Annotated in this window: 56 protein-coding genes and 3 tRNA genes (2 of these 59 only partly in view); 18 read left to right on the forward strand and 41 right to left on the reverse strand. The window is 56.0% G+C overall.

Annotated elements, in window-relative coordinates:
- The 4 genes from OZ410_RS01895 to OZ410_RS01910 all read left to right on the forward strand — a co-directional run.
- On the forward strand, positions 1–1,970 hold the 3' portion of the coding sequence (locus OZ410_RS01895) for an efflux RND transporter permease subunit (RefSeq protein ID WP_277706214.1). The gene continues 424 nt to the left of window position 1, outside the view; only the last 1,970 of its 2,394 coding nucleotides appear in the window; the start codon falls outside the window, past its left edge; it ends in the stop codon at positions 1,968–1,970.
- 76 nt (positions 1,971–2,046) lie between these two features.
- On the forward strand, positions 2,047–3,477 hold the full coding sequence (asnS, locus tag OZ410_RS01900) for an asparagine--tRNA ligase (RefSeq protein ID WP_277706215.1): 1,431 nt from the start codon (positions 2,047–2,049) through the stop codon (positions 3,475–3,477).
- 53 nt (positions 3,478–3,530) lie between these two features.
- Positions 3,531–4,988: an RNA polymerase factor sigma-54 gene (gene rpoN / locus OZ410_RS01905; protein WP_277706216.1), complete on the forward strand. Its 1,458-nt coding sequence runs from the start codon at positions 3,531–3,533 to the stop codon at positions 4,986–4,988.
- The gene (locus OZ410_RS01910) at positions 4,985–5,593 is read left to right on the forward strand and encodes a hypothetical protein (RefSeq protein ID WP_277706217.1); all 609 of its coding nucleotides are present in this window, start codon (positions 4,985–4,987) and stop codon (positions 5,591–5,593) included. Before rpoN ends, OZ410_RS01910 begins: the two co-directional genes overlap by 4 nt.
- A 5-nt stretch (positions 5,594–5,598) precedes the next feature.
- Here the strand turns inward: OZ410_RS01910 and OZ410_RS01915 are convergent, their stop codons facing one another.
- From OZ410_RS01915 to OZ410_RS01960, 10 genes are all read right to left on the reverse strand, one after another.
- A complete protein-coding gene (locus tag OZ410_RS01915) occupies positions 5,599–6,081 on the reverse strand; it encodes an ExbD/TolR family protein (protein ID WP_277706218.1) in 483 nt (160 codons plus the stop codon).
- A 12-nt stretch (positions 6,082–6,093) separates the two neighbouring features.
- Entirely contained in the window at positions 6,094–6,696 is a 603-nt protein-coding gene (locus OZ410_RS01920) for an ExbD/TolR family protein (RefSeq protein WP_277706219.1), read from the reverse strand.
- Positions 6,697–6,825: 129 nt separating this feature from the next.
- The gene (locus OZ410_RS01925; RefSeq protein ID WP_277706220.1) at positions 6,826–7,509 is read right to left on the reverse strand and encodes a porin family protein; all 684 of its coding nucleotides are present in this window, start codon (positions 7,507–7,509) and stop codon (positions 6,826–6,828) included.
- Positions 7,510–7,569: 60 nt separating this feature from the next.
- On the reverse strand, positions 7,570–8,052 hold the full coding sequence (locus tag OZ410_RS01930; RefSeq protein ID WP_277706221.1) for an ExbD/TolR family protein: 483 nt from the start codon (positions 8,050–8,052) through the stop codon (positions 7,570–7,572).
- Between the two features lie 14 nt (positions 8,053–8,066).
- Complete coding sequence (locus tag OZ410_RS01935) at positions 8,067–8,672, reverse strand: ExbD/TolR family protein (protein ID WP_277706222.1); 606 nt, start codon at positions 8,670–8,672, stop codon at positions 8,067–8,069.
- An 11-nt stretch (positions 8,673–8,683) separates the two neighbouring features.
- Positions 8,684–9,127: a hypothetical protein gene (locus OZ410_RS01940; protein WP_277706223.1), complete on the reverse strand. Its 444-nt coding sequence runs from the start codon at positions 9,125–9,127 to the stop codon at positions 8,684–8,686.
- Between the two features lie 25 nt (positions 9,128–9,152).
- On the reverse strand, positions 9,153–9,941 hold the full coding sequence (locus tag OZ410_RS01945; RefSeq protein WP_277706224.1) for a MotA/TolQ/ExbB proton channel family protein: 789 nt from the start codon (positions 9,939–9,941) through the stop codon (positions 9,153–9,155).
- Positions 9,942–10,563: 622 nt separating this feature from the next.
- Positions 10,564–10,650, reverse strand: a tRNA-Ser gene (locus OZ410_RS01950).
- A 64-nt stretch (positions 10,651–10,714) separates the two neighbouring features.
- Positions 10,715–11,749: an asparaginase gene (locus OZ410_RS01955; protein ID WP_277706225.1), complete on the reverse strand. Its 1,035-nt coding sequence runs from the start codon at positions 11,747–11,749 to the stop codon at positions 10,715–10,717.
- A 13-nt stretch (positions 11,750–11,762) separates the two neighbouring features.
- A complete protein-coding gene (locus tag OZ410_RS01960; protein ID WP_277706226.1) occupies positions 11,763–12,530 on the reverse strand; it encodes a TatD family hydrolase in 768 nt (255 codons plus the stop codon).
- A 36-nt stretch (positions 12,531–12,566) separates the two neighbouring features.
- On the opposite strand from OZ410_RS01960, the gene OZ410_RS01965 reads away from it, so the two are divergent.
- A complete protein-coding gene (locus tag OZ410_RS01965) occupies positions 12,567–13,019 on the forward strand; it encodes a retropepsin-like aspartic protease (RefSeq protein WP_277706227.1) in 453 nt (150 codons plus the stop codon).
- Between the two features lie 84 nt (positions 13,020–13,103).
- Positions 13,104–14,462 carry a cytochrome-c peroxidase gene (locus OZ410_RS01970; protein ID WP_277706228.1) on the forward strand — a complete coding sequence of 453 codons (1,359 nt, stop codon included), beginning with the start codon at positions 13,104–13,106 and terminating at the stop codon, positions 14,460–14,462.
- 15 nt (positions 14,463–14,477) lie between these two features.
- Here OZ410_RS01970 and odhB read toward each other — a convergent pair whose 3' ends face one another.
- The 7 genes from odhB to OZ410_RS02005 all read right to left on the reverse strand — a co-directional run bounded on the left by odhB (position 14,478) and on the right by OZ410_RS02005 (position 23,501).
- A complete protein-coding gene (odhB, locus tag OZ410_RS01975; protein ID WP_277706229.1) occupies positions 14,478–15,707 on the reverse strand; it encodes a 2-oxoglutarate dehydrogenase complex dihydrolipoyllysine-residue succinyltransferase in 1,230 nt (409 codons plus the stop codon).
- Positions 15,708–15,719: 12 nt separating this feature from the next.
- A complete protein-coding gene (locus OZ410_RS01980) occupies positions 15,720–16,700 on the reverse strand; it encodes a peptidoglycan DD-metalloendopeptidase family protein (protein WP_277706230.1) in 981 nt (326 codons plus the stop codon).
- Positions 16,697–19,513 (reverse strand): 2-oxoglutarate dehydrogenase E1 component, encoded by a 2,817-nt coding sequence (locus OZ410_RS01985; RefSeq protein WP_277706231.1) that lies wholly within the window; start codon positions 19,511–19,513, stop codon positions 16,697–16,699. Before OZ410_RS01985 ends, OZ410_RS01980 begins: the two co-directional genes overlap by 4 nt.
- 114 nt (positions 19,514–19,627) lie before the next feature.
- Complete coding sequence (locus OZ410_RS01990; protein ID WP_277706232.1) at positions 19,628–19,981, reverse strand: hypothetical protein; 354 nt, start codon at positions 19,979–19,981, stop codon at positions 19,628–19,630.
- A 5-nt stretch (positions 19,982–19,986) separates the two neighbouring features.
- Positions 19,987–21,264, reverse strand: a complete 1,278-nt coding sequence (locus OZ410_RS01995; RefSeq protein WP_277706233.1) for a metal-dependent hydrolase family protein — start codon at positions 21,262–21,264, stop codon at positions 19,987–19,989.
- 18 nt (positions 21,265–21,282) lie between these two features.
- Entirely contained in the window at positions 21,283–22,305 is a 1,023-nt protein-coding gene (gene galE / locus OZ410_RS02000) for a UDP-glucose 4-epimerase GalE (protein ID WP_277707161.1), read from the reverse strand.
- A 41-nt stretch (positions 22,306–22,346) separates the two neighbouring features.
- A complete protein-coding gene (locus OZ410_RS02005) occupies positions 22,347–23,501 on the reverse strand; it encodes a DegT/DnrJ/EryC1/StrS family aminotransferase (protein ID WP_277706234.1) in 1,155 nt (384 codons plus the stop codon).
- Between the two features lie 93 nt (positions 23,502–23,594).
- On the opposite strand from OZ410_RS02005, the gene OZ410_RS02010 reads away from it, so the two are divergent.
- From OZ410_RS02010 to OZ410_RS02025, 4 genes are all read left to right on the forward strand, one after another.
- Positions 23,595–24,833 (forward strand): 3-deoxy-D-manno-octulosonic acid transferase, encoded by a 1,239-nt coding sequence (locus OZ410_RS02010; protein WP_277706235.1) that lies wholly within the window; start codon positions 23,595–23,597, stop codon positions 24,831–24,833.
- A gap of 12 nt (positions 24,834–24,845) precedes the next feature.
- Positions 24,846–25,055 carry a hypothetical protein gene (locus tag OZ410_RS02015; protein ID WP_277706236.1) on the forward strand — a complete coding sequence of 70 codons (210 nt, stop codon included), beginning with the start codon at positions 24,846–24,848 and terminating at the stop codon, positions 25,053–25,055.
- A 68-nt stretch (positions 25,056–25,123) separates the two neighbouring features.
- Positions 25,124–26,455 carry a sugar porter family MFS transporter gene (locus tag OZ410_RS02020; RefSeq protein ID WP_277706237.1) on the forward strand — a complete coding sequence of 444 codons (1,332 nt, stop codon included), beginning with the start codon at positions 25,124–25,126 and terminating at the stop codon, positions 26,453–26,455.
- A 107-nt stretch (positions 26,456–26,562) separates the two neighbouring features.
- Positions 26,563–26,691, forward strand: coding sequence for a hypothetical protein (locus OZ410_RS02025; protein ID WP_277706238.1), 129 nt, complete (start codon positions 26,563–26,565; stop codon positions 26,689–26,691).
- A gap of 67 nt (positions 26,692–26,758) precedes the next feature.
- On the opposite strand, the gene OZ410_RS02030 is transcribed toward OZ410_RS02025, so the two are convergent.
- From OZ410_RS02030 to OZ410_RS02040, 3 genes are all read right to left on the reverse strand, one after another.
- Positions 26,759–27,625, reverse strand: coding sequence for a hypothetical protein (locus OZ410_RS02030; protein WP_277706239.1), 867 nt, complete (start codon positions 27,623–27,625; stop codon positions 26,759–26,761).
- A 115-nt stretch (positions 27,626–27,740) separates the two neighbouring features.
- Positions 27,741–28,688, reverse strand: a complete 948-nt coding sequence (locus OZ410_RS02035; protein ID WP_277706240.1) for an L-threonylcarbamoyladenylate synthase — start codon at positions 28,686–28,688, stop codon at positions 27,741–27,743.
- 65 nt (positions 28,689–28,753) lie between these two features.
- Positions 28,754–28,835, reverse strand: a tRNA-Leu gene (locus tag OZ410_RS02040).
- A 192-nt stretch (positions 28,836–29,027) separates the two neighbouring features.
- On the opposite strand from OZ410_RS02040, the gene OZ410_RS02045 reads away from it, so the two are divergent.
- Both OZ410_RS02045 and OZ410_RS02050 read left to right on the forward strand, forming a co-directional pair.
- Positions 29,028–30,356 carry a GntP family permease gene (locus tag OZ410_RS02045; protein WP_277706241.1) on the forward strand — a complete coding sequence of 443 codons (1,329 nt, stop codon included), beginning with the start codon at positions 29,028–29,030 and terminating at the stop codon, positions 30,354–30,356.
- Positions 30,357–30,369: 13 nt separating this feature from the next.
- The gene (locus OZ410_RS02050; RefSeq protein ID WP_277706242.1) at positions 30,370–31,203 is read left to right on the forward strand and encodes a fumarylacetoacetate hydrolase family protein; all 834 of its coding nucleotides are present in this window, start codon (positions 30,370–30,372) and stop codon (positions 31,201–31,203) included.
- A gap of 9 nt (positions 31,204–31,212) precedes the next feature.
- On the opposite strand, the gene OZ410_RS02055 is transcribed toward OZ410_RS02050, so the two are convergent.
- The 10 genes from OZ410_RS02055 to OZ410_RS02100 form a co-directional block, all read right to left on the reverse strand.
- Positions 31,213–32,541, reverse strand: a complete 1,329-nt coding sequence (locus OZ410_RS02055; protein ID WP_277706243.1) for a Gfo/Idh/MocA family protein — start codon at positions 32,539–32,541, stop codon at positions 31,213–31,215.
- Between the two features lie 3 nt (positions 32,542–32,544).
- Entirely contained in the window at positions 32,545–33,921 is a 1,377-nt protein-coding gene (locus OZ410_RS02060; RefSeq protein ID WP_277706244.1) for a 3-keto-disaccharide hydrolase, read from the reverse strand.
- A gap of 14 nt (positions 33,922–33,935) precedes the next feature.
- Positions 33,936–35,231 (reverse strand): TRAP transporter large permease, encoded by a 1,296-nt coding sequence (locus OZ410_RS02065; RefSeq protein ID WP_277706245.1) that lies wholly within the window; start codon positions 35,229–35,231, stop codon positions 33,936–33,938.
- Between the two features lie 3 nt (positions 35,232–35,234).
- Positions 35,235–35,693, reverse strand: a complete 459-nt coding sequence (locus tag OZ410_RS02070; protein ID WP_277706246.1) for a TRAP transporter small permease — start codon at positions 35,691–35,693, stop codon at positions 35,235–35,237.
- Complete coding sequence (locus OZ410_RS02075; protein ID WP_277706247.1) at positions 35,690–36,664, reverse strand: TRAP transporter substrate-binding protein; 975 nt, start codon at positions 36,662–36,664, stop codon at positions 35,690–35,692. Before OZ410_RS02075 ends, OZ410_RS02070 begins: the two co-directional genes overlap by 4 nt.
- Positions 36,665–36,667: 3 nt before the next feature.
- Positions 36,668–37,336: a bifunctional 4-hydroxy-2-oxoglutarate aldolase/2-dehydro-3-deoxy-phosphogluconate aldolase gene (locus OZ410_RS02080; protein ID WP_277706248.1), complete on the reverse strand. Its 669-nt coding sequence runs from the start codon at positions 37,334–37,336 to the stop codon at positions 36,668–36,670.
- 16 nt (positions 37,337–37,352) lie between these two features.
- The gene (locus OZ410_RS02085) at positions 37,353–38,393 is read right to left on the reverse strand and encodes a sugar kinase (RefSeq protein WP_277706249.1); all 1,041 of its coding nucleotides are present in this window, start codon (positions 38,391–38,393) and stop codon (positions 37,353–37,355) included.
- The gene (gene uxaC, locus OZ410_RS02090; protein WP_277706250.1) at positions 38,390–39,805 is read right to left on the reverse strand and encodes a glucuronate isomerase; all 1,416 of its coding nucleotides are present in this window, start codon (positions 39,803–39,805) and stop codon (positions 38,390–38,392) included. Before uxaC ends, OZ410_RS02085 begins: the two co-directional genes overlap by 4 nt.
- Before the next feature lie 254 nt (positions 39,806–40,059).
- Positions 40,060–40,281 carry a hypothetical protein gene (locus tag OZ410_RS02095; RefSeq protein WP_277706251.1) on the reverse strand — a complete coding sequence of 74 codons (222 nt, stop codon included), beginning with the start codon at positions 40,279–40,281 and terminating at the stop codon, positions 40,060–40,062.
- Positions 40,282–40,529: 248 nt separating this feature from the next.
- A tRNA-Leu gene (locus OZ410_RS02100) sits at positions 40,530–40,611 on the reverse strand.
- Positions 40,612–40,712: 101 nt separating this feature from the next.
- Between OZ410_RS02100 and OZ410_RS02105 the strand changes: the two genes are divergently transcribed.
- Both OZ410_RS02105 and OZ410_RS02110 read left to right on the forward strand, forming a co-directional pair.
- Positions 40,713–42,110, forward strand: a complete 1,398-nt coding sequence (locus OZ410_RS02105) for a dipeptidase (RefSeq protein WP_277706252.1) — start codon at positions 40,713–40,715, stop codon at positions 42,108–42,110.
- A 79-nt stretch (positions 42,111–42,189) separates the two neighbouring features.
- Positions 42,190–43,290, forward strand: a complete 1,101-nt coding sequence (locus OZ410_RS02110; protein WP_277706253.1) for a DUF4407 domain-containing protein — start codon at positions 42,190–42,192, stop codon at positions 43,288–43,290.
- 170 nt (positions 43,291–43,460) lie between these two features.
- Here the strand turns inward: OZ410_RS02110 and OZ410_RS02115 are convergent, their stop codons facing one another.
- The 10 genes from OZ410_RS02115 to OZ410_RS02160 form a co-directional block, all read right to left on the reverse strand.
- Complete coding sequence (locus OZ410_RS02115) at positions 43,461–43,823, reverse strand: MmcQ/YjbR family DNA-binding protein (protein ID WP_277706254.1); 363 nt, start codon at positions 43,821–43,823, stop codon at positions 43,461–43,463.
- Positions 43,824–43,834: 11 nt separating this feature from the next.
- Positions 43,835–44,248, reverse strand: coding sequence for a Dabb family protein (locus OZ410_RS02120; RefSeq protein ID WP_277706255.1), 414 nt, complete (start codon positions 44,246–44,248; stop codon positions 43,835–43,837).
- Positions 44,248–44,895: a DUF4230 domain-containing protein gene (locus tag OZ410_RS02125; RefSeq protein WP_277706256.1), complete on the reverse strand. Its 648-nt coding sequence runs from the start codon at positions 44,893–44,895 to the stop codon at positions 44,248–44,250. Before OZ410_RS02125 ends, OZ410_RS02120 begins: the two co-directional genes overlap by 1 nt.
- A 78-nt stretch (positions 44,896–44,973) precedes the next feature.
- Entirely contained in the window at positions 44,974–45,723 is a 750-nt protein-coding gene (locus tag OZ410_RS02130; protein WP_277706257.1) for a cyclase family protein, read from the reverse strand.
- Positions 45,724–45,740: 17 nt separating this feature from the next.
- Positions 45,741–46,874, reverse strand: coding sequence for a radical SAM family heme chaperone HemW (hemW, locus tag OZ410_RS02135; RefSeq protein ID WP_277706258.1), 1,134 nt, complete (start codon positions 46,872–46,874; stop codon positions 45,741–45,743).
- Between the two features lie 163 nt (positions 46,875–47,037).
- Positions 47,038–47,592 carry a crossover junction endodeoxyribonuclease RuvC gene (gene ruvC, locus OZ410_RS02140; RefSeq protein ID WP_277707162.1) on the reverse strand — a complete coding sequence of 185 codons (555 nt, stop codon included), beginning with the start codon at positions 47,590–47,592 and terminating at the stop codon, positions 47,038–47,040.
- Between the two features lie 4 nt (positions 47,593–47,596).
- Entirely contained in the window at positions 47,597–48,085 is a 489-nt protein-coding gene (locus tag OZ410_RS02145) for a hypothetical protein (protein WP_277706259.1), read from the reverse strand.
- Positions 48,086–48,195: 110 nt separating this feature from the next.
- Positions 48,196–49,338, reverse strand: coding sequence for a tetratricopeptide repeat protein (locus tag OZ410_RS02150; protein ID WP_277706260.1), 1,143 nt, complete (start codon positions 49,336–49,338; stop codon positions 48,196–48,198).
- A gap of 3 nt (positions 49,339–49,341) precedes the next feature.
- On the reverse strand, positions 49,342–50,607 hold the full coding sequence (locus tag OZ410_RS02155) for a M56 family metallopeptidase (protein ID WP_277706261.1): 1,266 nt from the start codon (positions 50,605–50,607) through the stop codon (positions 49,342–49,344).
- Complete coding sequence (locus OZ410_RS02160; protein WP_277706262.1) at positions 50,604–50,966, reverse strand: BlaI/MecI/CopY family transcriptional regulator; 363 nt, start codon at positions 50,964–50,966, stop codon at positions 50,604–50,606. The genes OZ410_RS02155 and OZ410_RS02160 overlap by 4 nt, the downstream gene beginning before the upstream one ends.
- 112 nt (positions 50,967–51,078) lie before the next feature.
- On the opposite strand from OZ410_RS02160, the gene OZ410_RS02165 reads away from it, so the two are divergent.
- Positions 51,079–51,600, forward strand: a complete 522-nt coding sequence (locus OZ410_RS02165) for a DUF456 domain-containing protein (protein ID WP_277706263.1) — start codon at positions 51,079–51,081, stop codon at positions 51,598–51,600.
- Here the strand turns inward: OZ410_RS02165 and OZ410_RS02170 are convergent.
- On the reverse strand, positions 51,597–52,490 hold the full coding sequence (locus OZ410_RS02170; protein ID WP_277706264.1) for a LysR family transcriptional regulator: 894 nt from the start codon (positions 52,488–52,490) through the stop codon (positions 51,597–51,599). The two genes, OZ410_RS02165 and OZ410_RS02170, sit on opposite strands and share 4 nt — an antisense overlap.
- Before the next feature lie 79 nt (positions 52,491–52,569).
- Here OZ410_RS02170 and hutH point away from each other — a divergent pair, with 79 nt between their 5' ends.
- The 3 genes in view from hutH to OZ410_RS02185 are tightly spaced (at most 4 nt apart) and all read left to right on the forward strand, a layout consistent with a single transcriptional unit that may run on beyond the window.
- Positions 52,570–54,150, forward strand: coding sequence for a histidine ammonia-lyase (gene hutH, locus OZ410_RS02175; protein ID WP_277706265.1), 1,581 nt, complete (start codon positions 52,570–52,572; stop codon positions 54,148–54,150).
- A 4-nt stretch (positions 54,151–54,154) separates the two neighbouring features.
- Positions 54,155–55,423: an imidazolonepropionase gene (gene hutI / locus OZ410_RS02180; protein WP_277706266.1), complete on the forward strand. Its 1,269-nt coding sequence runs from the start codon at positions 54,155–54,157 to the stop codon at positions 55,421–55,423.
- A protein-coding gene (locus OZ410_RS02185) for a urocanate hydratase (protein WP_277706267.1) crosses the window boundary here: on the forward strand, positions 55,416–56,502 show its 5' portion. Its footprint extends 956 nt past the window's final position; 1,087 of the gene's 2,043 nt are visible here — the first part of the coding sequence; the start codon lies at positions 55,416–55,418; its stop codon lies beyond the right edge, outside the window. The genes hutI and OZ410_RS02185 overlap by 8 nt, the downstream gene beginning before the upstream one ends.

Consider the following 56,502-nt stretch of genomic DNA (forward strand, 5'->3'; position numbering starts at 1 on the left):
CCCAACTGGACAGTATGATGCACGAGCTGTTCCACGAGCTGCCGTTTTACGACAAGCTGCTCTACAACCGGGATAGCGGGACCCTGCAAACGGTGGCCTACCTGGATAAGGATATTGTAAACACCCCGGTACGCAAGGATTTTATCCTGAAGGACCTCCAGACCCTGGTGCAGGATTTCCAGGAGGAGACCGGGCTTAAGGTGCACGTTTCCGGGATGCCGTATATCCGGACCATGAATGCCCAGAACATCATTGACGAGATCGGAATATTTATCGGGGCTGCCCTGCTGGTGACCTCCCTGATATTCTTCTTTTTCTTCCGCTCCTTCCGGGCCACCTTTATCTCCATCTGCGTGGTGGTGATCGGGGTAATGTGGGCCTTCGGCACCCTGGGCCTGCTGCGGTACGAAATCACGGTCCTTACGGCCCTGATCCCCCCGGTGATTATTGTGATCGGGATTCCCAACTGCATCTTCCTGATCAACAAATACCAACAGGAAGTAAACAAGCACGGCAACCAGGCCATGGCCCTGCAGCGGGTGATCTCGAAAATCGGGAACGCCACCCTGATGACGAACGTCACCACGGCCTCCGGTTTTGCCACGTTTATCATCACGGACAGCAAGCTGCTTACCGAATTCGGGATTGTGGCCTCCCTGAACATCCTGGGGATCTTTATCCTTTCCCTGCTGATTATCCCCATCCTTTACAGCTTTATGCCCCTGCCCAAGACCAAACACCTGAGGCACCTGAACAAGCGCTGGATCGACACCTTTGTAAACTGGATGGAGCATATTGTACGCAACCACCGGGTAGCGGTCTACCTGGTTACGGTGGCCCTGCTGATGGCCAGCATCATCGGGATGTACCAGATCCGCATCTCCGGCAGCCCCATAGAGGATATGCCCAAAAATGCGGAGTTCTTCAAGGACATCCGCTTTTTCGAAGCCGAATTTGACGGCATCATGCCCGTGGAAATTGTGATTGACTCCAAAAGGCGCAACGGGATCCTTCGGCCCCCTACCCTGCGCCGCATGGACCAGCTAAGCGCCTTTATAGAGGAAACCCCCGAACTCTCGCGCCCCATTTCCGTGGTAAACCTGGTGAAATACTCCAAACAGGCCTTCTATAACGGGATGCCCAAATACTATCAGCTGCCCACCTCCCAGGAGAGCAACTTTATCCTGGACGTGGCCCGCAAATCCAAGGAAAATGGCAACCTGCTGAAGAGTTTTGTAGACACCTCCGGGCAGGTGGCCCGCATTACCACCTATATGAAGGACATGCCCACGGACCGGATGGAGGAAATTGAATCGGATCTGCTGGAGGAAATCGGGAAGGTTTTTGAGGCGGATCGCTATGATGTCTTTATGACCGGGAAGGCTTTGCTCTTCCTGAAGGGCACCAAATACCTGGTGCGTAACCTGATCCTCTCCCTGGCCCTGGCCATCGGGCTTATTTCCCTGTTTATGGCCTACCTCTTCCGTTCGTTCCGGATGATCCTGATATCCCTCATCCCCAACCTGCTGCCCCTGATCATTACGGCCGGGGTCATGGGCTTTGCCGGGGTACCCATTAAACCCTCCACCATCCTGGTCTTTAGCATTGCCTTCGGGATATCCGTGGACGACACCATCCACTTCCTGGCCAAATACCGGCAGGAGCTGGCTACCCACCGGTGGAAGATCCGCCAGTCCGTTTATGCAGCCCTCAGGGAAACCGGGGTAAGTATGTTCTACACCTCCATTGTACTTTTCTTCGGGTTTTCCGTCTTTATCATCTCCAGCTTTGGGGGAACGGTAGCCCTTGGAGCCCTGGTTTCGGCTACCCTCCTCTTTGCCATGCTGGCCAACCTGATCCTGTTGCCCTCCCTTTTGCTTTCCCTGGAGCGCAGCATTGCGAACAAGGAGGTGCTCAAGGAGCCCCAAATCGACATTCTTACCGACACCAACGGGGAGGACACGGAATAAAAGCGGCCTGAAACCCCCATCCCAATCCGCGCAAACCGCTATCTTTGCCACTTGAAACCGAATGCCGATTATTGAGATGATCACGCCAATCCAAACGCTGCTCAACGGGTCCTACCTCCTGCAGGAGGTAACGGTTTCCGGATGGGTGCGCACCTTCCGGTCCAACCGCTTTATTGCTCTGAACGACGGTTCTACCCTGCAAAACCTGCAATGTGTGGTAGACTTCGAGGCCATGGAAGAATCCGAACTCAAACGCATCACTACCGGTGCTGCCATCCGGGTGCAGGGCACTCTGGTGGAAAGCCAGGGGCGCGGGCAAACCGTGGAAGTACAGGTAAAAACCATGGAAATCCTGGGCGATGCAGATCCGGAGACCTATCCCATACAACCCAAGAAACACTCCATGGAATTCCTTAGGGAGCAGGCGCACCTGCGGGTGCGGACCAACACCTTCGGAGCCGTGATGCGCGTACGGTCGGCTCTGGCCTTTGCCGTGCATCAGTATTTCACCTCCCGCGGATTTTATTACTTCCACGCCCCTATCATTACCGGGTCGGATGCGGAAGGAGCCGGGGAGATGTTCCGGGTCACCACCCTGGACCCCAAAGCCCCGCCCCTGGACGATGCAGGGGAGGTAAACTTTAAAGAGGATTTCTTCGGAAAGGAGACCAACCTTACCGTTTCCGGGCAACTGGAAGCCGAGGCTTATGCCATGGCCCTGGGCAAGGTGTACACCTTCGGGCCCACCTTTCGGGCAGAAAACTCCAACACCTCCCGCCACCTGGCCGAGTTCTGGATGATTGAACCGGAGATGGCCTTTTACGACCTGGATGCCAACATGGATCTGGCCGAGGATTTTATACAGGAAGTGATCCGATATATCCTGGAGCATTGCCAGGAAGACCTCGCATTTCTGGATAAACGCTATGCGGACGAGGAGAAAAGCAAGCCCCAGGCCGAACGCTCCGAAATGGGCCTGCTCGATAAGCTGCGCTTTGTAACGGACCAGCCCTTTAAACGGGTTACCTATACCGAAGCCATAGACATTTTGCGCAACAGCAAGCCCAATAAAAAGAAGAAGTTCCAGTACCCCATTGAGGCCTGGGGGGCGGACCTGCAAAGCGAGCACGAGCGCTACCTGGTGGAAAAGCACTTTGGCTGCCCGGTGATCCTGTTCAACTATCCGGCGGAGATCAAGGCCTTCTATATGCGCCTGAACGAAGATGGCAAAACCGTACGGGCCATGGACATCCTCTTCCCGGGAATCGGGGAGATTGTGGGCGGCTCCCAGCGGGAAGAACGCCTGGAAGTGCTGCGCGAAAAAATGGAGCGCCTGGGCGTGGAAGAAAAGGAACTCTGGTGGTACCTGGACCTGCGCCGTTTTGGAACGGCCGTACACAGTGGCTTTGGGCTGGGCTTTGAACGCCTGGTGCAGTTTGCTACCGGGATGGGCAACATCCGGGATGTGATCCCCTTCCCGCGTACCCCACAGAATGCCGAGTTTTAAGGCGAATTCCGTATTTTTAGGAAAGGACCCCAAACGCTACGGACTCCGGGCATATGCTGAAACAACACCTCCAATTAAAACTCTCGCAGAAGCTGTCGCCGCAGCAGATCCAGCTTATGAAGCTGATCCAGCTGCCTACCCAGGCTTTTGAGCAGCGCCTGAAACAGGAACTGGAAGAGAACCCCGCCCTGGAAACGGGCCGGGAGGAGAGTGGTGCGCTTGAGGACGAATTCGCCGACCTGTACCCGGAGGAGCGGGACTCGGACCGCATTGAAGCGGAGGACATCAACATAGACGAATACCTGAGCGACGACGAAATACCCGATTACCGGGTTCGCACCAGCAATTACAGCGACGACGACGAAGACCGGCAGGTTCCCTATGCCTCTGGGGTATCTTTTAACCAGTACCTGATGAACCAGCTCAACACGGAGTACCTGGACGATGCCCAGTGGGCCATTGCCGAGTTCCTGGTGGGCAGCGTGGACGAGAGCGGGTACATCCGCCGTTCCCTCCCGGACATCATGGACGACCTGGCCTTTACCCAGAACATTTTTACAGACCAGCAGACCATCCTGGAGGTGCTCCACAAGGTACAGCAGCTGGATCCGCCAGGGGTAGGTGCCCGCTCCCTGGACGAATGCCTGCTGTTGCAATTGGACCGGAAAGAGCCAACCCCAGCCATTGAGCGTGCCAGGGAAATTCTAAAACGTTCCTTTGAGCACTTCACCAAGAAGCACTATGCCAAGCTGCAACAGAAACACGGGCTCAGTGAAGAAGAATTACGGGAGGCCGTGGGGGAAATCGAAAAGCTGAACCCCAAACCCGGGGGTTCCTACGCCGGGGGCAGCAAGGCGGTAGAACACGTGGTGCCTGACTTCTCCATCCGCATTGTGGACGGGGAGCTGGAACTGAGCCTGAACAACCGGAATGCCCCGGAGCTGCATGTATCCCGGGAATATTCCAACATGCTGGCCGGCTACAAGGATGCCAAAGAGCGCTCTAAAGAGCAAAAGGACGCAGTGTTGTTCATCAAACAAAAGCTGGATGCGGCCAAGTGGTTTATCGACGCCATAAAGCAGCGGCAGCAGACGCTTTACGTAACCATGAACGCCATCATGAACTACCAGGAGGAATATTTCCTGACCGGGGATGAACGCAACCTGCGCCCCATGATCCTGAAGGACATTGCAGACCAGATCGGGATGGATGTTTCTACCGTATCGCGCGTGGCCAACAGCAAATATGTAGACACCCCTTACGGCACCCGCCTGATCAAGGATTATTTTTCCGAAGCCGTGAAAAACGAACAGGGCGAAGACGTCTCTACCAAGGAAATCAAGAAGATCCTGGAAACCCTGATCGGGGAAGAAAACAAACGGAAGCCCCTTACGGACGATAAACTGGCGGCCCTGCTCAAGGAAAAAGGCTACCCTATTGCCCGCAGGACGGTTGCGAAATACCGGGAGCAACTGGGCATCCCGGTAGCCCGGTTGCGGAAGGAGATATGATGCGACTGCTGAGCAAAATCCTGACCTATGTCCTGCATCCTTTGCTGATCCCCGTATACGGGGTGCTCTTTTATTTCCAGATGACCCCCAAATACCACGCCGAAGCCTTCCGGGCGGGAAACCTGCTGCCCCTGTTTATCCTGACAGTAATTATCCCCCTGGTAAGCCTTTTGATTCTGAAAAACCTGGGGATGGTTCGCAACATGTTACTGCTGCGGGCCACAGAGCGGATTTATCCCATCCTGATTTTCCTGGGGCTGATGCTCATGGTCCTGTTCCGGGTTATTCCCAACCACTATTCCCCGGAAATTTATTTCTTTTCCCTGGGGATCATTTTGGCCGGTACCGCATGCCTGGTGCTGGCCTTGCTTGGGAAGGTCGTGAGCCTTCATATGGCGGGAATAGGCAGCTTGCTCATGTTTATGGTGGCCCTGAGCATCCATTTCGAAAAGAACATTGTGCTGGCCATTAGCCTTTGCACTTTGGGCAGCGGGCTGTTGGCCAGCGCCCGCCTCTACCTGCGCGCCCACGGCCGCGCCGCTGTCCTGACGGGCTGGCTCATTGGCCTGCTTTCCCAATTGATGCTGATCCGCTTTTGGCTGTAAGGCCCTCAGGGCGTGCTTTGGGGTCGCTCCGCCGAATAGGTGGTATAATTGACCTTCAGGGCGTGTACCTCCCGCAGCACTTCCTTAATATCCTGTACCAGCCCCATCCGGGCCTTTTGGTCTACCTTCAGGGATATGGTTATCAGGGCTCGCAGGTGTTCCGGGACGGATGCCCGCTTTTCCAGGATATAGGGCCCCACATCGGAAACCCTGGCAAACTTACCATTGAGCTGGATCTGGGGTTCGTTACCAAAGGTTTCCGCGTATGGGGACAGGGGCGCCCCCACATGGATATCGATCACCAGGTCCCTGCGCTCCAGTTTTTTGATTTCCGTAGCCACAGGCAGGGTATTTTCTATTTTAAGGGATTGCTCCTTTACCGTGGTGACCGTCATAAAAAAGAAGAGCAACATAAATACGATATCGGGCAATGCGGCCGTGGATACTGCCGGCACACGACTGCTATGGGATACAGGGATTTTTAACATGACCTACAGGGGTTAGTGCCGTGCCGTTTCGGCTTCGGTGAGTTTCATGGGATACAACTCGCGGATGCCTGCAACCTGCTCCCGCAATATTGCTTTGAGGGCGGGGGGCGTTTGGGGGTTCAGGTATTCGGATTCTATCTCGGTATAGGCCCTGCCATAGCGTGCCCGGGCTTCCCGGTTCCGCAGGGCATTATAAGCCCCGGTCAATTCGTTCTGCACTGCAATATAGGCCCCGTAGGGGGTTTCCCGGTCGCTTTTAAGGGTGATGACAGCCTTGTTCGGGTTGTCCGAAGAGGAAGCTTCCTGCAACCCCTGGCAATAGGCACAGCTGCCATCCCCCCCATTGTCCAGGAAGGCTATGGCGGCCGGCCGTAATTCCGCAAGGTCCATGGGCTGCTCCTCTACCAGCAACTGCCCTTCACGGTTCAGAGCCACCTGGAACAAGTTCTTCTGCCTGATATCAACAATGGGCTGCTGGGTCTCGTCCGGTGGCAACATCCGGTCCAGGCCGGCATCGGTTTCTATGGTGGTGGTCACCAAAAAGAAAATGAGCAGTAAAAAGGCGATGTCCGCCATGGAACCGGCACTGACTTCCGGAATACTTCTATTGGGCATGGTTTCGGGATTTCGTTCAGGCCAGGGTCTATCCCCGGCATCCGAACAAAAAGTACCCATTAAACCCCCGCAGCGCCAGGAATCTTGCGTGAAGGCTCCACTTCAATGAGGGAAGTCACCCTCTTGTGCTTAAAGAATATAGAAAATGAGGCCAACCCGCACCGCCGCCATTTCCAGGGGTTGCCCCTGGGGCCCGGTTACCCCTTCCTGGAACAAACTGTTCAGGCCGTAATAGGCATGCAGGTTAAAGGTGTTATAGCCCACGCTCAGGGTCAGGCCATACTGCAGGTTTTCCGAGTCGGGGTTATAAAAGCTGTCTTTGGTCGTGTCCCCGATATACTTGGAACGGGTTCCGACAATATACCCCGCTTTTACCCCCCCGTAAATCCGCCAGAATTTATAGTCGGTGGCATTGGAGCTCCGCCAGCGTATTTCAATGGGCATTTCCACCAGATGGGTTTCCAGTTTATTCCGGCGGTAGCCTTCCAGCGCATCCGCATTCACATACGTGAACCCTCCAGAGGATTCCAGCGCCCTGAGGTTGGAATAATACGAATTCACCCCATACCCCAAACCAATGCCCAGGGCCCAGGTTCTGGGGCCATTAACGGGGATGTCCTTAATCAGCCCCATAAATAGCCCGTACGAAAGGTTATTCTGGGAAATAGTTGCCGGCCGGTTGCGCAAGAGGTTATAGGTGAGGCCCACATAAAACTGGTCCTCCAGATACCAAGGGTCCGGGTCGGGTTGTGACTGCGCAAGTACCCCGCCACAGAGGCAAAAAATACAGAAGAAAGCCGCAAAGTGCTTCATAACGGGTATAAAAAAACGCCTCACCGGAATGAAGCGTTTTTCATTTAAGTATTGAAAAAATTATTGCAGGTTCCGGAAGGCATCCCCCTCATAGGTCGTGTAGTTCACTTTGAGGGCGTTTACCTTACGCAGTTCCTGTTTGATATCGGATATAAGACCCATGCTGGCTTCTTTGTCCACCTTCATGGCAATGGTCAATACATTCTGAAGCTCCTGAGCTTTCTTGGCCCGTTCCTGCAGGATGTAATCCCCGACGTCTCCGACGCCGGCAAATTTATCATTCAGCTGGATTCTGGGTTCGGACCCGAAAGTCTTCTGATACTGGCTGGTGGGCTTCCCAACAAAAATGTAGATTACCCGGTCCTTTTTGTCCAGTTTCTTGATTTCAGAAGCGTTCGGCAAAGTATTTTCCACCATCAGCGAACTGTCCTTCATGGTTGTTACCGTCATAAAGAAGAACAACAGCATGAATACAATATCGGGCAGCGATGCCGTGGATACTGCTGGGAGGTCCCCATCTTTTTTCTTATTAAACTTAGCCATGCGTTACGCGGGTTTTAATTTGTGGATGTCTCGGCCTCTGAAAGCTTTTGCGGGAATAGATCCTGGATCCGCTTCACCTTATCTTTCAGATCGTCCCGGATTTCGGTCGCGGTTTCCGGATTGAGGTATTCCGCCTCCATTTCCGTAAAATCCCTGCCGTAAAGCCGTTGGGCCTCGCGGTTCCGAAGGTCGTTGTAAGCCCCTACCAGTTCGTTCTGAACGGTGATGTAGGTAGCATACTTGGTCTCCCGGTCATTTTTCAGCGAGATGATCGCTTTGGTGGGGTTGTCCGATGAACTATCATCATTACGGCCCTTGCAATAGTTGCAAGTACCGTCCCCCCCATTGTCCAGGAAATCCTTCGCAGCCTGTCTCAGATTTTTAAGGTCCATCAACTCTTCCTCGACCAGTAATTGGCCATTTTTGTTGATGTTCACCGTAAAAATGTTCTTCTGCTTAATCACCACATCCTGATCCGGCGGCTCAATGGGCGGCAACATACGGTCCAGCCCCGCGTCGGTTTCGATAGTGGTGGTTACCAGGAAGAAAATCAGCAGCAGGAAGGCGATATCCGCCATCGAGCCTGCGTTTACTTCCGGTGGTGCTCCTCTTCTAGGCATAATCCTTCATTTTACTTGTTCATCATCTTCTTGAGTCCGCCCCAGAACATGGAAGCCACTGCAATCACAACCAGAATGAAGAATACATTCAGGCCGGTTCCAATGTTCTTTACGGTGCCCTCGGTGGTGGCAACGCCACGGTCTGCCATGGCTTCCACGGTGCCGTCAGCCCCGTCGGACAATACATACGCAATCCCTACAACAACCAGGAATCCGACCACTCCGAAAAGGGTCTTCTTCAGGCCATTAGGATTGGAGAAAAGGTTCTTCAGGGTAAATACCAGACTGAATACCACGGCAACAGCAAGCAGGAAGTACATGATCATGAACATCCAGTGTACCGCGCCGCTTTCTACGGCTTCCCCAACTGGGGCTTCCGCTTCTGGCAGCTGGGACCAGAGGATTGCCCCTATGGCGCCCAATACTACTAATCCTATTTTTACAAACTTGTGCATATTTCAGGTATTTGGATGTTCTGATTTACTTCTTGTGATCCACCAGCATGTCGATCAGGGAGATCGAGGAATCTTCCATATCATTGACGATGCTGTCGATCTTGGCAATGATGTAGTTGTAGAAGATTTGCAGGATGATCGCAGTAATCAGACCAAATACCGTGGTAAGAAGTGCAACCTGGATATCACCGGCAATCAGGGAGGCACTCAGGTTACCCACGGCGCTAATTTTCTGGAAGGCCTGGATCATACCGATTACCGTACCCATGAACCCGAGCATGGGCGCAATGGCGATAAACAGAGACAGCCAGGAAACGTTCTTTTCCAGCTGGCCCATCTGAACCCCACCGTAAGCCACAACGGCTTTTTCGGCAGACTCGATGCTTTCACCAGCCCGGTCCAGTCCCTGGTAGTAGATAGAGGCAACGGGGCCCTTGGTGTTACGGCAAACTTCTTTAGCCGCTTCAATGCCACCGGAGGCCAGGGCGTCTTCCACTTGTTGCTTCAGTTTGGAGGTATTGGTGCTGGCCATATTCAGATAGATGATTCGCTCGATGGCAACAGCAAGGCCCAGGATCAGACACAACAGTACGATGCCCATGAAGCCTGCACCCCCCTGGATGAATTGCTCTTTCAAAACCTGGGTAAATCCTCTATCCTCAGAAGCCGCAGCGGCCTCATCCTGGAGGGCAATGGTGGCTGTGGCCAAGGTTGAAGACATGTTGGAAACAATTGCCGAAGCTTTAGCGCTTACCGTATTTGTACCTATTACAAATAGCCCAGCCATGGCCAGGAAAGAGAATAATCTTTTCATTTTTTTCAAACTTAAATTTAGATTAGTTATGTGGCTAAAGATATAAAAAAATTAGAATTAAAAAATTAAATTTCGGGATGGGAACCCCTGAAATTACTAAAATTCCGGGAGGTTTACACTACTTTTCGACCACCTTTTTTTTCCTGCCATCAAATCTTTTCAAAAGGGCGTTGCAAACAAGATTCCATCTAGGGATAATGATCCGGGCCGGAAAAAAACGCGCCGTGCAGGAAACACCGTTTCGATGCGCGATCAACAACCGGTTGCATCACCGGAATTTTTCGGGTTATATATAATACGGTATACCCGGGGTTTTGAACACCGGGCTGTATCTCCCAGGGGATAGCCGAGACGCTGCCGGGGTTCAGGGGGCCGGACAAGCATAGAAAGCAACGACCCGGCAACCCCAAACCGAAACATCACAACCCCATGGATTAGCGCCCGCTCGCGCTGGCGCTGATCCCCATACCTCGGTTCAGGGGGCCGGACAAGCATGGAAAGCATCGACCCGGCAGGGCCGGGTCGGGCTTTTTTATTTCCGTATGCCTTACAAAAGCGAGCTTTTGACGGCATGGGAAATAAAAAAGCATCGCTGCAAATGCAGCGATGCTTTCCTTTTGTGCAGAGAGGAAGGGATTCGAACCCTCGATCCGCTCTCGCGGAAACACGCTTTCCAGGCGTGCGCCTTAAACCACTCGGCCACCTCTCTGTAACCCTGATTTAGGGCTGCGAAAATAAGAAAATTTTCGGGAAGAAATAAAAATATTAACCCCTTAATTTTCGGTCAACTCTCCCCGGAGGGAGGTTTCGAAGATCGTTTTAAAGGAACGGGGAGCCACCCCGGCCCCAAGCAGGTACATCAGCTTGGCCAGAGCCGCTTCGGTCGTTATGTCGCGCCCGTCGATGAGCGGGATATCCCGCAGGCCTGAACTGGTTTCATAACGCCCCATCAACACACTTCCCCCTGCGCATTGGGTTACGTTTACAATGTGCATCCCACGTTTGACAGCAGCTTCCAGAGCCTCCAGCAACCATGCGGCTGTAGGGGCATTGCCCGCCCCAAAGGTTTCCAGCACCAACCCGCGCAACTGCTGGTTTTCCAGCACCGGGCAAACCCAATCCGGATGCATTCCGGGAAAGAGCTTTAATACCCCGATCCGGTTTTCCAGTTCGGTATGCACCTTAAGACCGCCCTTGCGCTGGGACTTCCACAGGCGGTCGCGATGGACGTTCAGGTGCACGCCCGAAACCGCCAGTTCCGGATAGTTGGGCGAAGCAAAGGCCTCGAAGTGTTCGGTATTCACCTTCAGGGTGCGGTTGCCCCGGTAGAGCTTGTATTCAAAATACAGGCACACCTCGCGTATCACGGGTCCGTCCTTGTCCTGCAGGGCGGCCAGCTGTATGGTGGTGATGAGGTTTTCCTTGGCATCGGTACGCAGGTCCCCAATGGGCAACTGGGAACCGGTCAGGATAACCGGTTTGGCCAGGTCTTCGAGCATAAAGCTCAGGGCGGAAGCCGTATAACTCATGGTATCGCTCCCGTGCAGGACTACAAACCCGTCAAATCGGCCGTAGTGTTCCGCGATCAGCCGGGCCAGCTGCCGCCAGTGTTGCAGGTCCATGTTGGAGGAATCCAGGGGGTTGGCAAAGGCCACGGAATGGATGTCGCATTCCAGCTGGCGCAGCTCAGGAATCTGTTGAAGGAGGTTCTTAAAATCGAAGGCCCTAAGGGTTCCCGAAGGGTAATCCCGTACCATGCCGATGGTCCCCCCGGTATAGATCAACAGTATTTTCGGTGTACTCTCCATGCCCTCTGCCTGATTATACGCCAAAGACCGCTTTGGAATTTTCGGTAGTTATAGCTGCAATTTCCGCCTCCGGCAGGCCGTAGATTTCAGAAAGCCGGGCCAGCACATACCTCAGGTAGGCGGGTTCGTTGCGCTTGCCCCTCCGGGGTACGGGTGCCAGGTATGGGGCATCGGTTTCCAGCACAATATGCTCCAGGGGAATTTGCTCCAGGAAGGTATCTATCTTCCCGTTCTTAAAAGTCACCACGCCGCCAATGCCCAGCTTCATCCCATAGGAAATGGCACGATGGGCCTGTTCCAGGGTTCCGGTGAAACAGTGGAATATCCCGAAAAGGCCGGGGCCTTTTTCGGATTCCAGCACCTCAAAGATTTCATCAAAGGCTTCCCGGCAATGGATCACAATGGGCAGGCCATGCCCGCGCGCCATCCCGATCTGTTGGCGGAAAGCGTCTTCCTGCTGCTCCCGGAAGGCAGTATCCCAGTAGAGGTCCATCCCGATCTCGCCAACAGCCACATAGCCCCCCTGGGCCAGCTGGGTCCGCACATGCTCCAGTTCCTGCTCATAGTCTTCCTTCACATGGGTGGGGTGCAACCCACTCATCAGGAAAACACGGTCCGGGAAGGCCTCGCGCAACTCGCGCATGGACCGGGTATAGGTGGAATCGATGGCCGGGATAAAGAAGCGCTCCACCCCTGCCTCCAGGGCGCGCTGCATGACGGCATCCCGGTCTTCCCGGAACTCCTCTACATACATATGGGTGTGCGTATCGGTCAGAGTCACAGCACAAAAATAGGATTATCTTTACCAAAATAATTCATGGGCGCACTGAAAAAATTGCTGGAACAAGAGGGTTTTCTGGGCTTTACCCTGGAGGCTACAGCCACCGAACACCTGGCCATCGAAGCCCGTTTAAACCAGGTGCCCGGAAGGTTTATCGTAGACACCGGGGCTTCCAACACCTGCGTGGCCATGGACCGGGCTACCGCCTTTGGCCTGGTAGGGGAACCTTCCGAAATCAAGGCGGCAGGTGCAGGAGCCACGGATATGGACACCCAGGTTTCCGCGGGGAATTGCCTGGAGCTCCCCCCATGGAAACAGGAAAACCTGCAGGTGGTGCTCATTGATTTGTCCCATGTAAACCAGGCCCTCCTCCAACACGAAACCCTTCCCGTAGACGGCATCATAGGCGCAGATGTGCTGCGGGAAGCGGAAGCCCTGATCGATTACGGGACGTACCGCTTATTCCTGAAATCCGGCGCGAAACGGTAGTTGGTCGAAATTCCACCAACTTTTGACTTCCGGGCAGGCGAAATCCCCTACAGGCACCTTACATTTGGGTATACCCCCGATGTGATGAATATTTTCCCGGCATTGTTGAAAAGGCTGTTCCCCCTTGCCGCTTTACTGCTCGCCGCTTCCTGTGCCGCAGACCCGGATTTGTACGACGTGGTGGGCGATCCTTCGGAGGCCCTTCTCCGGGAACAACTCACTACCCTGTTCGGATCTCCTGCCGCCCTGCAACTGCCCACAGCTGCCGAACTCGACCGCATTCCCGCGGACCCGAACAATCCCCTGACCCCGGAAAAAATTGCCCTGGGCAAATTCCTCTTCCACGAGACCGCCCTGGGCGCGGCGCCTGTTAAGGCTGAAGGGTTGCAAACGTATTCCTGCGCCAGTTGCCATCACGCCTCTGCGGGCTTCCAAAGCGGAACCCTGCAGGGGATCGGGGAAGGGGGTTCCGGCTATGGCCTGCTCGGGGAGGCACGGCGCAAAGCGGACACCTACGCCCCCGAAGAACTGGATGTGCAACCCATACGCTCTCCTACCATCCTCAATACGGCTTACCAGGAAGCCATGCTCTGGAACGGGCAGTTCGGGGCCACCGGGATCAATGCAGGTACCGAACCCGCCTGGACACCCGGCACCCCTAAGGAAACCAACACCCTCGGGTTTGAAGGCCTGGAGACCCAGGCCATTGCAGGGATAGGGGTGCACCGCCTACACCTGGAAGCCAGCCTGCTCACTGACTATCCCCGGTACAAAGCCCTCTTTGACACCGCCTTTCCTGAAATTCCCGAAGACCAGCGGTATTCCGATCGCAATGCCGGCCTGGCCATTGCAGCCTATGAACGGACGGTCCTTCCCGATGCCGCCCCTTTCCAGGTATGGCTCAGGGGAGAGGAAGGAGCTATGTCTGAGGAGGAGAAGCAAGGGGCCCTTTTGTTTTTCGGTAAGGGAAAATGTTTCCAGTGCCATTCCGGGCCGGGCCTGAACGGCATGTCCTTCCATGCCCTGGGGATGGGGGATTTTGACCCCGACCAGGTTGCCGGAACGGTAGATGATGCCACCCGCAAGGGGCGGGGCGGCTTTACCGGCAAGGATGAGGATTTTTACACCTTTAAGGTGCCGACGCTCTACAACCTTAAAGGACTCCGGTTTTTCGGACACGGGGGGAGCTTTTCCTCCGTGGGGGAAGTGATCCGCTACAAGAATGCCGGGGTACCGGAAAACGCCGGAGTGCCGGAGCAATACCTCTCCCCGGATTTCACCCCTCTGTTACTGGACGAACAGGAAGTATACCTGCTTACCCGCTTTGTAGAAGAGGCCCTCTTTGACCCCAACCTGCAACGGTACGAACCCGAGGCCCTGCCTTCAGGGCTTTGTTTCCCCGTGGCCGACCCTGTTTCGCGTCAGGATTTGGGTTGCGATTAATCGCGGGACTCCCGCTTAAAGTTCCAGGGCCTTTTCGAGGTCCCCATCCATGAGGTGTTCCACTGGGTTCTCAATAGCCTCTTTGATGGCTACCAGGAAGCCGACAGACTCCCGTCCGTCAATGATACGGTGGTCGTAAGACAGGGCAACGTACATGACCGGGGCAATGGCAATGGCCCCATCGCGTACGATGGGTCGCTCCACGATATTGTGCATCCCCAGGATCCCGCTTTGGGGCGGGTTGATAATAGGGGTGGACAGCATGGAACCGAACACCCCCCCATTGGAGATGGTGAAGGTACCGCCGGTCATTTCATCTACGGTAATCTGCCCGTCCCGCGCCCGTAATGCCAGGCGCTTTACCTCCGCCTCAATACCCCGGAAGCTCAGGGTTTCCGCATTGCGGATCACCGGAACCATAAGCCCCTTGGGGCCGGAAACGGCAATACTGATATCGCAGAAATCGTAGGTGATCATTTCCTTCCCGTCAATCATAGAGTTCACGGCCGGGAATTGCTGCAGGGCGCGGATCACCGCCTTGGTAAAGAAGGACATAAAGCCCAGCCCAACCCCGTGCTTTTCTTTGAAAGCCTCCTTGTGCGCGGCGCGAATCTCATATACGGCAGACATGTCCACCTCATTGAAGGTGGTCAGCATGGCTGTCTCGTTTTTGGCCGCCACCAGGCGTTCGGCCACTTTGCGGCGCAGCATGGAGAGTTTGCTGCGGGTCTGGGCGCGGGAGCCGCTGCCCGGGCTGCCCATAGAGGGCACGGCCTGCACAGCATCTTCTTTGGTAATACGCCCATCTTTGCCGCTGCCCTGCACGGTGGAAGGATCAATCCCTTTTTCGTCCAGGATTTTCCGGGCGGCGGGTGAGGCGATTCCTGCGGCCTTCCCCTTAGCCGGGGCTGCCTCTGCCTTGGCGGGTGCCGGGGCTTCCGCCTTAGGCTCCGATTTCGGGGCCGGGGCTTCTTTTTCCTGTGCCGGGGCCGAACCTTCGGGTTTTTCGGCTCCCGTATCGATCAGGCAAACCACTTCCCCCACGGCCACGGCATCTCCCTCCTCGGCCTTTAGGGTGATTACACCACTTTCTTCGGCCGGCAACTCCAGGGTTGCCTTGTCCGAATCTACCTCGGCAATGGCCTGGTCCTTCTCCACGTAGTCGCCATCCTTGACGAGCCACTGGGCAATTTCAACCTCGGTTATCGATTCTCCCGGAGACGGGACTTTCATTTCTAAAATCATGCGATGCAGGTTTTACTTTTCTTCGAAATTCGCGATAAAATCTTCTTTGACGGGCATAAAATCCGACTTTTGCTGCCCGTTGACCCGGATGCGGTCAAAAAGCAACCGGGCCCCGGTGGCTTTATGGAAATCACGGGTATTCTGTAATTGCAGATGCAGGTGGGCTTCGGTGCTATTCCCTGAATTACCACATTGGGCCAGCACTTCGCCGCGACGGACGGCCTGACCTTTGCGCACCTTAAGGGAACCTTCCTTCAGATGAGCCATCAGAATGAATTCCCCCGCAGGAGTTTTCAACACCAGGGTATTACCGGTCATGTGTATGGGATTGGTCTCCCCGGGAATATTGTCCGGCACACCGTCGATTGCCAGGACCACCTCAGCGTCGCAAGGCGCCAGGATTTCCTGCCCGAAGGCGTAATAATTTTCATTACGGGTTGGGTCCCCGTTGTGGGATGAGCCATTAGCAACCTTAAGGATATCGTAGGCGTATTGTTGGTTGACATTGCCCATATGGTAATTCGTAAGCTCATCCTCCCCGCCCCAGAACACAAACCACTCGCCCCGGAAAGGGAGGGCCATCGGGGTGGTGTTCCGCTCCAGGACCGGTGCCTTGTCACTGCTATCCGGCGTATGCGGCCGAAGGTACAGCCCGTTAATGCGGTCTCGTACATCCAGGGAAAGGATCAGGTCCAGCACAGCCCCGTCAAAGGTGGCTTTATACACATGGGCCGGGCCCTGCAGGCGGGAAAACTCCAGGCTGCGCAACTGCCCTGCCGTAGCCCGGACCTGCTTGCCGAAAAGTTCCTCGGTCCGCTCCAGGGGGAGGCCGGCCTGCATGAGGCTGTCGAACCGTTCAAAAATTTTTCCATAAGCGCCCTCATTATAGGCTGCCTGGAATGCTGCCGCCACAGCCCGGAAGCGGGCCTGCTCCTGCTGGGCGCCCAGCACCTGGGTTCCCGCAACCATAATCAGCAGCAACAGCGTTCTCATTTTGCTTTTGCGGTTTTCCCCTGGGGCTGGGACTGGTTATCCTTGCTTTTGTCGAACACATAGTCGATCACCTGCTGGTGGCGCATGCGCGAACGCACGGCGCTTCCCGCAGCCGGGGAGGCGTAGAATCTACGGGAAGCCACCCGGAACTTCCCGGCATCCGGAAAGTGCATCATCATATGGCTCCAGGCCCCCATGTTTCGGGGCTCCTCCTGTGCCCATACCAGGTCGTCCGCATTTTCGTATTTGGCCATCATGGCCTGCATTTGTTCCACCGGCAGGGGGAACAGCTGTTCGACCCGCACCAGGGCCACATCTGTACGCTCCTGCTCTTCCCGGACCGCCAGCAGGTCGTAATAGAATTTTCCGGTACAGAAGACCAGGGTTTTTACCTGGTCTACGCGGGCCTGGGCATCGTCAATCACCTCCTGGAACCGCCCGCTCACAAAATCCTCCACCGGTGAAACGCAGCGGGGGTGGCGCAACAGGCTTTTAGGGGTAAAAACCACCAGGGGCTTGCGGTAGTTGACATGCATCTGGCGCCGCAGCAGGTGGAACAGGTTGGCCGGCGTAGACACGTCCGCTACGAACATGTTGTCGCGCGCGCAGAGCTGCAGGTAGCGCTCCATCCGTGCGGAGGAATGCTCCGCCCCCTGCCCTTCGTACCCGTGGGGCAACAGCAACACCACCCCGTTTTGCAGTTTCCATTTGTCTTCGGCCGCAGAGATGTACTGGTCTATCATGATCTGGGCGCCATTGCTGAAGTCCCCGAACTGGGCCTCCCAGATGGTCAGGGTATTCGGGCTGGCCATGGCATACCCGTACTCAAAGCCGAGCACCCCGTATTCAGACAACAGGGAATTGTAGATCTGGAAGTCACCCTGCTGCTCCGCAACCTGGTTGAGCAGGAGTACCTCTTCTTCGCTTTCCTCCACCTTCATGACGGCATGGCGATGGGAGAAGGTACCCCGTTCCACATCCTGCCCGGACATACGTACATTGTACCCTTCGGCCAACAGGGATCCGTAGGCCAGGAGTTCCCCCATGGCCCAATCCAGGCTGTTGGTTTCAAAAAACATCTTCCGGCGGTCCGCTACCAGGCGCTCCACCTTCCGCAGGAATTTCTTGCCCTCCGGCAGCTGCGTGATCGCCCGGGCGATCCCTTCCAGTTTATCCTGGGGATAGCCCGTCTGCACCGGCTCCATCATTTCCCATTCCCGCACGTGCTCAAACCCCTGCCATTCGTCTTCCATAAAGGGGGTAATACGCGTCTTCTCTTCTTTACGGCTGTCTTCCAGCTCTTCTTCCAGGCTGGCTTTGTAATCCGCTTCCAGAGATTGGACAAATGCCTCGTCGATCACCCCTTCTGCAATCAGTTTTTCGGCATAGATATCCCTTGGGTTTTTATGCTTGGCAATGGCTTTGTAGAGCTTGGGCTGCGTAAAGCGCGGTTCATCCCCTTCGTTATGCCCGTACTTGCGGTACCCCAACAGGTCCAGGAACACGTCGCCTTTAAAACGCATGCGGTATTCCAGGGCAAACAGGGCAGCGTGTACCACAGCCTCTACATCGTCGGCATTCACGTGCAGGACCGGGCTCAGGGTTACCTTGCCCACATCGGTACAGTAGGTGGAGGTACGCCCGTCCAGGTAATTGGTGGTAAACCCGATCTGGTTGTTAACCACCATGTGGATGGTCCCGGCGGTGCCATAGCCTTCCAGCCCGGCCATCTGCACCACTTCATAGACAAGGCCCTGCCCGGCAATGGCAGCGTCGCCGTGTACGACTATGGGCAATACCTTGCTGAAATCTTCCGGGTGGTGCTGGTCCTGCTTGGCCCGGGTAATCCCTTCGACAACCGCCCCAACGGTTTCCAGGTGGGAGGGGTTGGGGGCGATGTACATCTGTATGGAATGCCCCAGGTCCGTTTTGCGCTCGGAGGTCCACCCCAGGTGGTATTTTACGTCCCCGTCAAAGATCTCCTGCTCATAGTCCTTACCGTCGAATTCGCTGAAGATGTCCGTGGCCGGTTTCCCGAATACATTGGTAAGCACGTTCAGGCGGCCCCGGTGGGCCATCCCCATTACAAATTGTTTTACCCCGTGTTTGGCAGCGCGTTCCACGATGGCATCGAGAGCCGGAATCAGGGATTCGTTCCCCTCCAGCGAAAAGCGCTTCTGCCCAACATATTTGGTGTGCAGGAAGGCCTCGAAGGACACGGCCTCGCTGAGTTTGCGGAGGATATGCTTTTTCAGCCCCGGGCTAAAGTCCGGGTGATTGTCGTTTACGTTCAGCCAGTCCTGTATCCACTGGATGCGTTCCGGCTTTCGGATATACATGTATTCCACCCCAATGGCATCGCAATAGATGCTGGTCAGGTGGTCAATAATGGTTCGAAGGGTACTGGGGCCGATGCCGATGACCTCCCCGGCCCGGAATTCCGTGTCCAAATCTTCTTCCTGCAGGCCGAAGTTGGCGATATCCAGATTGGGGGTATAGGTGCGCCGCTCCCGAACCGGGTTGGTCTTGGTAAACAAATGCCCCCGGCTGCGATAGCCGTCAATAAGGCGGACGACCTGAAATTCTTTCTGCATGGTCTGTGGCATAGACAGCTGGCTGCCGTCTGGTGCCGTAACCACCCCCTGGTCGGAATCGATCCCCAGGTCGCCCAGGGCGCTTTCCATCCCAAAGTCGAACCCCTGAAAGAAAGCCCTCCAACTGGGTTCCACCCGGTCCGGATGGGTGAGGTACAGATCGTATAGGTCTGAAAAAAAAGCGGTGTGAGCCGCGTTTAAAAAGGAATACTTATCCATTAAAAATCCGAAATGTGCCTTTGACAGAATATTTCACCAAAAATACAACATTTCAGGCGGATAGAAAGCGCCTCAAAACTTTAATTCTCAAGGGGGCGGGTCGCCCCTGGCCCTTTAATGCCTGCCTTGGCGATACTGCACCTTGACCCATTCCCGCCTCAAAACCAGCTCTACCCCGGCCTCTGCCACCTCCACAGGGTCCGTCAGCGGAATTTGACGGAACACTCCTTCGGGAATATCCACGGCGTACATCAGGTTCATGTACTGGTCCGAATGCTCCATCAACAGGCGGTATAGCGTTTCCCGAAGCAAGGAAATCCACTGCTGAGGGCTAGCCGCATCAAGGTTGGGAAAAGGCACGCCAGCCCGATTAAAATCCTTTTGCAACTGGTCTCTCAGGGCTTCCAGGAGCCCTTCCCGCCCGGCCAGTTCAAGGGCGCCTTTGGCAGTAAGATCTTGGGCTGCCACCAGGATTAGGGGAGGTACACCACCCCGTCTTTCATCACAAATTGCATCTGCATGAGCGTACCCACATCCTCCAGCGGGTTGCCGGAAACCGCAATAATATCTGCCAGGTATCCGGGCTTGAGCTGCCCCAGGCGGTCGCCCGCACCCAGCAGAGTGGCATTGGTGATGGTGGCCGCCCGGAGGGCTTCTGCTGCCGGCATTCCCGCCTCTACCATATAGCCAAATTCCTGTGCATTGGTACCGTGCTTAAACACCCCGGCATCCGTACCGAAAGCGATGGGAACGCCTTTCCGGTACGCCTTTGAAAACGTATTCTGGATTTGGGGGCCAATCTCCCGGGCCTTCTGGGCCACTACTTCGGGAAAATACCCCGGCACCTCTGCCAGGCGGGCGGCCTCCTTTCCGGCAGAAATGGTGGGCACCATATACACCCCGTGCTCTTTCATGAGGGCCATGGTTTGCTCGCTCATCAGCGTGCCGTGCTCGATGGTGTTGATCCCGCCCAGGATGGCGCGCTGCATGCCTTCGTCTCCGTGGGCATGGGCTGCGGCAAGCATGCCATAATCCCGGGCCGTTTGGGTGATCGCCCGGATTTCCTCAACGGTAAACTGGGGGTTTTGCCCGTTTTTAGCTACACTGAGCACCCCGCCTGTAGCGGTGATCTTGATTACATCGGATCCTTCCTTGTACCGCTGGCGCACCGCCTGCCGGCCTTCCTCCGGAGAATTGACTACCCCTTCCTTAGGGCCGGGGTTGCCCATTTCGTCCAGGCGCCGGCCATTGGTCGGGTCTGCATGCCCACCGGTGGTGGCAATGGATTTCCCGGCGGTATAAATCCGCGGGCCAGGGGTCAGGCCGCGATCCACAGCCTTCCTTAAGGCAATATTTACGCCGGTACCGCCCAGGTCGCGAACCGTAGTAAATCCGGCCATCAGGGTGCGCTCTGCGTAAACGGCAGCCTCGTAGGCAATGTCTGCAGGGTTAGACGTAAACCGCTTGATGTAGGTCTGGGGGCTGGACTCGCTCTCAATATGCACATGCATGTCGATCAGGCCCGGGAGCACGGTAAAGCCCCGGAGGTCAATTCGGGTATCCGAGTCGCCTCCCTCCTGATACCCGTCCAGAATTTCCAGGATGCGGTTCCCTTCTACTACCAGGGTTTTTTCGGCCTGCAGCCGGCCCTTTTCCACATCCAGGATGTGGCCGCATTGCAGGTATTGTTTTTGTCCGTAACCCCAGGTGGCCAGCAGGGCAACAACCAGGGTGAATACTTTTGTTCTCATGGAAATTGGTTTCAGAAGTTATAAGCCGCGGATTTGTTGCTCCCAGGCCCAGGCGGTGCGCATGGCATCGTCCAGGGATGACTGGGCTTTCCAACCCAGCACGGTATTGGCGCGGGTGGTATCGGCATAGGCCGTGGTAATGTCCCCGGCCCTTCGGCCGGTGATCTTATAGTTCAGGGGGGTGCCGGAAACGCGTTCAAAGCTCTGGATGGCTTCCAGGACGGAGCTGCCGGTTCCGGTGCCCACATTAAAGACCTCGTAATTCCCTGGATTCTTCCCTTCCAGCAAACGCTGCAGCGCCACCACGTGGGCGCGAGCCAGGTCCACCACATGGATGTAGTCCCGGATACAGGTCCCGTCCGGCGTGGGGTAATCATCGCCAAAAACGGATAATTCCTTACGGATGCCCGCAGCCGTCTGGGTGATAAAGGGGACCAGGTTCTGGGGCACCCCCAGGGGCAGTTCCCCGATTTTGGCGCTGGGATGCGCCCCGATAGGGTTGAAATACCGGAGGGAAATGGCCTGCAGGGCTGGGTGAACGTGGCAGGCATCCCTTATAATCTCCTCCCCGATTTGTTTGGTATTGCCATATGGGGACTCCGCCGGCTTCACCGGGGCGTCTTCCGTTATGGGCATTTCGTCCGCCTGCCCATATACCGTACAGGAGGAGCTGAAGATAAAATGCGCCTTGGGCAGGGCGGTGAGCTGTGCCAGCAGGTAAACCAGGGTGGTGATGTTGTTTTCGTAGTAGAGCAGGGGCTTCTCCACACTCTCCCCTACGGCCTTGGACGCAGCAAAGTGGATAACGCCGCCCAGGTCCGGGTGCTGGCTGAAAAAGTCCGCCACCCCGGCCTTGTCCCGCAGGTCCATCCGAACAAACTCCGGGCGTATCCCGGTAATGGCCACAATCCCGTCCAGGACGGCTTCCGAGGCATTGGAACAATTGTCTATGATTACGACATCAAAGCCGGCCTGCTGGAGCTCCACTACGGTGTGGGAACCAATAAATCCAAGGCCTCCGGTAACGAGTATCTTCAAAATGGATTTTTTTTAATCATCTATGTGCATACACCGCCCTGGTATCACGAATCCAGGAAATCCAGGATGGTGCGCGTAATGTATTCGATTTGCTCCGCATCCAGCTCCGTATGCATGGGCAGGGAAATGACCTCCTCGCAAAGGGCATTGGTTACCGGGTAATGCGATTCCCGGAACCGGGGGTCCGTATAGGCCTTCTGCCGGTGCAGGGGCACGGGGTAATAAATGCCGAAGGGAATTCCAGCCGCGGCCAGTTTTTCGGCCAGGGCATCCCTTTTCCCGCCACCGACTTTCAGAGTGTACTGGTGAAATACATGGCAATCGCAGGCATCACAAATCCCCGGGCAGTCCCGGACAGTAACGGGTACGGACAGCAGCGGGTGGCCTTCAAAGGCTTTATTGTATGCGCGTGCCGCTTCACGGCGCCGGTCGCAATACCGGTCCAGATGTGGGAGTTTGGCCCGCAGCACAGCAGCCTGCAGGGAATCCAGTCGGGAGTTCACCCCGATAACGTCGTGGTAGTACCGGCGGTACATCCCGTGGTTCACGATCCCGCGCAGCGTATGCGCCAGCTCGTCATTATCGGTAAAGATGGCGCCCCCATCCCCGTAAGCTCCCAGGTTTTTGGAGGGAAAAAAGGAAGTCGCCCCCACATGGCCCAGGGTGCCAGCCTTCTTGAGCGTCCCGTCCGAAAAGCGGTAATTGGCTCCAATGGCCTGGGCGTTGTCCTCTATGACAAAGAGGTTGTGCCGTTCGGCAATGTCTAGCAGGCGCTCCATATCCGCGCACTGCCCGAACAGGTGAACCGGAACAATAGCTTTGGTTTTGGGCGTAATGGCTTTTTCGACCTGGTCCGGGTCGATGTTGAAGGTAACCGGATCTACATCCACCAGTACCGGCGTAAGGCGCAACAGGCCTATCACTTCTACAGTAGCGGCAAAGGTGAAATCCGCAGTAATGACCTCGTCCCCGGGCTCCAGGCCCAGGCCCATCATCGCGATCTGCAGGGCATCTGTCCCGTTCGCACAGGGGATGACGTGCTTGACCCCCAGGTAGGCTTCCAGGTCCTGCTGAAAGGCCGCCACCTCCGGCCCGTTTATAAAGGATGCGTTTTCTAGGATGTTCTGGAATGCGGACTGGACCTCCTCCCGGATATCCGCATACTGGCCAACCAGGTCGACCATTTGGATTTTTCGCATAACGGGCAGTTTCTTAAGCAAACATACAAAAATACGGAGGGTAGTTCAACGGGTTTCCCAAAGAAACGTAATTTAGCCAAAAACCCGGCAGCGGTGTATTTTATCTACGATCTGGCCGTTCACCTGAGCGCCCTGGGGCTGAAGATCCTGGCGCTGTTCCGGCCCAAAATCCAACGTTTTGTAACCGGCCGCAAAGACCTGTGGGCCGCCCTGGATGCCTTTCTGGAACCGGGCCGCCCGCGCATCTGGATGCACACGGCTTCCCTGGGCGAATTCGAACAGGGCCTGCCGGTTTTAGAGCAGTTGGGGGAAACCTTCCCGGAACACCAGCTTTTGGTAACCTTTTTCTCCCCTTCCGGCTATGAGGTTAAGAAAGGCCGCCTTCCCGGTGTCGGGGTCTTTTACCTGCCGCTGGATACCCGCTGCAATGCCCGTCGGTTTGTGCAGGCCGTTTCTCCGGAAATCGCCCTGTTTGTGAAATACGAGGTATGGCCCAATTTTTTCCGGGCCCTGGAAAAAAACGGAACGCCCATCCTGATGTTCTCTGCCCTGTTCCGCCCCGGGCAGGCCTACTTCCAACCGTATGGCGGGTTCCTGCGCCGAACCCTTAAAAAAGCTACCCGTATCTACGTACAGGACCCGGCCTCCCTGGCACTGCTGGAAGGCATTGACTATGGAAACGGCGCCCTGGCCGGGGATACCCGTCTGGATCGCGTGGCCGCTATTGCTGCAGCCGGGGAACCCCTGGAATTCATGGAACGCTTTAAGGGCCAGCGCACCTGCCTGGTGGCTGGCAGCACCTGGCCGGAAGACGAAGCTGCCATTGTGCCCTTCCTTCGGGAAAATCTGCCCAAGGAGGTTTGTGTGGTTATCGCGCCCCACCAGGTGGACGAGGCCTCCGTAACCGCACTGTGCAACCGCCTGGGACCGGGCACCCTGCGCTATTCGCAATTCCGGGAAGCCGAAGCCGACCGGGCCACCTTCCTGGTGGCCGACACCATTGGCCTGCTTACCCGCATTTACCGGTATGCAGACCTGGCCTATGTGGGTGGCGGGTTCCGGACCGGGCTGCACAACACCCTGGAGCCTGCCGTTTTTGGCATCCCGGTCATGATCGGCCCTCATTACGATCGCTTCCGGGAGGCCCGCGACCTGGTTGCCGCCGGTGGCATCCTCTCCGTTAACGGCCCTGCGGCCTTTGCCAAACAGGCTTCCCGACTCCTGGCCGACCCGGACACCAGAGAACGCATCGGGCAAATCAACACTTCCTACGTAGAGAAAAACCGGGGAGCCAGCGTCCAGATCCTCAATGGGATCCGTAAATTATTATAAACCCTCCCCTACATGCCCCGCTTTTGGATTGGTATCTGCCTGTTCCTGGCCATTGGCATTGCCGCCGGTTGCCAAAACCCTGCCCAAAAAAGGCCCGTAAACGGGCGTTCTGCCCCGGTTACCCCGGACACGGCAGGGTTGCGCACCCCCGGTAAAAAGCCTCCCGCCAGGCGCAATGCGGACACCCTGAAACCGGTCATGGCGTTGGAAACCCAGGGCTAACGCCACGGCATGGGTATGGCTCCCTTTTTTTCTTAAGTTTACCGGAACGGACCAAACCAAACACGCCCATGCATTCCAAGATCTACCGCATTTCCCTGATTGCCGCCCTTGCCGGCTTCCTGTTCGGCTTCGACACCGTTGTGATTAGCGGGGCAGAGAAAAAACTCCAGGCCCTCTGGGAAACCTCCGATGCCTTCCACGGGACCGTGGTGATCGGGATGGCTTTATTTGGAACCGTGATCGGGGCGATGTTCGGGGGGTGGCCCACCAACCGCTTTGGCCGAAAAAAGACCCTGGTATGGATTGGGGTGCTGTATTCGGTCTCGGCTATCGGTTCTGCCCTGGCCAACGACCCGGTCTCCTTCGGGATCTTTCGCTTCCTGGGCGGGCTGGGGATAGGCGCCTCTACCGTGGCAGCCCCTTCCTACATTTCGGAAATTGCCCCGGCCGAGCATCGGGGCCGTTTGGTTGGCCTCTACCAGTTCAACATTGTCTTCGGGATCCTGATCGCCTTCTTTTCAAACTACCTGCTAAGCGGCACAGGCCCTAACGACTGGCGATGGATGGTGGGGGTTGAAGCCTTCCCGGCCATCATCTACACCCTCTTTTCCCTGGGGATCCCCAAAAGCCCACGCTGGCTGATTACGCAGTCCAGGGAAGCCGAGGCCGCGCAGGTACTGGAGCGCCTGGGGCTAGGGGTCAGTGTGGAGGAAATCGAAAGGGACATGAAGGCCAACGAGATGGAGGCCCTGAAATCCGAAAACATCTTTATGCGCAAGTACCGATTCCCGTTGATTTTGGCCTTCCTGATCGCATTTTTTAACCAATTCTCCGGGATCAATGCCTTCCTGTACTACGCCCCCCGGATTTTTGAACTGGCCGGGCTGGGCGAAAGTACGGCCCTGCTCAGCAGCATCGGTATCGGGTTTACCAACCTGGTCTTTACGCTGCTGGGGATTTATTTAATTGACCGCCTGGGGCGTAAACAGCTTATGTATTTCGGTTCGGTCGGATACATCATCTCCCTGGCCCTGGTCGCAGCGGCCTTCCTGCTGGAATGGACCGGCATGGTGGTCCCTATTTTCCTGTTCCTCTTTATCGCTTCACACGCCATAGGGCAGGGAGCCGTGATCTGGGTCTTTATTTCCGAGGTCTTCCCCAACCACCTGCGCGGCTCCGGGCAGGCCTTTGGCTGCTCGGTCCACTGGGTGCTCGCCTGGCTGATCCCCTCGTCTATCCCTTTCCTGATGAACTGGATAGGTCCCGGCCCCGTCTTTGGCTTCTTCGCCTTTATGATGGTGTTGCAGTTGTTGTTTGTGCATTATATGATGCCGGAAACCAAGGGGGTTTCCCTGGAGGCCCTGAGCGCCCGCCTGAGCCCCGGAAGAAAAGGGTCGTAATCCGGCAGGTGGCAGTGGTCCGGCAAGGGGTTCACTTGGTCGAAATCCGATCCCGTCCTAATGGCTGATCCACTGGTTTTTAGTATCTTGTTAGAAACTATATGAAAATGGATAACCAGTTATCTCTGGGCACCCGGCTATTGAATGGATTTCTGAGCCTGATGGTGTTCCTGCTGATCCTCGTTCTGGCTGCAGTGGTCATTTGCCTGATCCTGGCGGTCTTCGGGGTATTCTAGGTTTTGGGGTGTACCCTGGCCAATTCTTCCCCCAAACAGGGCTGCAATCTACTCCCCAAACCACGTTTTAATTCCGGGCGGGCTCCCGGCTGGTGCGAACCACGCTGCGGGTATCCATTTGGGAGGTGATGATCATCTCCCCGGGCAAAGCAATCTCGAATGCCATTGGCAAATCCCCTTTTACTTCTTCCCAAAACCCTTCAGAAATCCGAAAAATCCCGCTTCCGCCGCCCTGGCCTTCCACATGCATCTCCATTTGTTCATTCTGCATGTCCATGGTTACGCTTTGGTCCAGGGTAAAAAACGCCCGGTCTCCTTCCACCGCATCCAGGGTATAGAGAATGGTAATCTGGGCTTCCATGGGGTTCATCCCGGCCATGGGGATGGTCATCGGGATTTCCATGGGAAAGGAATCCCCCACCGCAACGGGATGCTCAGGAAGCTGCATATAACGTTGGATGTTTTCCATCACCCCTTTCAGCATCCCTTCAATGGCAGGGTCAAACCCTTTGCCGCCTACCGAATCCAGCACAAAGGAGCGGTCTGGCCCATAGCGCCCATAGAGCATCTCCCCGGTTAAGGGATTTTCTGGTTGCTGTATCTCCTGTCCGTTCATTTTGGATTCGGAGCGGATGTTGCCATAAGCCATGATCCATGAAAAATAGCCTTCCGGCCCGGCGGCACCGGTGGTAAGGGTATAGGGGATGGTATTGCGCATCTCCATCTCCATGGGAAAGCCGTCGGCCGCGCTCCCCATAGCCGAAGCCAGGGAATCCGGCATGTGCAGGTCCATGCGCCCGACCACCTCGGTTTCCACCTCCAGCTGATATACGGATTCGGGGGCGTACCCCACCTTGAAAGTCACCTGTTGTTGCGCGCAAACGCTGGCACCTGCCAGAAGGAACAACAAGGAAAGGAAGCAGTTTCGCAACATGGGAAATCGTTTTAGTTCTCCTCCAAGATAGCACTATTTTTCCTACCCCTACAAGATCCAAAACCTAACGCCCACTGGGCACAGGTGATCCCTGGAAGAAAGGCCTGGATGCGCGTTAACCCGGGAGGCCGTGTTCATGGGCAGCCTTGCGCAGGCGATCCATAATGGCAATGCCTATCCCCTGCTCCGGGACGGGTTCGGCCACCAGGCATTCCACCCCGGAGGCCTCCAGTTGGTGCATAGCACCGAAAATACCGGCAGCATAGGCCTTCAGGTCCCCATCCGGGGCCAGAGTGAGCACCCGGGCAAAGCCCTGGGGTGCGTTACCGCGGTAACTGATAAAGCCGCATTTGGAGGGATCCAGGCGTTGCAGCAGGGTCGGGGTAAAAAGGTGAAAGGGCTTTGCAGGGCTGTAATGGGAAGCCAGCATCCCCGGGGCTTCCGGGCTGCCCGCGGCTACCGGGCTGGCAGATTCCGGCAAGATCCGGTTCAGGTCTTCGCGCGTAATGGCCCCCGGGCGCAGGATCACATATCCATCCGGGCGCAATGCAATGATGGTAGACTCGATGCCCACCCGGGTTTCCCCTCCGTCCAGCACAAAATCCACCTCGGGCATATGCCGGGTTACGTGCTGGGCAGCCGTGGGGCTGATCCGGCCAAATTTGTTCGCGCTTGGGGCGGCAATGGGGCAGCCCGAACGGCGGATGAGCTCCTGGGCCATGGGGTGGTCCGGCATACGCACGCCCACGGTGGGCAGCCCTGAGGTCACCAGGTCCGGAACGCGTTCGGTCTTAGGCACTACCACGGTGAGGGGGCCGGGCCAGAAGGCTTCGGCCAGGCGGGTGAGCCTCGGGTCTTTGGAAGGGGTCAGCAGTTGCAGCTGGGAAAGGTCTGCGATGTGGACAATAAGTGGGTCAAAGGCCGGACGTTCCTTGAGTTCGAAAATCCGTGCGGCCGCCATGGGGTCCAGCGCATTGGCCCCCAGGCCGTAAACGGTTTCCGTCGGGAAAGCTACCACCTTCCCCTCGCGGATACAGGCGGCAGCCTGGTCTAGTGGATCCATCCTATTGCATCTTACTTTGCGCGGGAAAACCCCACAAAAAAACCCATCCGTCGGGATGGGTTTTGTACAGGTGGGGAGACTCGAACTCCCAAGCCTCGCGGCACTAGTACCTGAAACTAGCGTGTCTACCAATTCCACCACACCTGCCTGTCAGGACCCGAAGGCCACATAACACCCAATTCATTCAAATTGGGACGGCAAATTTAGTGCTTTTTTTGAATTGTATGCAAAGATTTTTTGGGTTTCGTTCCGGGAATTCTTTCCCCGGGCCGGAACGCAGCTCTTTCACGGGGAGCGCACTTCGTATTAAAATGTATATTTAGGGGAAGTTGGCTGCTTATGTACATTTTTATCCTGGTCCTGCTATGCATCGCCTTTATCGTCTGGGCAGGCGCCCGCCTGCAATGGCATCCCTTGCTGGCCTTACTGACGGCCTCCTTTTTATTTGGCCTGCTATCCGGGATGCCGCTGAGCACCCTGATCGACACCCTGAATACGGGCTTTGGGGAAACCATAGGTAAAATTGGCCTGCTCATTATCCTGGGGATCATCATTGGCACCTTCCTGGAGAAATCCGGCGGGGCCATGGTTATTGCCGAAAAGGTGCTGGGGTGGATTGGCCGCAAACGCATCTATGCCGCCCTGGGCATTATGGGCTATATCGTGTCCATCCCCGTGTATGCAGACAGCGGTTTTATGATCCTCCATCCCCTGGCCCGCGCCCTTTCGCGAAAAGCGAAGGCCTCCTACATTGGGGCGGGTATTGCCCTTGCGCTGGGGTTAACGGCCAGCCATACCATGGTGCCCCCTACCCCAGGCCCCATTGCTGCAGCCGGAATCATGGAAGCAGACCTGGGGCTGGTGCTCCTCTTTGGCCTGGCAGCCAGCGCAGCCGGACTCACCGGTTGTATCCTTTTTGCCCGTAGCCTTCGGCATCTCCCGGACCCGGAAGGGGCTGCTCCTGCACCTGTGCCCATTGAAAGCACATATAAACCGGGGGCCCTGAAAGCCTTCCTCCCCATCCTGGCCCCTATCCTGCTGATCCTGCTGGGGGCCCTGGCTGCCCTCCCCGGGCACCCGCTGGGTACCGGTTGGGCCTATACCGCGGCTACAAATGCCGGCCACCCCGTGGCTGCCCTGGGTGCGGGCCTGCTGCTGGCCCTGTTGCTCCCGAAAAAGTGGGAGCGGCAAATGCTGCACAGCAGCGGGTGGGTTGGGGAAGCCCTGCACAACGCGGCTATCATTATCCTGATCACCGGTGCCGGCGGGGCCTTTGGCAAGGTGCTGCAGGAAGCGGGAATCGGGACGCTTATCGAGGAACAATTCGGGACGACTGCCCTGGGAATTTGGCTGCCCTTTCTGGTGGCAGCCGCCCTGAAATCTGCCCAGGGTTCTTCTACGGTAGCCCTCATAACCACTGCATCCATCATTGCTCCCCTGCAAGGGGCCCTGGGGTTCGACACCCCATTGGCCCAGGCCATGGCCGTGGTAGCCATTGGGGCCGGGTCTGCCGTAGTATCCCATGCCAACGACAGTTTTTTCTGGGTGGTAACCCAACTGCTGGGTCTGGATACCGCCCGGGGATACCGAACCCATACGATGGGTACAGCCATCCTTGGTCTTTCCGCCATGATTTGCCTGAGCCTGCTTTATCTCTTTATTTCCTAATGCCGCTGCTGCCATGAAACTCTATCGCACCACCCAGGGAATCTTACTGGAACACCAGGGTGCCTTCCGCATCCTGCAAACCGAGTGGGACGCCCTGATCCGTTCGGCAAACCTGCCCGCCACCCTGGAGGGCCTCTGGAGTCACTCCCCTTTAGTGGAGGACCCTGCCCCCTATCTGCATGCAATGCTCCCACCCGTAGGCCAACAGGAACTCTGGGCCTCGGGGGTCACCTACCTGCGCAGCAAGAGCGCCCGGATGGAGGAATCGCGGGAAGCCGGAGGCGGCAATTTTTACGATAAGGTGTATGAAGCGCCGCGGCCGGAGTTGTTTTTCAAGGCCATGCCCCACCGCATTGCCGGGCACCGGCAACCCATCCGCATCCGCAGGGACGCCCTTTGGAATGTACCGGAACCCGAACTCACCCTGGTGATCAATCCCTCCGGGCGTATCTGCGCCTATACGATCGGGAATGATGTGAGTTCCAGGGACATTGAAGGGGAAAACCCCCTGTACCTGCCCCAGGCCAAATCCTATGAAGGTTCTGCGGCAATAGGCCCCTGCCTTTGGGTCCCGGACGGCCCCATTCCGCCGGAGACGGAAATCCATTTGCAAATCCTGCGCGGCGGGGTGGTGGAATTTGAAGACACCGTAGCCCTGGCCCGGATGAAAAGAAGCCTGGAGGAACTGGTCTCTTACTTGTACCGGGAACTGGATTTTCCCAACGGCAGCCTGCTGATGACGGGCACGGGTATTGTCCCTCCCAATGATTTCACGCTGCAGGTGGGGGACCAGGTTCGCATCCGCATCGATCCCGTTGGCGTTTTGGAAAATACCGTTACCCGATAACCGCCAGCTTTACAAGGTAGGCTCCCACCCGGGTTGATAGGCCCGCTTCCAGTTTTTCATGACCTCTTTGTCATTGGTCACGCGCCCTGTGGCGGTATCGACATGCAGGGTATGCCCGGCATCCTGGGCCATATTGCCCAGGTGGCAGAGCATGGTGGAGATGCTGGCGTCTGCAATGGGCGCGGCCAGGGCCTCCCCGTCGCGGATGGCGTTGAAAAAGTTGGCCACGTGGTTTACGTCCAGCGCCCCTATCCCCTGGGTGTCCGTGGTAGCGCTCAGGCTGCGTTCAAAGAAGTAGGCCACGGGTTTGCCCCCCAGGTCGTAGCGTTTATAGAAGTTCCGGCTGAGCTCAATGGTCCCCTTTTCCCCGTAGAGGGTTACTCCCCGCCCGGGCCGTTCGGGCTTGAGCAGGCCGCGGCTGTGCCCGGTCCAGGTAATAAATCGGCCTTCGCCGAAGGTGTAGGTTACCTGTTGGTTGTCCGGGAATTCCCAGTCGTCATCGTAGGTGTATTTACCCCCGAAGGAGGTTACCGTTTCGGGCAGGCCTACCCCCAGCGCCCAACGGCAGATGTCGATCTCGTGGGTGCCGTTGTTGTGGATTTCCCCCGTACCCCAGCGGCGAAACCAGTGCCAGTTATAAGGGTGGATATTGGAGCGGTAATCGGTTCGCGGGGCAGGGCCCTGCCAGAGTTCCCAGTCCAGGGTATCCGGCACAGGCGCCACGGTGCCTTTTCCTATGGATTCCCGGTTGTTGGAATAATAGGCCTCCCCCTTGTAAACCTTTCCGATAAGGCCATTGCGGATATCCTTTATGGCCTGTATGGAGGTCTCGGCGGAACGCTGTTGGTTCCCCATTTGCACCACCTTCCCGTATTTCTTCTGAGCGGCCACCAGCAACTCGTTTTCATGGGGGTTGTGGCTGCAGGGTTTCTCTACATATACGTGTTTGCCGGCCTGCAGGGCCAGGATGGCCATAGGAGCATGCCAGTGTTCCGGGGTGGCAATAAAGACGGCTTCCACCTCGGGGTCTTCCAGGGCTTTCCTGAAATCCCGGACCGAAGCGGGCACCTGCCCCAGGTGTTCCTGGCACCAGGCATTGTGGGCCTCCAGGATCGCTTCGTCCACATCGCAATTGTATTTCACATAGGCGTCCGGGCAGGCATGGATGGCCATGACATGGGCCTTCCCCCGGCTGCGGATCCCGATTACGGCGCAGGCGATCCTGCGGTTGGCGCCCAGGATGCGGGCATAACTGGCACTGGGGAAGACCAGGCCGGACAGACCCAGGGCTGCCGTCCCAGCTGTGGTTTTCCGAATAAAACTTCTACGGGTTTCCATAACCTATTCGTTTAGGGGTTTGATTTTAATGTTCCGGAATTGCACCCGGTCTCCGTGGTCCTGCAAAAGGATATGCCCGCGCGGGGCTTCCCCGAAGGCCGGCCAGACTTTATATTTACTTTCTGCCACCAATTGGCGGTAGGCCTCACTGCCCCGCTGGTATTCCAGTACCCTGGCGCCGTTGAGCCAATGTTCCACATGGCCGTTCTCGGACCGGATGTAGGCGGTGTTCCATTGCCCGATAGGCGCAACCGGCTTATCCGGGGCAGCGGCAATCAGGTCGTAGAGGGAAGCCAGGGTGCGGCTGCCCTCGTGGTTGCCGAGTTTGGCATCCGGGTGGCGGGCGTCGTCCAGGATCTGGTATTCCAGCCCGATAGCCGATCCCTCACCTTGGTTAAGCTCGGTATCCACATAGTATTTGATCCCGCTATTGGCGCCTTCGGTAATCCGGAAATCGACGTGCATCTCAAAATCCCCGAAGGTTTCTTCGGTTACAATGTCGCCACCTGCCGCGGCTTCGGCCCCGCCCGAGGCCAGCACGGTAAGGATGCCGTTTTCCATATTCCATCCGGTTGCAGGAAAGCTGTCCAGGCGCGCACCCCTCCAACCCTTAGCCGTAGCCCCGTCCCAAAGGAGCTGCCACCCACCATCCTGCTCGGCTGCGGTCAGACGGTTCAGGGTGGTTATGGGCTCCAGGGGCATGTCCTGGGTATATTGCTGCAGGCTGTCGGTGAGGATGCGCAGGTTGCGCCAGCGGATTTCGGTACCCGCCTGCTGGTCTTTGCCAATACTATGCACCTGCAGGGCGATAAACCCTTCCCCGGTCTTGTCGTCGATCAGGTGGGCGGCCGGCACCTGGTTGATCCAGGTTTTAAGGGTATCCCCTATGGCCTCGATGCGGTAATGGTTCCAGCCATCGCGGCGGAACGCCTGCTGTGCTTCCGGATTACCGTCCAGGGGCACCAGCCACCCCCTGCGGCCTTCGTCATAGATGCCCGCGCTCCAGGCCCTGGCCGAGGGGTCAATCTCTACCTGATAGCCGTGTACCCGGCCGTTCTGGTAATAGGGAAAGCTGTTGCTGCGGATCTGGATCCCGGAATTCATGGTGGTATCTACCCGGTATTCCAGCTCCAGGATAAAGTCGCCATACCGGGCCTGGGTGGCCAGGAAGGAGTTCGGGGTCTGGTGCACGGTACGCCCTACAATGGCACCGTCTTCCACTGCATAGCGGGCCTCTCCGCCCAATTGCTCCCATCCGTTCAGGTCTGTGCCGTTAAACAGGGGTTGCCATGGCGTATCCGTTTCGGGGCCAGGGGCGCAGGCCAGCCCCAGCAACAGAAGAGCCGCGGCTGCACAACTAAAATATCGATTTGTTATCATGGGTTTGGTATTGGTCACAGGTCAAACAGCGATGGCAGCCAGAGGCTGAGCTGCGGGATATAGGTCACCAGGAACAGGGCGGCGATCATGGCCACAAAAAGCGGCAGCAGCGGCCGGACCACTTTCTCTATACTGGTCCGGGCAATGCCCACGCCTACAAAAAGCACGGAACCCACAGGCGGGGTACACAGCCCAATGCAGAGGTTCAGGATCATGATGATGCCGAAATGTACCGGATCGATCCCCAGTTTGGTTACCACAGGTAAAAAGATAGGGGTAAAAATCAGAACCGCCGGTGTCATATCCATGAAAATACCCACCAGCAACAGGATCAGGTTTATCATGAGCAGGATGGCGATCTTGTTATCGGTCATGCCCAGCAGCCCTTCGCTGATCTCCTGGGGAATGTGCTCGTAGGACAGCACCCAGGACATAGACATGGACGCCCCGATCAGCAGCATCACAATGGCCGTGGTAGACGAAGACCCAAGGATAATATGGCGGAGCTTGCCTAAGTCGATTTCCCGGTAGATGATCCCCAAAACCAGGCTGTACAATACGGCAATGGCAGAGGCCTCGGTGGCCGTGAAAATCCCGGCTACTATGCCGCCGATCACCAGTATCAGCAGAAAAAGGCTGGGCACCGCATCCACAAAGGTGCGGAAGACTTCCCGGATGCCGTACCGGCGTCCTACCCCGTAACCCTTGCGCCGCGCCCATATGGCCGCCACGGTCATCAGCAGCAGGCCTGTCAGGATACCGGGGATATACCCGGCCAAAAAGAGGGCGGCAATGGAAGCACCCCCGCTGGCCAGGGAATAGACAATCAGGATATTACTCGGGGGGATAACCAGGCCCGTGGTGGCCGAGGTAATGTTAACAGCCGCCCCAAAACCCCGGTCGTACCCCTGCTTTTCCATTTCCGGTCCCAGCATGGTTCCCATGGCCGAGGCGGAAGCCAGGGCAGAACCCGCAATGGCCCCCATCAGCATGGCGGATATGATGTTGATCAGGGCCAGCCCCCCGGGCAGGGCGCCCACCAGGGTCTTGGCAAAGGCGATCAGCCGGCGCGCAATCCCCCCTTGGTTCATCAGCTCCCCGGAGAGCACAAAAAAGGGAATGGCCAGCAGGGCAAAACTATCCAGCCCTGCCGCCATGCGCTGGGCCACCGTAGTGAGGGCCGGGAGGGCCGGGAGGCTAACCAACATGGTGAGCGTGGCGGAGATGGCAATGCTCCAGGCCACGGGGGTCCCAATGGCCAGCAGGCCAACAAAACTCAGGATCAGAACCAGTAATGGGATGTATTCCATAGGTCAGGGCGATAAAAGGTCCAGGGTTTTGTAATAGATAATCAGCAGGCCGCTTAAAGGCAGTACCAGGTAGACCACTGCCAGGGGCAGGCCCAGAGCTGGGGAAAACTGATCCAGCACCCAGGTAACATATACCAGGCGAGAGCCCCCTATGATCAGCCCGAAGAAACAGAACAGGATAATCACCAGATTCACCAAAAATCCAAGGCGACGCTGGCGGGAGGGGGAAAGGCGGTTGGGGATCACATCGATGGCCACGTGCATACGTTGGCCCGAGACATAGGCCGCCCCCAGCACCCCCAGCCAGATCATCAGGTAGCGGGCCAGTTCGTCCGTAAAAGAGCTCGGGGCCCCCAGCACATAGCGGCTGAACACCTGCCAAAGCACGTTCAGTACCATGGCGGTCATCAGCACCACCAGGGTCCATCCCAAAATCTGGTTTACGGTCTGGCGGGTTTTCATGGGTCAGGGGTTGCTTGGATTTGACGGATCAGACGGTTCAGGGTGGTATCGGCCTCATACAGGGCATAGGCCTCTTGTGACATCTCCCGAAACGGGGCCTTGTCCGGGCGGGATACCTCCACCCCCGCCTTGCGGACAGCGGCCAGGGCCTCGGCTTCGGCCAGGGCCCAGAGCTCCCGCTGGTAGGCGATCGATTCCTGCGCGGCCTGGCGCAGCCAGGATTGTTCTTCGGTGCTCAGGGTATCCCAGAATTGCGTGCCCGCAATAAGTACATCCGGGGAAAAGGTATGTTCGTCCAGAGCATAGTATTTACACACTTCGTAGTGGCGGGCCAGGTAGAAACTGGGCGGGTTGTTTTCCGCCGCGTCCACCACGCCCTGTTGCAGGGCCGTATACAATTCGCCCCAGGAAATCGGGGTGGGAGACCCCCCCATACTCCGGATCATATTGATGGCCGTAACACTTTCCATCACCCGGACCTTCAAACCTTTCAGATCGTCCGGATGGGTAACGGGACGGGCCATGGTATAGAAGCTGCGGTAACCGGCATCGTAAAATCCCAGCCCCTTCAGCCAGTATTTAAGGCCATCGTCCAGCAATTCCTGCCCAATGGATCCATCCAGAACGGCAAAGGCATGCCCCCGGTTCCGGAAGAGGTAGGGCAGGCCCAGGATGCGGGTTTTGGGCGCAAAATTTTCGAGCGTTGCCACGGAAACCTTGGTCATGTCCAGGGTCCCTATTTGCAGCAATTCCAGAATTTCCCGTTCGCTGCCCAACTGCTGGTTGGGATAAATCTCCAGGCGCATCCGCCCCTCGGAAAGCTTTTCCAGGTCTTCCCCCATACGCATCATGGCCTGGTGAACGGAATGGGTCACATCCAGGCTATGGGCCAGGCGCACAAACCGCACCTCTGCCTGGGGCCGGCACCCGACCAATAGAAGTATCCCGAGGAAGGCGATGACCCATCTCATACCCTAAGCCCGGATTTGCCTGATGGTTTGCAGGGTTTGACGTACCTGTTCCTCAAGGGAGGCAAAATCCCCGGCCTGCAGCAGGGAGGCCGTAATGAGTTTGGAGCCCATCCCCACGCAACTCACCCCGGCGCCAAACCAGGCCTTCAGGTTATCGGGGTCGGTACTCACCCCGCCCGTGGGCATAATACTGGTCCAGGGCTGAGGGCCTTTAACCGCCTTGACAAAGCCCGGGCCGTAAACATCTCCAGGAAACAATTTGATGATTTCGCACCCCAGTTCCTCGGCCCGGTTAATTTCGGTCACAGAACCGCACCCGGCGGACCAGAGCACTTTCCTGCGGTTGCAAACCAGGGCAATATCTTCCCTGAGGGATGGGGTAACTACAAAGTCGGCGCCCATGCGCATATAATGGGAGGCGGCGGCGGCATCGGTGATGGAGCCTACGCCCAGGGCCATTTCGGGGAGTTCTGCGGCTACAAAACGGCTGAGCTGGGCATATACCTCATGGGCAAAGTCTCCCCGGGCCGTAAATTCCAGCAGCCGGGCCCCGCCTCGGTAACAGGCGGCAACCACCTGTTTGCACAGTTCGGCGTCCGGGTGGTAGAAGAGGGGCACCAGGCCGGTCGCTTCCATTTTTTGCGCCACTTCCAATCGTGTAAATCGTGCCATAATTCGAAGTTTAAATTTAACGGACCACGCGCCCGGAAGCATCGCCTCCCATGAGTTTTTCCACCTCCGCCACCGTGACCAGGTTGGCATCGCCTACAATGGTATGCTTCAGGCAGGAGGCGGCCACGGCAAAGTCCAAAGCCTTCTGGTCGTTGCCCGGGTAGGTGAGCAGGCCATAAATGAGCCCCCCCATAAAGGAGTCCCCGCCGCCCACACGGTCTACAATATGCGTAATCTGATACTGGCGTGAGCTGTACAGGGTCTCCCCGTCGTAGAGCACCCCGGCCCAGGTGTTGTGTGAGGCCGAGAGGGAACCGCGCAGGGTGGTGATCACTTTTTTAGCCTTGGGAAAACGAGCCATCATCTGGGTGCAGACACTGCGGAAGGCCTCCGCCTGCACCGCATCCCCGTGCCGGGTCACATCCAGGCCTTCGGGTTTGATCCCGAAATGTTTTTCGGCATCTTCTTCATTCCCCAGGATGATATCGCAATAGGCTGTGAGTTCGGACATGATCCCTTCGGACGCCACCCCGTACTTCCAGAGTTTGGCCCGGTAGTTCAGGTCGGTGGAAATGGTAATCCCCATGCGGCTGGCCACTTGTACCGCTTCCAGACAGGCATCTGCCGCACCCTGGGAAATGGCCGGGGTAATCCCGGTCCAGTGGAACCACTGGGCATCGGCAAATACGGCCTCCCAATCTACCATACCCGGGCCGATTTCGGCCATGGCCGAATGGGCCCGGTCGTAAACCACCTTGCTGCCGCGGCTAACGGCCCCGGTTTCCAGGAAATAAATCCCGAGCCGGTCGCCCCCGAAAATAATCTGGTCCGTACCTACACCCCGTTTGCGCAATTCCATACGGGCACATTGCCCCAGGTCATTGTCGGGCAGGCGGGTCACAAAGTCCACGGGCAGCCCGTAATTGGCCAGGGACACGGCCACATTCGATTCGCCTCCCCCGTACACCACGTCAAAATGGTTGGCCTGGGAAAAGCGGAGGAACCCTGGCGGGGATAACCGGAGCATGATCTCGCCAAAGGTGACTATTTTCTTCATGGGCTTATATGGTCTTTAAATTCGAAATAAGATAAGGCATTGCCGTAGCAGATATCCTGTACAATCCCGCCGATATGATCCAGGTCTGTGGGCAGGAGCCCGCGCTGTATATCCTCCCCGAAAAGCTGGCAGACCAGCCGGCGGAAGTACTCATGACGGGGAAAGGAAAGGAGGCTCCTGGAATCCGTTAGCATGCCTACAAAAGTGCTGATGAGCCCCATTTGGGACAAAGCCTCCATCTGCTGCCGCATACCGTCCAACTGGTCGTTGAACCACCACCCGGAGCCGAACTGTACTTTCCCGCGGCTACTGCCATCATTAAAGTTCCCCGCCATGGTGGCAAATACCTCGTTCCAGGCAGGATTCAGGGTATACAGTACTGTTTTGGTCAGTTGGTCGGACTGGTCCAGGGTATCCAGAAAGGCCGCAAGCCTGCGCGCCTGTGAAAAATCCCCGATAGAATCGAAACCGGTGTTGGGCCCAAGCTGATCCAGTAGCCTGCTGCTGGCATTGCGCAGGGCGCCCAGGTGAAATTGCTGCACCCACCCCCTGCGGTGATAGGACCTGCAAAGCTCCAGCAACAAACCATATTGCAGGCTTTCCCAGGCTTCAGGGGAAACACGCCCCCCCTGGCGCAACTTCAGGAATACGGCCTCCGGATTGGTGGCGTCTGGCCCCGGCATGGGCAAATGCTCCAGCCCATGATCACTCAGACGGCACCCAAGGGCCTGGAATGCATCCATGCGCATTTCCAGGGCCTGCAAGAGGTCTGAATAGGTTTTTATTTGTACCCCGCTGGCTGCTTCCAGCCGGTCCAGGTAAGCATTGTAGGTCTCCGGGGGGGCAGGAGTATAGGCCAGGTCCGGCCTGAAGGCAGGCAACATCCGGGGCGCTATGCCATCCGCCCGGGCTTTTTCATGCCACTGCAGGGAGTCTGCCGGGTCGTCCGTAGTACAGACGACTTCGACCTTCATCTGTTGCAATAGGCCCTGGGCTCCGAAACCAGCGCCAGCCAGCTTATCACTTGCCAGGGCATAGACCTCATCTGCATGGTCCGCATTCAGCATACCATCCCAGTCAAAATACCGCAGCAGTTCCAGGTGGGTCCAGTGGAAGAGCGGGTTGCGTATGGTTTGCGGAACACAGGCAGCCCACTTTCGAAACTTCTCCCGGTCCGGGGCATTCCCTGTAATAAAGGCTTCCGGTACCCCCAGCGTACGCATGGCCCGCCATTTATAATGGTCCCCTTCCAGCCAGGCCTGGCTCAGATTTTCAAAACGATGGTCTGTAGCCACCTGCTCGGGATCCAGGTGGTTGTGGTAATCCAGAATGGGCAAATCTGCGGCATACTCATGGTAAAGACGCTCCGCAAATGCATTTTCCAATAAGAAATGGTCGGTTATAAAAGACATTCCGTCAGGCTTGGGCACTGTGCCATTAGGTGTTAAAGATACACCTCGAGGTCATAGAAAAAAAACAATTCCCGGACTTCAGGGCATTTTTTGCAATCGATTCCGTAAATCGAATCAAAATGCACGGAGCATCTTTAAAACCCCACTATACAAGGGAATTATACCCGCCGGCGCTCCTACACCAGTAGCCATAAGGGATTTGCCCCAATTCCGGGTTTGACACGACAGGGAATCACACAATTCCGAACCCGGAATCAGGTCAGTTGCAGCAAAAGGGCAATAATCAGCGTAATGAGGAGGCAACACACCACCAGCAGGCTGATGATGAGTTTGAACATCATGGACATGGAATCCCCAAAACGTTGCACCAGTTTAAAAGTTTCGGTCTGGTAAAACAATTGGGAAATTTGCAGGTCCTTGGAATCCATCAGGCGTTGTGATCGCACAAAGCCTGGGAGCGAGTTTTTGGATTTCATGAGCTAGGTTGGTTAGGGAACTTTTCAAATGTCAATTTAACATTTTATTTGAACCCCTTCCAAATATTTCCTGTTTTTCGCCAAAGGACATCGCAGGTGAATTCCCTATACTCCCATTCCTCCCCAGGGGTTAGTCCCCGTTCCCCGCAGGCAGAAACCTATCGCGTTTTCTGTAAGCACATGAAAAACGCAAAGCCACCCCAATTGGGGATAAAAAAAGGCCTCCCGAAGGAGGCCTGAAGCCGAAGTGCAGGCGGAGGGACTCGAACCCACACACCTCGCGGCACTAGATCCTAAATCTAGCGTGTCTACCAATTCCACCACGCCTGCAAAAGGACTGCAAATATAGCGGAATTCGCAATACAGCCTCCAAGTATTTTCCAAAATTACACCGCTTTCGTACCTTAGTAGGATCATTAAATAAAGACCCCATGACTTCCATTTCGGACTATATTCAGACCCATCGAGACCGTTTTATCCAGGAACTTATGGCCCTGCTGCGCCATCCTTCCGTAAGTGCGGATTCCGCATACAGCCAGGATGTACTGGACACGGCCCAGGCCGTGGCGAAAGCCTTGCGGGAAGCGGGTTGCGACCAGGTTGAGGTGTGTGAAACTGAAGGATACCCCATTGTGTACGGGGAAAAGCGTATGGGGGACCACCTGCCTACCGTATTGGTCTACGGCCACTATGACGTACAACCCCCGGACCCCATGGAGCTCTGGGATACGGCCCCCTTTGAACCCGAGATCCGGAAAACCGCCTTACATCCTGAGGGCGCCATTTTTGCCAGGGGGGCGGCCGACGACAAAGGGCAGTTTTTTATGCATGTAAAGGCCCTGGAATATATGGTTCGCAACAACGCCCTGCCCTGCAACGTCAAATTTATGATCGAGGGGGAAGAAGAGGTGGGCAGTACCAGCCTTTCCGCCTTTGTGCGCGAAAACCGCGAAAAACTGGCCAATGACGTGATCCTGATTTCGGATACGGGTATGATCGGGCGGGACGTCCCTTCCATCACAACAGGCCTGCGCGGACTCAGTTACGTAGAGGTAACCGTAACCGGCCCTAACCGGGACCTCCACTCCGGGCTTTACGGTGGGGCGGTGGCCAACCCTATCAACATCCTGGCCAAAATGATTGCCTCCCTGCACGACGAAAACAACCACATCACCATCCCCGGATTCTACGACAGGGTGCAGGAACTCACTGCCGAAGAACGCCAGCTCATGGCCGAAGCCCCTTTTGACCTACAGGAATACAAGGATGCCCTTAACATTGATGCGGTGTATGGGGAAAAGGGATATACCACCAACGAGCGCAACGCCATCCGGCCCACCCTGGATGTGAACGGCATCTGGGGCGGATACATTGGCGAAGGGGCCAAAACCGTTATCCCCAGCCAGGCCCACGCCAAGATTTCGATGCGCCTGGTCCCGGACCAGGACTGGCATGAGATCACCCGGTTGTTTACGGAGCATTTTGAGCGCATTGCCCCTGCAGGCGTTCGGGTAAAGGTGACACCCCACCATGGCGGGCAGGCGTATGTGACGCCTATAGACCACATCGGGTACCAGGCGGCCAGCAAAGCCTATGAAACCACCTTTGGAAAAATCCCGGTTCCGCAAAGGGGCGGCGGCAGCATCCCGATTGTAGCCCTGTTCGAGAAAGAACTGGAGAGCAAGACCATCCTGATGGGCTTTGGCCTGGACAGCGATGCCATCCACTCCCCCAACGAACATTACGGCCTATTCAATTACCTGAAAGGCATAGAAACCATCCCGTTGTTTTACCAGCACTACACAGAATTGGCTACCAAAGGCGCATAACCCCAAAATTACCGACAGGGTCACGTAACAATTCCCCAAAGGCTGCGTTCTAATAGGTACATCAAAAACGAACGCTATTATGATACGCCGCTTTTTCATCCTCTGTTCAGGGGCAGACCGGGATTTGCTGGAATCCTGCAGCTCCGGGGAACAAAACAAGTACGCCGGCATTGGGGCCACGGTATTCTTTACCGCATTAATGGCATTTCTGGCTGCCGGCTATGCCCTCTTTACCGTCTTTGACAACCTTTGGGCTGCCCTGGGGTTTGGCCTTGTATGGGGGCTCCTGATTTTTAATCTGGACCGGTACATTGTCTCCACCATGCGCAAGCGGGATGGATTTGGACGCGAATTGCTGCAGGCGGCCCCACGAATCTTTCTGGCAGTGATCATTGCCGTTGTGATTTCCAAACCCCTGGAACTTAAAATTTTTGAAAAGGAAATCGACCAGGTCCTGCTGGAGCGTAAAAACCAGCTTACCCTGGACAACCAGACCCAACTTGCCGAACAATTCAACCCGGCCATTGCGGAAAAGCAGGCGGAAATCACGGCCCTGAAACAGGAGATTGCCGACAAGCAAGCCACAACTGATGCCCTGTACGACACCTATATTGCCGAAGCTGAAGGACGGGAAGGCACTCTGCTGTTGGGCAAGGGCCCGGTCTACAAGGAAAAACGCGAAAAACACGATGCTTCCCTGGCCGAATTACAGGCCTTGCGCACCGAAAACCAGACCAAGATAGCCGGTGTTGAGGCCGAAATTGCCGATCTGGAAGCAGGGTACACCACGGCCGTAACGGAAAGCCAGCCCGTCATTGACCGTTTTGACGGCCTTATGGCCCGCATCGATGCCCTGGGCACATTGCCCTGGTTCCCTTCCTTTTTTATCTTCCTGTTATTCCTGGCTGTGGAAACCGCACCTATACTGGTGAAGCTGATGACCCCCAAAGGGCCATACGACATGAAACTGGAGGACGAGGAAACGGCCGTGCAATCCTGGGTACAACAAAAGGTGGACCAGCGCTTTAAACTGGCCGACACCGACCGGGTACTCAATGAAAAGATCTATGCGGAAATAGCGGAGGAAGAAGCCGTTTACGCCTACAAAAAGCAGAAGGCCGAATCCCTGATGCGCCTGCAGGCCGCCCGCTTTCACGACCTGCATGCCCGCAACCTGTAGGGGCTATAGCTATCCCGGAAATACAAAAAATTTCGGGGTGATAGGTCTTTGCAGGCTCAAGGCGTTGTGGGAAATAAAAATTGCCCACCTCCCCCCTGTAGCGGCAAGATAGGTGCAGCAACTGCATTCCCCTATCACCCGGATTCATCCCCAGCCGCGGCAGGCACACCCTACTCGGGTAACCCTTCCAGTTCGGCCCTTACCTTTTTAGGCAGGGAGGCCACAATCAGGTTATAGGAATCGTCGATGAGCTTGCGCAGGAAGGCTTCCGGCAATTGTTCAATGAGCACCGTATTCCAATGGGACTTGCTCATATGGTATCCCGGCAGGATACGCCCCTCGTATTGCTCCCGCAATTCGGGGATATCCTCCGGGGCTGCCTTTAGGTTGGCCTGCGGGGGTATGCGCTCCAGAGGGGCAATGGCGAACATTTTTCCCATCACCTTAAAAACAAGGGTATACTGATCGAAAGGAAACCCCTCGGTTACCCCCTTCTTTTTCAAACAATATTCCCGAAAGGCCTCAATATCCACAGGGCAGCGTCTTACTCCCCGGCATCCAGGCCAATGGAGTCGTAGACAATCACCTTTTTCCAGAGGTGTTCTGCCTCGGCGATAAAATCCAGGTGGGGCTGCTCAGACTGGTACGCCGCCTGGGCTTCGGCAGATTCAAAGCTCACGATCAGGCTATAGGTAAAAGAGCCATCCACCACATCCCTTGTAGCCGAGGGGGGCGTCCCGATAAAAAGGGTCTTGGCATACTGACTGCGGGACAAAAAGGTCTTGAGCGCCTTTTCAAAGGCCTGCCGATCCTGGGCACTTTCAGGGTTGTGCAGCCAGAAATAAACGGTGTGGGCAAAGGACGGGTCAAAATTATTCATAGATGTTTCACTTTGAGATTGGGCCGGGGCCACCCAACAGAGCAGGGCCAGCGCGGCGAGAAAAAAATTTGTTTTCATTACGGATTGGGTTTATTGAATGGGGATGCCTCCCCTGAACCTTCCAGGGCGCGTAGGGGCACATCCAGTTTCAGGGCTTCATAGTCGAGTTTCCAGCCAATGGTGCCCACAATGGACTCCATAACCAGAATGGCTTCCAGGGCCTCCTTCCGGGCTGCCTCCATGAGCCCGCTCTCCGGGATTTTTTCCCGGATGTGTTCCTTGGCTTCCCGGTTCAGTGCGGTAAGGTCGTCCGGGGTAAAAGGATTGAAAATCCCGTTACGGATGTCGTAGAATTCCAGCTCCGGTTCTACCGACAGCACCTCCGGTTGCGGAAACTCCTTCAGGACCACCGTCTTTCGGTCCGGGTTTGCAACAACCACAAGCTTCTTAAAGTCATAGCCCACATGCGCGCGGGCCTTGATCACGATAAGCGCCTTTTTCTTGGTGCTGAATAGCCTGCCAAAGTGGTCCTTCTGGTTTTCGTACCGGTAAATTTCCGCAAAATCCCCTTCCACTGAAATGAGTTTGGAAACGGCACGGATTTTCTCCAGCAAAACCGAGGACTGCTTCAGGGTTACCGATCGGCTCCTTTTCCGTGAAAAGAAGGTGTACATGCCGTACATAAGCACGGCACCGAGTACGCTTCCGGTAAACAATTCCAGCATGGTTCCTAAATTCTTTTTTGGTTGACTACAGCCGCTTAAAGGTACATTGCTTTTTGAAATATCCGGGATTCTCCTCCCCTAGCGGACTTCCACAAGCGGAAAAAGCAAGGGGCGGCTGGGGCAGGCGTCATTCTGGAAGGGTGCCATTTGTAGATTAAGCAAATACCATCCATCCGGTAAGGCATCCGGCACGGAGATGAATTCCGTTATAGTGGCATCCCGCCTCGGTTCCCCGGGAAGCCCCCAGAAGGCCTTATGTGCCGCCAGGGCGCCCCCATCCGATTCCGGATCTACCGAGGGCAGGTCAATGAGGAGGTGGGTAACCCCGCGCTGGGCAAGATAGGCAGCCGCTACAGCTTCCAGAAAGGGCGCCCCGGCCCCGGACCAGTCTTTCACGGCCATTCGGGATGCCTCGGTGCCCGTCCGCAATACCAGGGCAGGGAGCGGTCCTGGCTCCAGGGCTTTCTCCAGGTCTGCACGAGCTATGAAGTAATGTTCTCCTTCCCCCCTGGGCTCAAGGGTCAATACCCTGGCCATGCACCAGGGGGCCGGCGGTACATCCAGAACGGTTTCATTTTCCGGGGTAATGTGGCCCAAGCATTCCGTATGGGTTCCATGGGCATGGGGATTAAAATTGATATCCCGGAAATTTACCGAAGCCCCTGCGGCCACGCTGCCGATAAAATCCCCATCCTGGTAGGGAGAAATGCGCGCAGGACCAATGCCCCAGGCCGTTAGTCCGTTATTGCAAATAGGCAGGGAACAATCCACGGCCCCATTCGCATCCGCGCGGTAGGCAGTGCCCTCAAAGGTAAATTCCAAATTCATAGGCAGTGGGGTTTGGGTTATTTCAAATTAACCATAAATAAATCACTGGCAATTCCATCGGCCAGAAATTTGCCTTTGCGGGAAGTGAACAGGGCATCTCCGTCCCGGAACAGCAAATGGCTGTCCAGGTAGGGCTGGGCCTGCCCCAGGAGGTAGTCCAGATAGGCGGGGCCAAAGGCCTGGGAGATGCCCGAAAGGGACACGCCCCACACCGTACGCAACCCGGTCATGATGGCCTCGTTGTACCGGTCCCGTACCGATAGCGCTTCACTTTCCCAGTAGGGGGTTCCCTCCTGCAGGGCCTTGAGGTATTTCAGGTTGTGGGCTACATTCCAGCGCCGGTTTTTTCCATCATAGGAGTGGGCGGAGGGGCCAATTCCCAGATAGGCCTTCCCCTGCCAATAGGCGGTGTTGTTCCGGGAAAAAAATCCGGGCTTGCCAAAGTTGGAGGTTTCGTAATGTACATACCCTGCCCCTTCCAGGGTGTCGGCCAGGTGGCGGAAATCTTCTTCGGCCCGGGTATCATCCACATCGGGACTCCGGCCTTTGGCCACCATGGCGCCCAGGGCGGTACCCGGCTCCACGGTAAGGGCATAGGCAGAGATATGGGGCGGTTCAAACCCCAGGGCTTTTTCCAGAGTCTCCTTCCACTGCCCGGGGGTGCTTCCCGGCAGGCCGTAAATCAGGTCGATGGAATAATTCTCGAACCGGCTGCGCACTGCCTCCAGGCAGGCCACCGCCTGCGGCGTAGTGTGGGCGCGGTTCATCCATTGCAGTTCTTTTTCCCGGAAGCTCTGGATTCCAATACTCAGGCGGTTCACAGGTCCGGCAGCCAAGCTTTCAATGCGCTGAAGGTCCAGGTCGTCGGGGTTAGCCTCCAGGGTAACTTCCGCCCCAGGTGCCACGGAATAAAAACGATGGATGGTTTCCAGGAATACCTTTATCTCTTCCGGGGTTAAAAGGGAAGGGGTACCACCCCCGAAGTAAACCGTTTGGATTTCCTGCCCGTGGGCCTCTCCGGCACGCTGCTCCAGCTCCAGGCACATGGCTGCCAGCACCTCCGCCCGGTGCTTTTGGGTGGTGGAAAAATGAAAATCACAGTAGTGGCAGGCCTGTTTGCAAAAGGGGATATGGAGGTAGATGCCGCTCATGCCGGGGGGTTCAATTGCCGCCTCAATGCGCGGCATGGCAAAGGTAGGGGGAATAGGGCAAACAGCGGTGCTCGTTTTTTTCAGGCTGGGGTTGTAGCTTGTCGCTGGGGGGGAGGGAAGGGGGGATCCCGCAAGGTGGGAAACAAAGGTTTATCCGGTACGATTACCCCTTGGTCCGGTCCGAATTCTGCCGCACAAAAGACTCCCACCCGGAGTAGGACTTACCGCCAACCGGGTTGCCCTGGTTGTAGAAATGGCATACGGCAGCCGCCAGGCCATCGGTACTGTCCAGGTTTTTGGGAAGGGATTTAAGCCCCAGGGTGGATTGCAGCATCCGGGCCACCTGCTCCTTGCTGGCATTCCCATTTCCGGTTATGGCCATCTTGATCTTCTTGGGCAGGTACTCGGTGATGGGGACCTGTCGGGAAAGGGCCGCGGCCATAGCCACCCCCTGGGCCCTGCCGAGCTTCAGCATGGATTGGACATTCTTCCCATAAAAGGGGGCTTCAATGGCCACCTCATCCGGATGGTAGGTGTCGATCAGTTCCACGGTCCGGTCAAAAATCAGTTTGAGCTTGGTGTAGGGGTCCTGATACCGGCCCAACAGGAGCTCATTCATTTGCACGAATTCCATGCGCTTGCCCACTACGCGGATGATCCCGAAGCCCATAATGGTTGTCCCGGGGTCGATCCCCAATATGATCTTATCCTGCAGCATCTCTTTATTCATCCGTATTCAGGATTAAGGGCAGACGGTATTGGGTAGCCACGGGAATACCCTGCTTGGTAGCGGGCTGCAGGCGCGGCAGGCTCTTCAGGCTTCGGGAAACAATCCCTTCAAACTGGGGATTTTCCCGGACCACTGTGGCGTTTTGGTCCATGGACAAAATGGAAACCACCCCCTGGTTGTCGATTACAAAGTCGATAAACAGGGTATCCCGTAAAGCCTCCGGGCTGCGGAATTGAAAATCCTGCAGGGTCATATTCAGGTGGAGCACCAGGGTGTTTTCAAAACATTGCAATTGCACTTCCCGGGGTTCGGATTCATCACAAGCATCAAAAAGCGGAAACTGGTCTACCTGGTTCCAGTTAATGCCTTCAACCTTTTCCGAAACCATCTGGCGGGTCAGGGTGTCCCAGGAGGTAAACCACTCGCAGGAGGTACATAACCCCACCAAAATACACCATAAAATCCCTGTTGCTGATCTCATTCGTCCGGTCACTGCTGACGTCCGAAAATTACGATAATTTTAGGGGACCCCATCAATACACGCAAACCATATGCGCACAATTGCCGTTTGCTCCTATCTTCAACAACTGGTCAATCCAAATCAGCCTCCTGACGTAATTGATCTAGCCTACGTCTGGCAGTGGCGGTAAAATAATTCTCATAATTGCCATATTTGTCTAGAAAGCGATCATAACAGGCAAATATTTTTTGCGGGGTTTCGGAAGTCTTATCCAAACAAGCACAAATCTGATATTCAACTCTGATATTATCGCCGGTTTCCTTTAAAAGAAGGCGATAATAAGACAACGCTTCCTCGAAATCCTGACCCTCCTGAGCTATTCGTGCCAAAGCCTCATATTCATTCGAGAGATTAGGGGATTTGGCCAAAATGGACAAGTGATAAAAATTTTTGGCACTATCGATTTTACGTTCTTGGTGGTAGCTCCGAGCCAATCCAAAATATGCATCACCCTCGCGCCCATCAAATTCCAATAAATTCTTAAAAGCAATTCTTGCGCTATCCGGTTGTGTGAGGACTAAATACGAGTGCCCGAGTTTATCCCAAACATATGCCTTGTCTTCCCCTGCATCAATCAAAGACTTTAATCCCACCACGGCTTCGCGAAAACTGTCTCGGTTAAATAACGCTTGTGCTCTCAAACTCTTTAAGCCTATGTGATGCGGAAAAGAATGGATTCCCATTTCGCTATAAAAAATTGCAGAATCCGGCTGGTTTCGTTTCAGGTATGCCAAACCCAGTTGAAGCAAAGTCCGGAGATGTGCAGAATCGCGAGAAACAGTGTTCCTCCAAATGGAAATCGCCTTTTCTGTCTGCCCCAAATTGTTGGCCAAAAGGCCATCGTAATATTGAAACTCTGAATGCTCCGGATGCGTAGAAACTAGTATGTTAATTTGTTCTCTGGCTTCTTTCAACCGTTTAGAACGGTACAAAAGCTTTGCCCATTCATAGCGGGCGACATTTCTGGTAGGATATTTTTCACAGAATTGGCGATAATGATCTATTGCTTGCATTTCCTTACCCATGGCAGCCAGGGCTTGAGCAATTCGTAATTCAGAACGGGCAGACGGGCATATGGAATACGCTGATATGGCTTTATCGTAATCACCAACCGCGAATAAACTATCTGCAGTAACTGAATTCTGTCCATGGGACTGTTGTAGCAGTACCAAAGCACAGCAGACCGCAAACCGAGAAACAATTCTATTGGTCAATCCTTACTGCAGTTTAAAGACAATGGGAATGGAGTAAGGAACATTAACCGGTTCGCCGTTGCTCATACCCGGGGAAACCATTTTGGGGAGTCTTGAAATAATGCGCTCTGTTTCCGCTTCCAAAATGGGATCCGGTCCTTTCTGGCGGATGTCGATTACCGAGCCATCGGTGCCGATGGTAAACATAACGGCCACCCTACCCTGTAACCCATTTTCCATGGCTTCCTCGGGGTACCTGAAGTTTTTCCGGATATGCTCTTGCAACTTGGCGTTAAAGCAGGCGGCGGGGTCTTCTGCATCCTCACATCCGGGATAGACCGGGGCCACTTCGACCATGCCAAAAGGTACGGATTTGACATTGGGGTTGGCCTGGAGCTTTATCCCTTGTGGATCATCCGGGAATTCCTGGGATTCACCGAGGCAGGAACTCACCAAACAAAGTATTCCGCAAAAAGGAATAAGCATCAGATAAGACCATTTTTGAAGGCTTGAACTTTTTTTCTTTTGTAACATGTCAATACGTTTTTTGATTAGGTTTTGTGTGAAAAAGCTATGGGAAAGGGGGAGTTCTTCCACCCCGAATACCTGGCTGATCAGTTGGTGATAATACGCTGATGGGTTAGATTTTACCGTCTTTGCATCCGCTTGATACTCGTGTATCTCTACCAGGTACTTTTGAAATACCCAAAGCAGGGGGTTGAACCAGAATACCATGCGAACTACAGCAAGAAAAAGAATATCCGCACTGTGCCAATGACTGACATGTGCCATTTCGTGCTGAAGAATGTTTCCTCGGGCCTTCGGGGAGATTTGATCCCCCATAAAAATCCGATTCATAAAAGAAAAGGCTTCCTGGGAGTTAGGGAGGGTTACCAGGACATACCGCAGCTTATTTTCCACCTTGGAATTGCGATGGACGCGATAGAGGCGGAAACATTTACGGCCCAGCTGTATGAGGGCAATTAAGCCGCCCAGAACCCATATCCACAACAAAAGTGAACCAAGGCTAAGACCCGTACTTTCCGTGGCAGTAAACGTCAATTCTCCTAATTCCCGAATGGAAGCAAGGGTATTAATCGGTCCCTGGACCACCTGTAAATAGCGGTCCGACAGTTTCCAATCAACCCATGGAAGAACCAGGGAAAGCGCACAACCCAATAAGAGAAACAGGCGATTCCAGGCAAAGTATGTGGTACGCGCAAAGTAAATCTTATACCCAACCAAGACCATAATTTGGATGGCGAGCATTTCTATTATATAGGTTGTCATGGGTTCTCCTTTTTAATCTCTTTCATGATACTCTCCAGCTCCTTCAGGCTCAGATCCTCCTTTTTCATAAAGAAGGAAACCAGGCTTTTATACGATCCCTGGAAATATCCGTCGACGAATTTCTCGAGGGATTTATGGCTGTACTCTTCCTTGGTGACCAGGGGATAATAGAGGTACCCCTTGCCCTGTTGTTCGTGGTCCACAAAGCCTTTTCCTTCAAGAATCCGGACGATTGTGGAAACGGTGTTGTACGCGGGGCGCGGTTCGGGCAATTGCCCGATAATCCCAGCTACATTGGATTTATCCAGGTCCCACAAGACCTGCATGACCTCCTCCTCGGCTTTGGTTAATTGCTTCATAAGCTGATTTTCTGTTTGCTAATATAACTAAATATTTAGTTTAAACTAATTATTTAGTTAATAAAGAATCATGTAACAACTATCTTTACCCAAAGACAGATAAGCCAACATTATGGATATCGCTTTGTTCCTTATTGGCCTGGCCTGCATGATCGTGGGCCTGGCGGGCAGTTTCCTTCCCGTGCTGCCCGGCCCGCCCATTAGTTGGCTGGGGTTGTTGCTACTGGCCTTAACCAGCGCCGTGCCGGACAACTGGTGGTTTTTGGGCATCACGGCGGCTGTAGCCCTATTGATAACCGGCCTGGACTATTGGATTCCGGCCATGGGCACCCGGAAATTCGGGGGCAGTCGCGCCGGGATGGTGGGTACGACCATTGGCCTGGTCGTGGCTATTTTCTTCCCCGTCCTGGGTATCGCCGGGATTGTGATCTGGCCCTTTTTGGGTGCCATTGTTGGGGAATTGCTGAATAAATCCGACCGCAAAAAAGCCTTCCGCGCTGCGGTGGGTTCCTTTATCGGCTTTCTGACGGGAACTTTCCTGAAATTTGTGGTCTGCATGGTCTTCCTGGGCCTTTTTGCCATGGATGCCTGGAACTACCGCCACGCCCTTTTTCCTTTCCTTTTCGGGGATTAAACCCCCTTGGCCTGCAGGTTCCGGATACAGTAGTCCAGTGCCCTGGAGTGCTCCCCTTTTTTCCATACGGCCGATAGTACCGCACGCTGACGGATTTCGGTCAGTTCCAGAAACCGTACGGAGAGATCAAACCCCTGCCGGAGGGAGGAGGGGATGATGGCCACCCCCAGCCCGCTTTCCACCAATTTGAATATCGTATGGGCGTGCACGGATTTGTGGGATACGCGGGGGTGAAACCCGGCATCCTCACAAATGCTGAGCACGGTGCGGTAGTAGTCCGGGCTGTATTCCGGGCTGAACAGGATAAAGGATTCCGATTCGAACTGCCGTACATTCAGGAAGCCTTTTTCCAGCACCGGGTGGTTAACGGGAACCACTACTGAAAAGGTGTCCCGGACCACCGGGCAGCCAGCCAGTTCTGTGGGAAGCTGGGAAAGCCGCACAAATCCAAGATCCAGCCGCTCCTCCAGCAGGGCTTCCACCTGGGCCGGGTTGGAGAGTTCCTCCAGGCTGCTGTGCCACTGGGGGAAGGCGTGTTGTAGGTCCAGCAACAGATTGGGGATCACCGCCTGCATAGCCGATCCCAGAAAACCAATGCGGATCTCCCCGGAGAGCCCCTGCCCGATATCGCGGGTCTGGTCGTAGATATGTTCCAGGCGGTTCAGCTGCGGACGGACCTGTTCCAGCAGGTGGCGACCTGCCGCAGTAAGCTTCACCTCCCGGCGGTTGCGCCTCAGGAGTTGCGTCCCCAGATGGTATTCCAGACGGGCAATCTGCCGGCTCAGGCCAGGTTGGGAAATATCCAGGGATTTGGCCGCCTTATGAAAATTCAGGTGTTGGGCCACGGCCATGAAATAGCGCAAATGCCGCAATTCAATTTGATAACTCATAGTTATCAAATATAGATTATTTCGCATCAATAATTATTAGTGATTTTCGGTAATTTTGAGGTAACCATTGTCCTTTCCCATGCCAAAAAACCTTCAGGAATTTGCCTTCGGGGCTGCCAACCTCACCGCCGGGACAGCCCTGGCCCTGGCCCGTGGCCAAATGCGTGGCCTCCTCAATCCGCAAACCCGAAAAAAGGTTCAACAGAGTGAGGCAATCGTATCGGAGATCGTGGCCCGCGGCAAGGCCGTTTACGGCATCAATACGGGTTTCGGACCCTTGTGTACCACCCGTATTTCTCCCGATGAAACTACCCAACTCCAATTCAACATCCTGAAGAGCCATAGTGTTGGGGTTGGCCCGCCTTTGACTCCGGAAGTTTCCCGTTTGATGCTGGTTTTGAAACTACAGGCCCTGGCCCAGGCGCGAAGCGGGGTACGGGAACAAACGCTGGACCGCATCCTCTGGCACCTGGATGCCGGCGTCACTCCAGTGGTGCCTTCCCAGGGCTCGGTGGGGGCTTCCGGAGACCTGGCGCCCCTGGCGCATCTGTTCCTGCCCCTGATCGGGTTGGGGTATGTCTGGCAGGATGACAAAAAGGTGCCGGCCGGGCCTGTCCTGGAAGCGCATGGGATCAAACCCCTGGAGCTTGGGCCCAAAGAGGGGCTGGCCTTGATTAACGGCACCCAGTTTATCGCGGCCCATGCCGTGGCCGCCCTGGAAAAAATGCACGCCTGCCTGGCCCAGGCCGATATTATCGGCGCCATGATGATCGAGGGGCTGCAGGGCTCCCTGATGCCTTTCCATGAGGCCCTGCATGACCTAAGGCCCTACCAGGGCACCCGTCATGTGGCATCCCGAATCCGGAAACTGCTGCAGGGCAGCGAGATCCTGGAGGACCATATTGACTGCGAACGCGTGCAGGATCCCTATTCCCTGCGGTGTATCCCCCAGGTACACGGTGCCTCCCGCAATGCCTGGCTGCACCTTAAGGAACTCCTGGAGGTAGAGTTAAACGCCGTTACGGACAACCCGGTGATCATCGACCGCGACCTGTCCATCAGCGGAGGGAATTTCCACGGGCAACCCCTGGCTATGGCCCTGGACTACCTTTGCCTGGCAGCCTCGGAAATCGGAAACATTTCCGACCGGCGCATCTACCTGGCCCTGGAAGGGAATAACACCGGCCTGCCCACCCTGCTGATGCAGGATACCGGGCTGAATTCCGGCTATATGATCTTACAGTACACCTCGGCTGCCCTGGCCAGCGAAAATAAAAGCCTGTGCTTTCCGGCCAGTGCAGACAGCATCCCCACCTCCATGGGGCAGGAAGACCATGTAAGCATGGGGTCCATTAGCGGGCGGAAAGCCCTGCAGGTGCTCGGGAACGTAGAAAAAATCCTGGCGATAGAACTCCTTACGGCCGCACAGGCCTTTGAATACCGCAAGCCCCTGAAATCCGGATGGTTATTAGAGCAGGCTCACGCCCTGGTGCGCAAGCATGTTTCCTTTGCCGAAGAAGACCGGGTTTTTGCGGAAGATATCGAAAAGGGCCTGGAGCTGATCCAATCCGGTGCCCTGATGCGCCTGATCGATAAGACTGCTGCCCGGGAGGACCAATCCCTGGCCACCGCCTTTGACCCCTTATTTGAAACCTTTTGATCCCATGGCCAAGAAACCAACGCAACGCCTGATAGGCCCTTTTACCCAACTGCTGACCCTGAATGGCCTCCCCCTGAAAGGACCTTTAAGGGACTCCCGGTTGGAAGTGATCCACCAGGGAGGGCTTTTGGTGGAAAGGGGGAGGGTCCTGGAAGCAGGCCCCTACTCCGCCCTGGCGGAAAACGCAGCCGATGCGGAACGCGTGGACATTAACGGGCCTGCAGTTGCGGTACCCGGATGGGTGGATGCCCATACGCATAGCTGCTTTGCCGGGAGTAGAGCCCGGGATTATGCCCTGAGAAACAGCGGCAGCAGCTATCAGGAGATCGCTGCCGCCGGAGGGGGCATCTGGGACACCGTGGGAAAGACCCGCAAGGCCTCACAGGCCCAATTGACCGAACTGCTGCTGGCCCGGTGCCAGCGCTTTGTCGCAGACGGCATCACCACCCTGGAGGTGAAAAGCGGGTATGGTCTTTCCATAACGGAAGAACTGAAGATGCTCCGGGCCATTCGCGAGGCGGGTAAATACACCCTCCTGGACCTGGTTCCTACCTGCCTGGCGGCCCATATGGCCCCACGGGACTTCGGCGGCAGCCCGGAAGCCTACCTGGAACAGGTGGCCCGGGAGCTCCTGCCCCAAATTCGAAAAGAAGAACTCAGCCTGCGGGTGGATGCCTTTGTAGAAAAGGGCGCCTTTACGCCCGAGCAAACCTCTGCCTATTTCTCGGAAGCCCTCAGGCAGGGCTTTGAACTCACTGTCCACGCGGACCAGTTCAGCACGGGCGGGAGCGCTGTGGCAATTGGGTGTGGGGCGCGGAGTGCCGACCATCTGGAGGCCAGCGGCCCCGCCGAAATTGAAGCCCTGGCCCAAAGCCAGGTGGTGGCAATGGCACTGCCCGGGGCCTCCCTGGGCCTGGGTTGCGGGTATACCCCGGCACGGGCCCTGCTGGATGCCGGCGGGTGCCTGGCCATTGCCAGCGACTACAATCCGGGGTCTGCCCCCATGGGCGACCTGATCGCACAGGCTTCCATCCTGGGGGCCGCCGAGAAACTGAGCAATGCCGAAGTGCTGGCAGGTATCACCTTCCGAGCTGCGGCTGCCCTGGGGCTTTCGGACCGCGGCCGCCTGCTGGCCGGGGCCCGGGCAGACTTTAACGTCTACCCCACAGACCACTACAACGAAATCACCTATCACCAGGGGCGCCTGAAACCTGCATCCGTCTGGAAAAACGGGCAATGCATCCTGGACACCAATGCCGAAACCCATGCCTGAGACCAAAACCCTTACCGCCTTCCAGGAAGCCATCTGCCAGGGCATCCCGCCTACCCTGCCGCCACCCCGGCCCAGAGACCCTGAAGTGCCGCATGCCCCGCGGCGGAAAGACATCCTGAATCCGACAGAAAAAAAACTGGCCCTGCAGAATGCCCTGCGGTATTTTTCGCCCCAGTGGCATAAGGAACTGGCAGCCGAATTCAAGCAGGAGCTCGAAACCTACGGGCGTATTTACATGTACCGCTTTAAGCCGGAGTACCCCATGTATGCCCGGCCCATTGCCGACTACCCGGCCCGTACCACTGCGGCTGCAGCCATCATGCTTATGATCCAGAACAACCTGGACCCCAAAGTGGCACAGCATCCCGAAGAACTGATCACCTACGGGGGGAACGGGGCGGTATTCCAGAACTGGGCCCAATACCTGCTTACCATGCAGTACCTCTCCCGTATGGAAGCAGACCAAACCCTGCACATGTATTCGGGCCATCCCATGGGATTATTCCCTTCTTCGCCCGGGGCACCCCGGGTAGTGGTAACCAACGGGATGATGATCCCCAATTACTCCCGCCCGGACGACTGGGAGCGCTACAACGCCCTGGGGGTGACCCAATACGGACAGATGACGGCCGGATCCTACATGTATATCGGGCCGCAGGGCATTGTGCACGGCACAACCATAACGGTGCTAAACGCCTTCAGGCGGGTCCTGCCCGGGGCCGACCATTTTGGCGGGAAGGTATTCCTGACTGCGGGCCTGGGCGGTATGAGCGGCGCCCAGCCCAAGGCCGGGAACATTGCCGGCTGTATTACCGTATGTGCGGAGATTAACCCGGCAGCAGCGCGTAAACGGCATGAGCAGGGTTGGGTGGATGAACTTCATGAGGACTTGCAATCCCTGGTAGAACGCACCCGGAAAGCCATTGCCGGAAAGGAAGTGGTTTCCCTGGCCTACCTGGGCAATGTGGTGGACCTCTGGGAAGCCTTCGACCGGGAAAACCTCCCGGTAACCCTGGGCAGCGACCAGACTTCCCTGCACAACCCCTGGGCCGGGGGGTACTACCCGGCGGGTTTGAGTT

Origin of the sequence: Robiginitalea aestuariiviva (assembly GCF_029537735.1) — a bacterium.
Lineage (GTDB): Bacteria > Bacteroidota > Bacteroidia > Flavobacteriales > Flavobacteriaceae > Robiginitalea > Robiginitalea aestuariiviva.

Coding starts and splice junctions, on each gene's coding strand:
- asnS (WP_277706215.1), top strand. CDS start 2,047: ATGATCACGCCAATCCAAACGCTGCTCAACGGGTCCTACCTCCTGCAG.
- rpoN (WP_277706216.1), top strand. CDS start 3,531: ATGCTGAAACAACACCTCCAATTAAAACTCTCGCAGAAGCTGTCGCCG.
- OZ410_RS01910 (WP_277706217.1), top strand. CDS start 4,985: ATGATGCGACTGCTGAGCAAAATCCTGACCTATGTCCTGCATCCTTTG.
- OZ410_RS01915 (WP_277706218.1), bottom strand. CDS start 6,081: ATGTTAAAAATCCCTGTATCCCATAGCAGTCGTGTGCCGGCAGTATCC.
- OZ410_RS01920 (WP_277706219.1), bottom strand. CDS start 6,696: ATGCCCAATAGAAGTATTCCGGAAGTCAGTGCCGGTTCCATGGCGGAC.
- OZ410_RS01925 (WP_277706220.1), bottom strand. CDS start 7,509: ATGAAGCACTTTGCGGCTTTCTTCTGTATTTTTTGCCTCTGTGGCGGG.
- OZ410_RS01930 (WP_277706221.1), bottom strand. CDS start 8,052: ATGGCTAAGTTTAATAAGAAAAAAGATGGGGACCTCCCAGCAGTATCC.
- OZ410_RS01935 (WP_277706222.1), bottom strand. CDS start 8,672: ATGCCTAGAAGAGGAGCACCACCGGAAGTAAACGCAGGCTCGATGGCG.
- OZ410_RS01940 (WP_277706223.1), bottom strand. CDS start 9,127: ATGCACAAGTTTGTAAAAATAGGATTAGTAGTATTGGGCGCCATAGGG.
- OZ410_RS01945 (WP_277706224.1), bottom strand. CDS start 9,941: ATGAAAAGATTATTCTCTTTCCTGGCCATGGCTGGGCTATTTGTAATA.
- OZ410_RS01955 (WP_277706225.1), bottom strand. CDS start 11,749: ATGGAGAGTACACCGAAAATACTGTTGATCTATACCGGGGGGACCATC.
- OZ410_RS01965 (WP_277706227.1), top strand. CDS start 12,567: ATGGGCGCACTGAAAAAATTGCTGGAACAAGAGGGTTTTCTGGGCTTT.
- OZ410_RS01970 (WP_277706228.1), top strand. CDS start 13,104: ATGAATATTTTCCCGGCATTGTTGAAAAGGCTGTTCCCCCTTGCCGCT.
- odhB (WP_277706229.1), bottom strand. CDS start 15,707: ATGATTTTAGAAATGAAAGTCCCGTCTCCGGGAGAATCGATAACCGAG.
- OZ410_RS01980 (WP_277706230.1), bottom strand. CDS start 16,700: ATGAGAACGCTGTTGCTGCTGATTATGGTTGCGGGAACCCAGGTGCTG.
- OZ410_RS01985 (WP_277706231.1), bottom strand. CDS start 19,513: ATGGATAAGTATTCCTTTTTAAACGCGGCTCACACCGCTTTTTTTTCA.
- OZ410_RS01995 (WP_277706233.1), bottom strand. CDS start 21,264: ATGAGAACAAAAGTATTCACCCTGGTTGTTGCCCTGCTGGCCACCTGG.
- OZ410_RS02005 (WP_277706234.1), bottom strand. CDS start 23,501: ATGCGAAAAATCCAAATGGTCGACCTGGTTGGCCAGTATGCGGATATC.
- OZ410_RS02015 (WP_277706236.1), top strand. CDS start 24,846: ATGCCCCGCTTTTGGATTGGTATCTGCCTGTTCCTGGCCATTGGCATT.
- OZ410_RS02020 (WP_277706237.1), top strand. CDS start 25,124: ATGCATTCCAAGATCTACCGCATTTCCCTGATTGCCGCCCTTGCCGGC.
- OZ410_RS02025 (WP_277706238.1), top strand. CDS start 26,563: ATGGATAACCAGTTATCTCTGGGCACCCGGCTATTGAATGGATTTCTG.
- OZ410_RS02030 (WP_277706239.1), bottom strand. CDS start 27,625: ATGTTGCGAAACTGCTTCCTTTCCTTGTTGTTCCTTCTGGCAGGTGCC.
- OZ410_RS02035 (WP_277706240.1), bottom strand. CDS start 28,688: ATGGATCCACTAGACCAGGCTGCCGCCTGTATCCGCGAGGGGAAGGTG.
- OZ410_RS02045 (WP_277706241.1), top strand. CDS start 29,028: ATGTACATTTTTATCCTGGTCCTGCTATGCATCGCCTTTATCGTCTGG.
- OZ410_RS02050 (WP_277706242.1), top strand. CDS start 30,370: ATGAAACTCTATCGCACCACCCAGGGAATCTTACTGGAACACCAGGGT.
- OZ410_RS02055 (WP_277706243.1), bottom strand. CDS start 32,541: ATGGAAACCCGTAGAAGTTTTATTCGGAAAACCACAGCTGGGACGGCA.
- OZ410_RS02060 (WP_277706244.1), bottom strand. CDS start 33,921: ATGATAACAAATCGATATTTTAGTTGTGCAGCCGCGGCTCTTCTGTTG.
- OZ410_RS02065 (WP_277706245.1), bottom strand. CDS start 35,231: ATGGAATACATCCCATTACTGGTTCTGATCCTGAGTTTTGTTGGCCTG.
- OZ410_RS02070 (WP_277706246.1), bottom strand. CDS start 35,693: ATGAAAACCCGCCAGACCGTAAACCAGATTTTGGGATGGACCCTGGTG.
- OZ410_RS02075 (WP_277706247.1), bottom strand. CDS start 36,664: ATGAGATGGGTCATCGCCTTCCTCGGGATACTTCTATTGGTCGGGTGC.
- OZ410_RS02080 (WP_277706248.1), bottom strand. CDS start 37,336: ATGGCACGATTTACACGATTGGAAGTGGCGCAAAAAATGGAAGCGACC.
- OZ410_RS02085 (WP_277706249.1), bottom strand. CDS start 38,393: ATGAAGAAAATAGTCACCTTTGGCGAGATCATGCTCCGGTTATCCCCG.
- uxaC (WP_277706250.1), bottom strand. CDS start 39,805: ATGTCTTTTATAACCGACCATTTCTTATTGGAAAATGCATTTGCGGAG.
- OZ410_RS02095 (WP_277706251.1), bottom strand. CDS start 40,281: ATGAAATCCAAAAACTCGCTCCCAGGCTTTGTGCGATCACAACGCCTG.
- OZ410_RS02105 (WP_277706252.1), top strand. CDS start 40,713: ATGACTTCCATTTCGGACTATATTCAGACCCATCGAGACCGTTTTATC.
- OZ410_RS02110 (WP_277706253.1), top strand. CDS start 42,190: ATGATACGCCGCTTTTTCATCCTCTGTTCAGGGGCAGACCGGGATTTG.
- OZ410_RS02120 (WP_277706255.1), bottom strand. CDS start 44,248: ATGAAAACAAATTTTTTTCTCGCCGCGCTGGCCCTGCTCTGTTGGGTG.
- OZ410_RS02125 (WP_277706256.1), bottom strand. CDS start 44,895: ATGCTGGAATTGTTTACCGGAAGCGTACTCGGTGCCGTGCTTATGTAC.
- OZ410_RS02130 (WP_277706257.1), bottom strand. CDS start 45,723: ATGAATTTGGAATTTACCTTTGAGGGCACTGCCTACCGCGCGGATGCG.
- hemW (WP_277706258.1), bottom strand. CDS start 46,874: ATGAGCGGCATCTACCTCCATATCCCCTTTTGCAAACAGGCCTGCCAC.
- ruvC (WP_277707162.1), bottom strand. CDS start 47,592: ATGCTGCAGGATAAGATCATATTGGGGATCGACCCCGGGACAACCATT.
- OZ410_RS02145 (WP_277706259.1), bottom strand. CDS start 48,085: ATGAGATCAGCAACAGGGATTTTATGGTGTATTTTGGTGGGGTTATGT.
- OZ410_RS02155 (WP_277706261.1), bottom strand. CDS start 50,607: ATGACAACCTATATAATAGAAATGCTCGCCATCCAAATTATGGTCTTG.
- OZ410_RS02160 (WP_277706262.1), bottom strand. CDS start 50,966: ATGAAGCAATTAACCAAAGCCGAGGAGGAGGTCATGCAGGTCTTGTGG.
- OZ410_RS02165 (WP_277706263.1), top strand. CDS start 51,079: ATGGATATCGCTTTGTTCCTTATTGGCCTGGCCTGCATGATCGTGGGC.
- OZ410_RS02170 (WP_277706264.1), bottom strand. CDS start 52,490: ATGAGTTATCAAATTGAATTGCGGCATTTGCGCTATTTCATGGCCGTG.
- hutH (WP_277706265.1), top strand. CDS start 52,570: ATGCCAAAAAACCTTCAGGAATTTGCCTTCGGGGCTGCCAACCTCACC.
- hutI (WP_277706266.1), top strand. CDS start 54,155: ATGGCCAAGAAACCAACGCAACGCCTGATAGGCCCTTTTACCCAACTG.